The sequence below is a fragment of the Corallococcus sp. CA053C genome (assembly GCF_003611675.1).
Taxonomy (GTDB): Bacteria; Myxococcota; Myxococcia; order Myxococcales; family Myxococcaceae; genus Corallococcus.
In genome coordinates, this window is the sequence record NZ_RAWA01000006.1 from 1 (window position 1) to 57,671 (window position 57,671).

Annotated in this window: 46 protein-coding genes and 1 pseudogene (1 of these 47 running past the window's edge); 13 read left to right on the forward strand and 34 right to left on the reverse strand. The window is 70.4% G+C overall.

The window, feature by feature from the left end:
• Positions 1–363: 363 nt before the first annotated feature.
• A complete protein-coding gene (locus D7V97_RS01700) occupies positions 364–2,652 on the reverse strand; it encodes an FG-GAP-like repeat-containing protein (RefSeq protein WP_120608823.1) in 2,289 nt (762 codons plus the stop codon).
• A gap of 1,076 nt (positions 2,653–3,728) precedes the next feature.
• Between D7V97_RS01700 and D7V97_RS01705 the strand changes: the two genes are divergently transcribed.
• A complete protein-coding gene (locus tag D7V97_RS01705) occupies positions 3,729–4,244 on the forward strand; it encodes a hypothetical protein (protein WP_120608824.1) in 516 nt (171 codons plus the stop codon).
• A gap of 257 nt (positions 4,245–4,501) precedes the next feature.
• Here D7V97_RS01705 and D7V97_RS01710 read toward each other — a convergent pair whose 3' ends face one another.
• Both D7V97_RS01710 and D7V97_RS46425 read right to left on the reverse strand, forming a co-directional pair.
• Entirely contained in the window at positions 4,502–5,542 is a 1,041-nt protein-coding gene (locus D7V97_RS01710; RefSeq protein WP_199728671.1) for a hypothetical protein, read from the reverse strand.
• An 81-nt stretch (positions 5,543–5,623) separates the two neighbouring features.
• On the reverse strand, positions 5,624–5,749 hold the full coding sequence (locus tag D7V97_RS46425; protein WP_255424740.1) for a hypothetical protein: 126 nt from the start codon (positions 5,747–5,749) through the stop codon (positions 5,624–5,626).
• Between the two features lie 232 nt (positions 5,750–5,981).
• Between D7V97_RS46425 and D7V97_RS01715 the strand changes: the two genes are divergently transcribed.
• From D7V97_RS01715 to D7V97_RS01730, 4 genes are all read left to right on the forward strand, one after another.
• Positions 5,982–7,631 (forward strand): SAM-dependent methyltransferase, encoded by a 1,650-nt coding sequence (locus D7V97_RS01715; protein ID WP_120608825.1) that lies wholly within the window; start codon positions 5,982–5,984, stop codon positions 7,629–7,631.
• Positions 7,628–9,481, forward strand: a complete 1,854-nt coding sequence (locus D7V97_RS45260; RefSeq protein WP_199728672.1) for a DUF4157 domain-containing protein — start codon at positions 7,628–7,630, stop codon at positions 9,479–9,481. The genes D7V97_RS01715 and D7V97_RS45260 overlap by 4 nt, the downstream gene beginning before the upstream one ends.
• A complete protein-coding gene (gene bla, locus D7V97_RS01725; protein WP_255424741.1) occupies positions 9,468–10,262 on the forward strand; it encodes a subclass B3 metallo-beta-lactamase in 795 nt (264 codons plus the stop codon). The genes D7V97_RS45260 and bla overlap by 14 nt, the downstream gene beginning before the upstream one ends.
• Positions 10,263–10,693: 431 nt before the next feature.
• Positions 10,694–11,086, forward strand: a complete 393-nt coding sequence (locus D7V97_RS01730; protein WP_120608827.1) for a hypothetical protein — start codon at positions 10,694–10,696, stop codon at positions 11,084–11,086.
• A gap of 68 nt (positions 11,087–11,154) precedes the next feature.
• Here the strand turns inward: D7V97_RS01730 and D7V97_RS01735 are convergent, their stop codons facing one another.
• The 3 genes from D7V97_RS01735 to D7V97_RS01745 all read right to left on the reverse strand — a co-directional run bounded on the left by D7V97_RS01735 (position 11,155) and on the right by D7V97_RS01745 (position 15,013).
• Positions 11,155–11,901, reverse strand: coding sequence for a polysaccharide lyase (locus D7V97_RS01735; protein WP_233582453.1), 747 nt, complete (start codon positions 11,899–11,901; stop codon positions 11,155–11,157).
• 373 nt (positions 11,902–12,274) lie between these two features.
• Positions 12,275–13,591 (reverse strand): APC family permease, encoded by a 1,317-nt coding sequence (locus tag D7V97_RS01740; RefSeq protein ID WP_233582454.1) that lies wholly within the window; start codon positions 13,589–13,591, stop codon positions 12,275–12,277.
• A 168-nt stretch (positions 13,592–13,759) separates the two neighbouring features.
• A complete protein-coding gene (locus D7V97_RS01745; RefSeq protein ID WP_158623243.1) occupies positions 13,760–15,013 on the reverse strand; it encodes a glycosyltransferase family 4 protein in 1,254 nt (417 codons plus the stop codon).
• Between the two features lie 254 nt (positions 15,014–15,267).
• Between D7V97_RS01745 and D7V97_RS01750 the strand changes: the two genes are divergently transcribed.
• From D7V97_RS01750 to D7V97_RS01765, 4 genes are all read left to right on the forward strand, one after another.
• On the forward strand, positions 15,268–17,088 hold the full coding sequence (locus tag D7V97_RS01750; RefSeq protein ID WP_120608830.1) for an aminopeptidase P family protein: 1,821 nt from the start codon (positions 15,268–15,270) through the stop codon (positions 17,086–17,088).
• A gap of 95 nt (positions 17,089–17,183) precedes the next feature.
• Positions 17,184–17,510 (forward strand): hypothetical protein, encoded by a 327-nt coding sequence (locus D7V97_RS01755; protein ID WP_147444646.1) that lies wholly within the window; start codon positions 17,184–17,186, stop codon positions 17,508–17,510.
• A gap of 18 nt (positions 17,511–17,528) precedes the next feature.
• Entirely contained in the window at positions 17,529–18,713 is a 1,185-nt protein-coding gene (locus tag D7V97_RS01760) for a phage capsid protein (RefSeq protein ID WP_233582455.1), read from the forward strand.
• Between the two features lie 241 nt (positions 18,714–18,954).
• A complete protein-coding gene (locus D7V97_RS01765) occupies positions 18,955–22,263 on the forward strand; it encodes a Dauer Up-regulated (RefSeq protein ID WP_120608833.1) in 3,309 nt (1,102 codons plus the stop codon).
• Between the two features lie 12 nt (positions 22,264–22,275).
• Here the strand turns inward: D7V97_RS01765 and D7V97_RS01770 are convergent, their stop codons facing one another.
• The 7 genes from D7V97_RS01770 to D7V97_RS01795 form a co-directional block, all read right to left on the reverse strand.
• Complete coding sequence (locus tag D7V97_RS01770) at positions 22,276–23,838, reverse strand: DHA2 family efflux MFS transporter permease subunit (protein ID WP_120608834.1); 1,563 nt, start codon at positions 23,836–23,838, stop codon at positions 22,276–22,278.
• Complete coding sequence (locus D7V97_RS01775; RefSeq protein ID WP_120608835.1) at positions 23,835–25,055, reverse strand: HlyD family secretion protein; 1,221 nt, start codon at positions 25,053–25,055, stop codon at positions 23,835–23,837. Before D7V97_RS01775 ends, D7V97_RS01770 begins: the two co-directional genes overlap by 4 nt.
• Complete coding sequence (locus D7V97_RS01780; RefSeq protein WP_120608836.1) at positions 25,052–25,636, reverse strand: TetR/AcrR family transcriptional regulator; 585 nt, start codon at positions 25,634–25,636, stop codon at positions 25,052–25,054. The genes D7V97_RS01775 and D7V97_RS01780 overlap by 4 nt, the downstream gene beginning before the upstream one ends.
• 60 nt (positions 25,637–25,696) lie before the next feature.
• Positions 25,697–26,890, reverse strand: coding sequence for a toxin-antitoxin system YwqK family antitoxin (locus tag D7V97_RS01785; RefSeq protein WP_120608837.1), 1,194 nt, complete (start codon positions 26,888–26,890; stop codon positions 25,697–25,699).
• 136 nt (positions 26,891–27,026) lie between these two features.
• Positions 27,027–28,400 carry a hypothetical protein gene (locus D7V97_RS01790; protein ID WP_147444647.1) on the reverse strand — a complete coding sequence of 458 codons (1,374 nt, stop codon included), beginning with the start codon at positions 28,398–28,400 and terminating at the stop codon, positions 27,027–27,029.
• Positions 28,401–28,521: 121 nt separating this feature from the next.
• Positions 28,522–28,665: a hypothetical protein gene (locus D7V97_RS44465; protein WP_158623244.1), complete on the reverse strand. Its 144-nt coding sequence runs from the start codon at positions 28,663–28,665 to the stop codon at positions 28,522–28,524.
• Positions 28,666–28,680: 15 nt separating this feature from the next.
• Complete coding sequence (locus tag D7V97_RS01795) at positions 28,681–29,391, reverse strand: CapA family protein (protein WP_120608839.1); 711 nt, start codon at positions 29,389–29,391, stop codon at positions 28,681–28,683.
• Between the two features lie 66 nt (positions 29,392–29,457).
• Here D7V97_RS01795 and D7V97_RS01800 point away from each other — a divergent pair, with 66 nt between their 5' ends.
• Together D7V97_RS01800 and D7V97_RS45660 are read left to right on the forward strand one after the other, a co-directional pair.
• Positions 29,458–34,605, forward strand: a complete 5,148-nt coding sequence (locus D7V97_RS01800) for a non-ribosomal peptide synthetase (RefSeq protein WP_120608840.1) — start codon at positions 29,458–29,460, stop codon at positions 34,603–34,605.
• A 192-nt stretch (positions 34,606–34,797) separates the two neighbouring features.
• Positions 34,798–34,923 (forward strand): annotated as a pseudogene (locus tag D7V97_RS45660) (DUF5953 family protein); the annotation flags it as partial.
• Positions 34,924–34,990: 67 nt separating this feature from the next.
• Here D7V97_RS45660 and D7V97_RS01805 read toward each other — a convergent pair.
• Positions 34,991–36,202 carry a S8 family serine peptidase gene (locus tag D7V97_RS01805; protein ID WP_120608841.1) on the reverse strand — a complete coding sequence of 404 codons (1,212 nt, stop codon included), beginning with the start codon at positions 36,200–36,202 and terminating at the stop codon, positions 34,991–34,993.
• A gap of 168 nt (positions 36,203–36,370) precedes the next feature.
• On the opposite strand from D7V97_RS01805, the gene D7V97_RS01810 reads away from it, so the two are divergent.
• Both D7V97_RS01810 and D7V97_RS01815 read left to right on the forward strand, forming a co-directional pair.
• On the forward strand, positions 36,371–37,969 hold the full coding sequence (locus D7V97_RS01810) for an alkaline phosphatase family protein (protein ID WP_158623245.1): 1,599 nt from the start codon (positions 36,371–36,373) through the stop codon (positions 37,967–37,969).
• A 54-nt stretch (positions 37,970–38,023) separates the two neighbouring features.
• Positions 38,024–38,701, forward strand: coding sequence for an O-methyltransferase (locus D7V97_RS01815; protein ID WP_120608843.1), 678 nt, complete (start codon positions 38,024–38,026; stop codon positions 38,699–38,701).
• On the opposite strand, the gene D7V97_RS01820 is transcribed toward D7V97_RS01815, so the two are convergent.
• The 20 genes from D7V97_RS01820 to D7V97_RS01915 form a co-directional block, all read right to left on the reverse strand.
• Complete coding sequence (locus D7V97_RS01820) at positions 38,682–39,605, reverse strand: LysR family transcriptional regulator (protein ID WP_120608844.1); 924 nt, start codon at positions 39,603–39,605, stop codon at positions 38,682–38,684. The two genes, D7V97_RS01815 and D7V97_RS01820, sit on opposite strands and share 20 nt — an antisense overlap.
• Before the next feature lie 25 nt (positions 39,606–39,630).
• A complete protein-coding gene (locus D7V97_RS01825) occupies positions 39,631–40,302 on the reverse strand; it encodes an O-methyltransferase (protein WP_120608845.1) in 672 nt (223 codons plus the stop codon).
• Between the two features lie 80 nt (positions 40,303–40,382).
• The gene (locus D7V97_RS01830; protein ID WP_120608846.1) at positions 40,383–42,542 is read right to left on the reverse strand and encodes a M13 family metallopeptidase; all 2,160 of its coding nucleotides are present in this window, start codon (positions 42,540–42,542) and stop codon (positions 40,383–40,385) included.
• Between the two features lie 114 nt (positions 42,543–42,656).
• Positions 42,657–43,154, reverse strand: coding sequence for a DUF2243 domain-containing protein (locus D7V97_RS01835; protein ID WP_120608847.1), 498 nt, complete (start codon positions 43,152–43,154; stop codon positions 42,657–42,659).
• Positions 43,151–43,360: a hypothetical protein gene (locus D7V97_RS01840; RefSeq protein WP_120608848.1), complete on the reverse strand. Its 210-nt coding sequence runs from the start codon at positions 43,358–43,360 to the stop codon at positions 43,151–43,153. Before D7V97_RS01840 ends, D7V97_RS01835 begins: the two co-directional genes overlap by 4 nt.
• A gap of 189 nt (positions 43,361–43,549) precedes the next feature.
• Positions 43,550–43,981 carry an excinuclease ATPase subunit gene (locus D7V97_RS01845; protein ID WP_120608849.1) on the reverse strand — a complete coding sequence of 144 codons (432 nt, stop codon included), beginning with the start codon at positions 43,979–43,981 and terminating at the stop codon, positions 43,550–43,552.
• Between the two features lie 17 nt (positions 43,982–43,998).
• On the reverse strand, positions 43,999–45,237 hold the full coding sequence (locus D7V97_RS01850; RefSeq protein WP_120608850.1) for a beta-ketoacyl-ACP synthase: 1,239 nt from the start codon (positions 45,235–45,237) through the stop codon (positions 43,999–44,001).
• Positions 45,234–45,965 carry a 3-oxoacyl-ACP reductase FabG gene (gene fabG, locus D7V97_RS01855; RefSeq protein ID WP_120608851.1) on the reverse strand — a complete coding sequence of 244 codons (732 nt, stop codon included), beginning with the start codon at positions 45,963–45,965 and terminating at the stop codon, positions 45,234–45,236. The genes D7V97_RS01850 and fabG overlap by 4 nt, the downstream gene beginning before the upstream one ends.
• Positions 45,958–46,425 carry a hotdog family protein gene (locus tag D7V97_RS01860; RefSeq protein WP_233582457.1) on the reverse strand — a complete coding sequence of 156 codons (468 nt, stop codon included), beginning with the start codon at positions 46,423–46,425 and terminating at the stop codon, positions 45,958–45,960. The genes fabG and D7V97_RS01860 overlap by 8 nt, the downstream gene beginning before the upstream one ends.
• Positions 46,425–47,606 carry a beta-ketoacyl-ACP synthase gene (locus D7V97_RS01865; RefSeq protein WP_120608852.1) on the reverse strand — a complete coding sequence of 394 codons (1,182 nt, stop codon included), beginning with the start codon at positions 47,604–47,606 and terminating at the stop codon, positions 46,425–46,427. Before D7V97_RS01865 ends, D7V97_RS01860 begins: the two co-directional genes overlap by 1 nt.
• An 8-nt stretch (positions 47,607–47,614) precedes the next feature.
• Entirely contained in the window at positions 47,615–48,187 is a 573-nt protein-coding gene (locus D7V97_RS01870) for a DUF3261 domain-containing protein (RefSeq protein ID WP_120608853.1), read from the reverse strand.
• Positions 48,175–49,404, reverse strand: coding sequence for an NAD(P)/FAD-dependent oxidoreductase (locus D7V97_RS01875; RefSeq protein WP_120608854.1), 1,230 nt, complete (start codon positions 49,402–49,404; stop codon positions 48,175–48,177). Before D7V97_RS01875 ends, D7V97_RS01870 begins: the two co-directional genes overlap by 13 nt.
• Positions 49,401–51,698 (reverse strand): MMPL family transporter, encoded by a 2,298-nt coding sequence (locus D7V97_RS01880; RefSeq protein WP_120608855.1) that lies wholly within the window; start codon positions 51,696–51,698, stop codon positions 49,401–49,403. The genes D7V97_RS01875 and D7V97_RS01880 overlap by 4 nt, the downstream gene beginning before the upstream one ends.
• Positions 51,688–52,296 (reverse strand): outer membrane lipoprotein carrier protein LolA, encoded by a 609-nt coding sequence (locus D7V97_RS01885; protein WP_120608856.1) that lies wholly within the window; start codon positions 52,294–52,296, stop codon positions 51,688–51,690. Before D7V97_RS01885 ends, D7V97_RS01880 begins: the two co-directional genes overlap by 11 nt.
• Complete coding sequence (locus D7V97_RS01890; RefSeq protein ID WP_120608857.1) at positions 52,293–52,712, reverse strand: thioesterase family protein; 420 nt, start codon at positions 52,710–52,712, stop codon at positions 52,293–52,295. The genes D7V97_RS01885 and D7V97_RS01890 overlap by 4 nt, the downstream gene beginning before the upstream one ends.
• Positions 52,702–54,225: a histidine ammonia-lyase gene (hutH, locus tag D7V97_RS01895; RefSeq protein WP_233582458.1), complete on the reverse strand. Its 1,524-nt coding sequence runs from the start codon at positions 54,223–54,225 to the stop codon at positions 52,702–52,704. Before hutH ends, D7V97_RS01890 begins: the two co-directional genes overlap by 11 nt.
• A 7-nt stretch (positions 54,226–54,232) precedes the next feature.
• On the reverse strand, positions 54,233–55,180 hold the full coding sequence (locus tag D7V97_RS01900; RefSeq protein WP_120608859.1) for an acyltransferase: 948 nt from the start codon (positions 55,178–55,180) through the stop codon (positions 54,233–54,235).
• Entirely contained in the window at positions 55,177–55,914 is a 738-nt protein-coding gene (locus D7V97_RS01905; protein ID WP_120608860.1) for a glycosyltransferase family 2 protein, read from the reverse strand. The genes D7V97_RS01900 and D7V97_RS01905 overlap by 4 nt, the downstream gene beginning before the upstream one ends.
• The gene (locus tag D7V97_RS01910; protein WP_120608861.1) at positions 55,911–57,632 is read right to left on the reverse strand and encodes an AMP-binding protein; all 1,722 of its coding nucleotides are present in this window, start codon (positions 57,630–57,632) and stop codon (positions 55,911–55,913) included. The genes D7V97_RS01905 and D7V97_RS01910 overlap by 4 nt, the downstream gene beginning before the upstream one ends.
• A protein-coding gene (locus D7V97_RS01915; RefSeq protein WP_120608862.1) for a hypothetical protein crosses the window boundary here: on the reverse strand, positions 57,625–57,671 show its end. 505 nt of this gene lie beyond the right edge of the window; 47 of the gene's 552 nt are visible here — the last part of the coding sequence; the start codon falls outside the window, past its right edge; its stop codon occupies positions 57,625–57,627. The genes D7V97_RS01910 and D7V97_RS01915 overlap by 8 nt, the downstream gene beginning before the upstream one ends.

The following is a 57,671-nucleotide window of genomic DNA, read 5'->3' on the forward strand; positions in this document are numbered from 1 at the left end:
CCCTCCCCCTCAACGGGGCCCCCATCCCTCTGATGCGTTCGCAGCCTGGTCGATCGGCGGCGCGGCGCTGCTCTTCGTGGGGCTGTTCGCGGCGCTGCGCACGCGCGTGCGGCGGGCCTGAGCGAAATCGTTCGCCCCAGCGTAACGCATGGACGCATCGCAACCGGAAGGCCCCACGTTGAGCCGAGCACGCCGCGTGGTCCTGCACCCGTGTGGAATACGGCCTCTGTGGAGGTGAGGCCGGGTCAGGCGCCTGCGCGTCTCTCGGTGCGCCGCGCGCGAAGCACGCGGCGCACCGATTCTCCTACCGAGACCGCGCTGAAATCAGGGCACACCGCCCATCGCGGTATCGCGGACAGCTACTCAGAGTCCGTTGGGGACCACGGTCACGGTGCCGGAGCCCCTGTTGGTCAGGATGAGGTCGGGGTACCCGTCCGCGTCCATGTCCGCGGTGGCGATGGCGTTGAGGCCAGGCGAGGCGCCGGTCGTGACGACAGGGCCCGAGGTGAAGCCTCCGTTGCCGTTGCCGGTCATCGGGCGGACGCCGCCCGAGGCCGTTGTAACGAGGATGTAGGCGTCGAGCTTGCCATCGCCGTTGAAGTCATCGGCCACGACGCCCAGCGCCGAGTTGGTGGCCGTCGTGGCCGCGGCGGTGGACTGAACGCCGCTCGCGAAGGTGCCGTTGCCGTTCCCCTTGAAGAAGAGGAGAAACCGGCCGGCCGCGCCGTTCGAGAGGATGTCGAGCCTGCCGTCGCCGTTGGCGTCGCCGAAGGCGATGCCCGCCGTCTGGCCGCTGGGGGCGTTGCTGTAGGAGACGGGTGCGGCGAACGAGCCGTTGCCCTGGTTGATGAGGACCGACAGGCGTGCGCTGGCGGGGCTCGTCACCACGAGATCGGAGAAGCCATCGCTGTTCAGGTCACGGCAGGCGATCGTCGACTGCGCGCCGCCGGTGTTCGGGATGCCGATGAACGTGGGCGCGCCGAAGCTGCCCGCGCCGGTGCCGAAGAGCACGCTCACCTGGCTCAGGGTCACGCTTGTCGTGGCGATGTCAGCCACCCCGTCGTGATTGAAGTCCCCGGTGCAGAGGTGGACGGAGCCCGGGGTGCCGGTGGTGAAGCTCGTCGGCGCGCCGAAGGTCCCGGGCGCGCTCGGGCCCAGGTTCTTGTAGACGCTGATGTTTCCGTTGATGAGGAGCAGGTTGGTCTGGCCGTTGACGGTGACGGCGTCGAGCCACCCGTCGCCGTCCACGTCCACGGCCACGACCGCGTTGCTGGAGAGCGAGGCGCTCCCGTAGTTGACCTCCGGCTGGACGCTGGCGTCGCCGTTCCCCAGGAAAACGGAGAGCGAGCCAGAGGGGAGCAGGATCGACCCGGATTCGGCGTTGGCCACCAGGATGTCGAGCTTGCCGTCGCCATTCACATCGGCGACCGCCGGGGCCAGCGGGTTGTGGTTCGCGGGGGAGCTGATCGGCGTGCCGGGGAGCTGGCCGGTGGGGCCGGCCTTGCAGGTGCCGTCCGAGCAGATCTGGCCCGTCGAGCACACGATGCCGCAGGCGCCGCAGCTATCGGCGTCGCTCTGGAGGTTCACCTCGCAGCCGTCGGACGAGTTCCCGTTGCAGTCCCCGAGGGTGCCGGAGCAATCCTGGCAGTTGGTCCCCTCGTAGGTGGGCGCGCACTCGCAGGTGTAGCTACCCACGCCGTCGATGCAGGTGCCGCCGTTCAGGCACGGGCTTGCGGCGCACTCGTCGGTGCTGGTGCAGGTCACGCCGTCGCCCTCGTACCCCGCGTTGCAGGCACAGGTGAAGGAGCCCGCGGTGTTGGTGCAGGTGGCGTTATCGTTGCAGTTGTCGGTACCGGCGGCGCACTCGTTGACGTCGGCGCAGGTCACGCCGTCGCCCTCGTACCCCGCGTTGCAGGCGCAGGTGAAGGAGCCCGCGGTGTTGGTGCAGGTGGCGTTATCGTTGCAGTTGTCGGTACCGGCGGCGCACTCGTTGACGTCGGCGCAGGTCACGCCGTCGCCCTCGTACCCCGCGTTGCAGGCGCAGGTGAAGGAGCCCGCGGTGTTGGTGCAGGTGGCGTTATCGTTGCAGTTGTCGGTACCGGCGGCGCACTCGTTGACGTCGGCGCAGGTCACGCCGTCGCCCTCGTACCCCGCGTTGCAGGCGCAGGTGAAGGAGCCCACGGTGTTGGTGCAGGTGGCGTTATCGTTGCAGTTGTCGGTACCGGCGGCGCACTCGTTGACGTCGCCGCAGGTGCCGCTCTGGCACGTGAGGCCGTCGCAACAGGGGACCGTGGCGTCGCACGGCGCGTTCACGGACAGGCAGCCCTGGCCGCTGCACGTCGGGTCGTAGAGCGACGAGGTCGGGTCGAGGCTGGTGACGTAGTCGCCGTTGTGAGCGCTGTGCGCGTTGATACACGCCTGCTCGCTCACACGGACGATCGTGTAGGGATGACTCGTCGAGCTGGTCTTGTGGCAGAGCTGGACCTTGCCGTTGACATCGAAGTAATCGCACTGCTCGGCGGTGAGGGCGGAGTCGGCCGAACCGACGTACGCGTCATTGTCTCCGACGGAGATCGGGCTGCAACCGCCGATGAGGCCGAGCAAACCGGCCCCCGTGATCATGACGAGGAGCGAAATTGATTTGTGTTTCATTGAGTTCCCCCTGAAAGGACGCACCACGGCCTCGCGACGGCTTGCGCGGAGCTCGCGGGCACCCAAGCTGGACTGTCGTTCGGTGAACGCGGGCTGTCTTTATTCACCCGCAGTGGAAACGAATAGCGTCCCGTTGGGTGACCTGTCAATTGCCAATTCATGACCGCGGGCGGATTCCTGCCGATTCGGCACAATGCCCGTCGTTCTCGCACAGCTAAAGCCATGCATGAGTCAGCGAAAACCCATCACATTCGGCGTGGGTCGAACGCGCGCCAGCCGGACTTCCTCCTCCAGACGTGCTCGGGTGCGCTGGACCTTCTCGGTCAATTCCGCCACTTGCGGCAGGGGGGACGCACTTGAGCACCACGCAGGCTCCGAGGCCCTGCGGCATTGGACATGGACGGGAAGCTCCTGGTGCCTGTGCGAGAGGGATTCGCACAAAGGCAGACGCAAGGTACTGCCAGCCCACGCCGGGCGGAGCGACGTGACAGGTTGAAGTAGGTTTATATTTATCAACACTCTGAGTGAATGAGTGGATCCCTGAATTGCAAAGCAGCTTTACATTGTCCGAGAGCTACGGCCAGCGCTGACGGCGTAGGCCCCAATAGACCTGTTGAGCTGCGCTGCCCCCGGTGTAACGGGCCGGGGTAATGGATCGCAGTCGGGTCGGCCAAGTGGATCGCGCGCCGGAGCAATGGGCGCGGCGGTCGGAAGAAACGTGGCCAGTGGGTGGGCTGAGTGCCTGCCTGGGCGGTCATCCCATGCATCCTCGCGCACCACCGAGCACCACCGGAGCGGTGTGCGGAGGGACGCGCGCGGATGAGTTACCGGAGAGTCGACATGGGCAGGTTGAGAGAGCTGGTGCGGCTGCACCGGATGGGGACGGGTGCGCGCGAAGTGGCCCGGCTGCTGGGGATGGGCCCGAATACGGAGCGGGCGTACCGCGCGGCGCTCACGACGTCGGGGATGCTGGAGGGGCGGCCGGAGGAAGTGCCCGAACTGGAGACGCTCAAGGCGTTGGTACTGCAGCACCTGCCGCCGAGGGTGCCCGCGCAGCAGACCTCGTCGCTGGTGGCGTGGACTCACGACGTGGCGCCGAGGCCGCGGAGGCCGTGCTGCGTGCCGTCCAGGACGCCGGGGCCGACGTGGAACGCGAGGAGACCTGGCGCGATGTGCTGGCGCGGTGCGACGTGGAGCGGGTGGCCTCGGGACAGGGCGGTGAAACCACCGCCCTGGTCGCCTGTGTCACCAGGCGGCGCGTGGTGGGGGCCAGCGCGGGGGACTCGGAGCTGTGGCTGTTCCAGGGAGGCGAATCGACCGCGCTGACGGAGCATCAACACCGCAAGCCCCTGCTCGGCAGCGGGCAGGCGCGGCCCGTCACCTTCGAGCTCGCGTGGCGAGGCGGTGTCCTCCTCGGCGCGTCAGACGGATTGTTCAAGTACGTCGACCTCCGTCGCATCCAGGAGCATGTGAGCCTTGCCGACGCAAACGCCGCAGTGCTCGCGCTGGCCGCGCTGCCTCGGCTTGCGAGCGGCGCGCTCCCGGATGACGTGGGACTCGTCCTGTGCCGCCCGAGCGCTCCATGCCCCTGACTCCGTCCTGGCACTCCCGGGGTTGTTCGCCATGAGCGAGGCCCTCCAGGTGCGGCGCACAAGGCATCCTAGGGCGCCGTAGCGGCGAGCGTGGACGGGTCCCCGCCCTCGGCCGGAAGGGGCGCCGCGGGCGCGGGCATCACCTCTTCCAGCGTCGTCGCCAGCTGCGCGACGAATACGTGGAGCTCCCGCGCGCCTGGGTTGCCCCTGAGCGCCGCGACGATTGCCCCAGGCACGAACGAGCGGCGGGGAACGCCTCACGCCCTCCGGGCCTCGTGGGGATAGATGAAGTGCCGCACGACGTCGCCCCGGTGCCGGACGAACAGCGGCCCCCAGGAGGGGTTCCGGTCATGCATCTGTTTGAGCATGCGGACCATCCGGTCGAAGATCTTGCGCACGTCGGCCTGCTCGGTCAGGCCGGCGACGACGCCGGCCGCCACGACGTGCGCGGCGTAGGTCCCGGTCTCGAGTTCCTCCGTGAGGTTGCCCACGCCCGTCGCGAGCCGGCGCCTCAGTTGCTGCACCCGCTGCTCGTCCTGGTTCCGCCAGTTCTGGGTCGACGCGAGCGACTGCCCTTCGAGCGCCTTCGCGCGGTGGGTCATGATGGCGTCCGCGACCAGGTCCGCCGACATGCGTGCCTGCTCGGGCGTCACGCGCTGGGTGCCCAGCTGGAGCTCCGCGGGGTTCAGGTCCTGGTCCACCTCGTCGAAGATGACCTGGGCCCAGGCCTCCGCCTGGCTGAAGCGCAGGCGCTTCACGACACTCCCGGCGAGGTAGCCCCGGACGATTTTGGCCGGGTGTGGAGACGACGAGGCTCCCACGTTCTTCAGGCGCCCGGGCCCGCCGAACGCGGCGTCCAGCCCCCGGAAGTACCCGATGACGCCGATGCCCGCCGCGGGCCCCATGTTGAGGATGCCGAGCACGTCCGAGGCCGTCTCGTCGATGCGCCGGGCCCAGTAGTTCGCCAGGGAGGAGAGGCCCTGCTTCTGGAGGCGATCGTAGACCGCGGTGGACAGCTCCTCCGCGAGCCCGGTGTCGGCGTGGAGGATGTCGTGCCCACCGACTTCGTGTCCGAGCGTGGCCCACGAGAGCAGGCCCGCGCGGCCCTGCGAGGGCGGGAGGTTGACGATGCCGCACTCCAGTCCCAGGCCGAGGAAGGCCATGTCCACCGGCCACGTGTACGGCCCGAAGTTCGGGTTCCCCCACTTCACCCGCGGCGCGAGGGTGCCCTGGTCCGGTGGATGAACGCCCCGGCGATCCTCCGCGCTGAGGAAGCCGTCGTACAGGTCGCTGACCACCTCCTCGAACGCATCGGTGGCGCCGCGCTACTGGCCGGGACTTCGGGCCGGGACAGGTAGGCCAGGGAGCGCCCCGCGCCATCAGGGGAAGGGCGTCGGCTGATACTCCTCCACGGTGGGCGGGTATGCGGTCCAGAAGCGCAACACCCCCGCGTTGCCCATGAGCGTCTCCTGCGTTCCTGCCTCGTCCGCGTCCGACACGCTCACGGTGAAGCCCGCGTCAAGAGGCGACCCGGCTTCCTGGGGGGACGGATGCGGTCACGAAGACACGGGTGTGGGCGGCGTGACGCGGCAGTCCGGAGCGTTTGATCTGTGACGTGGCAGGTCAGCTCGCCGCGTATCGGAAGAGACCCGTGACGATGGCCGCGAGGGAACCGGGAGGACCGGCGTTACGGCCGTTCTCACTGCTCGACCCAAGGTCGACTACAGTCCGAAAGTCATGGCGCCAGAGGCTCGATCCTGGGTTCCCTACGACGAAGGCCACCAATGGCAGGCCCATGCCGCCTACTTCGAGACTCGGGGCATCCAGGCCTGGACCGAAGGAGACATCCCCCATCGCGCGACCAACAACCACGCCTTCGCCCGTCAACACTCCGTCCTGCTCCTGGAGCTCATCCAATCCCTCCAGGCAGAGGGCCGAGCCGACCCGGCCACGCGCATCCAGGTGCTCGAATTGGGCGGCGGGCTGGGAGACTTCGCCGTCGGGCTGCTGCTCGCGCTGAGGGATGAGCTGGGTGAGGCGGGGCGCGCCCTGTTCAACCGCGTGAGCTACGTCTTCACGGACGTCTCCCGCCTGTCACTCGAGCAGGCCGCCCAGCGGACCGCGCTGGCCGAGTTCATCGCCTCCGGCCACGTGCTCCCAGCCCTGATGGATGCCCGCGCCCCCACCGTGGCTCGCACGCTCGAAGGCGAGGCCGTGGCGCTGGCCCCCTGGGCGGTCGTGGCGAACTACCTGTGCTGCGTCCTACCCACCAAGGTGTTTCGCAAGCAGGCCGAGTCGTGGCTCGAGTTGCATTCGCAGCGCCGCCCTCCTCCCACCGATGCATCCCCATCCCCAGAGCCCGAAGGGAACGAGGAGGCAGCGCCGTGGCGGCGGCTCGTGGGCGAGCACGCGTGGTTGCCCGTCAACCTGCGAGAGACCTTCCGCGGCCCGCTCCACCCCTCCCTGCTCGAACAGGTGCTCGCCCACTGCGCTGAAGCGGAGTTGGCCTACCCCTACGCGTTCGTGGAGTTGCTGGACTCCCTCCTCGAGCGGATACCGTCGGGCGGCGCGTTCCTGTTCAGTGACTTCGAGGACGGCTCCTCCGAAGGGCACATCCCCCCGGGCAGCCGCATCCCCGTCCTCTACGGGGACAGCCTCAACCACCCTGTCTGCTTTCCTCTCTTCGAGCCGTTGGCCCGCATGAGGGCGGACGAACTGCTCGTGAGCCCGGGGTGGCACGGCTCGACGCGCACGGCGCTGTGGCGCCGGGGGGCTCCCCTCTCTTCTGCGCTGCGCGAGGCTTTCGCGACAGGCTTCTGCCGGCCGCAGGCAGGTCAGGACCGGCTCGACTTCGAGGTCGCGGCACAGAAGCTCTCCGAAGCGGGAGAGCACAGGCGCGCCCTGCGCTTCTACGATCGGTGCCTCGCCCTGGATCCCCATGCGCTCACGCTCTACGAACAGGCTGGAGCAACAGCGCTGGCGCTCGGAGATCTCGAGACGGCCCTCCGCTACCTGCGCGAAGGCGCTGCCCGGGATCGCTTCCGGCAGCGGGACTTCGCGCTGCGGATGAGCGAGGTGTATTGCCGCAAGGGAGAGCTCCGCCAGGCCAGCGAGCTGCTCGAACGCTCGCTCCAGGCGCATGAGGCGCCGATGACCTGCGTCGCCCTGGGACAGGTGTACCTGGAGCTGGGAGAGCATGCGCGCGCCTTCCAAAACGGCACACGCGCCCTGGAACTGGCCCCGGGCCTCCAGGAGGCCGAGCAGCTCCTCTCCGCGGTGCAGGGAGCCTGGTGCGAGGCGGAGCTGGGGCTGGGCGCCCTGGCGAATCGGTGGTGGCAGGACAAGCTGCTGGCGCTCACCCAGACAACGAGGAAGGACTCACCATGAGCAGGCACGGTGGAGGAACCCGCGACGTTCAAGTGACACCCGAGGCCGGTGCGCCACTGCCAGCGCGCCTGCGCACCCGGATGGAGGCGTTCTGGGGCCAGGACCTCTCGCAGGTGCGCATCCATGTCCACCCCGGGCTGGGCGTGGCCGCGGTGACCGTGGGCTCGGACATCTGGTTCGCGCCAGGCCAGTACGATCCCGTCAGCCGCCGAGGCCTCCAACTCCTGGCACATGAGTTGACACACGTGCTGCAACAGCGCGCTGGCCGCGTCCTGCCCCCTCCGGGCCGCCAGCGCGCCATCGTCCAGGAAGCCTCCCTGGAGGCGGAGGCGGACAGGATGGGGGCTCACGCGGCAGCCTTCGCGCTCCGTGAGCTGGATGGCCTCGCGGCACCACCCCCACCCCGTGCGCGCGCGGCGCCAGGCGGGCCGAGGGTGGGGCAGTGCATGCCCTTCGGAGTGGAGTTCGAGTGCGGGAGCATCGACATCCTGAGCCCCCGGAAGAAGTCCAAGGGCACGGTGATCTGGCGGGACGGCAGGACCTTCAAAGCCGTCTACGAGCCGACCAGCGCGAAGCTGCCGGTCGTCGAGTTCGTCAGCGACCCTCCGGCGGATTCGCTGGAGCAACTGATCGCGACCGCGAGCCGCATGGCGACGCTGGCCAGAACATGGGACGAACAGTTCATCAAGAACGCCAAAGGCGAGAAGAACTCCAGCCTTGTCTTCCAGGGCTTGAAAGAGCGGTGGGAGCTCGAGAAAAAGGGGCCCATCGATGGGGCAGTCCAGGTCACCGTCGGTGTCCCCCTGGAATGCGTGCCGCAGATCTATGGCATCCGCTGCTTCGACAACTACGGCGACGCCAAGCTTCATGACAAGATGAGCACGCACTGGAACACGCTCAGGACGAGGGTGCGTGCAGGCAACGAGCCGTTCACGGATGGCCAGCCAGTTCCCGGGCTCCCGGCTGAGACCTGGGGCTTCATCTGGATCGTGATCGACTATCTGATCCGGGCAGGCGATGACGCGAAGAAGCCCTTCATCAAGGCAAAGTTCGACACCCTGTCACGCACCGACTTCCGAACCCTCTTCAGCCTGCTCCCCCAAGCCGAGCAGGACCGGCTGAGCTGCCGGGAGGGCGGAAAGCAGGTCATGAAGAAGGAGTGGAGAGCCTGGCTCATGAAGCAGGCGCTGCTGGCGGCAACGCCAGCCGCCAGGCTGGCGCATCATGAGATCTTGATTGAGCTCAGCAAGCAGATGATCCCCTGGCACAAGGTCGCCCACGTCACTCCGACCTTCAACGACTGGCTGAAGAACATCCCCAACAAGGATCTCTTCACCGCGGAGCGGAACGACCTCTTGATCGGGCTCGGCGCGATGGGGAACAGGGTCGACCTCGTGCAGTTTCGAGGCGCCCAGGTGGCCTCGCCCATCTTCGAGGTGCGGGCCCCGCTTGGCTCCAGCATCCATTACAGCCTGTGGAAGGAGCGGATGGGCGAGCTCTGGGAGAAGTACCAGCGGGTGCTCGCGGTCCCGGCACAGCGTCCGGCGGTGCAGGCGGTGCAGGCAGCTATCCGGGCCCGTGAGGAGCGTGAGGCGCAGGAGGCCGTGAGGCAGAGGGCACGGGCGCAGGCCAAGGCCCACGAGGCGCTGCTGGCGGCGCGGAATCGTCCGGCGCCTCCCGTGCCGCCCAGGCCTCCCAGCCATGCCCGGCCTCCCGTGGCTTCCGCGGCACCGGCAGGGCACGTCGTTGCCCCCGAGCCCGCCAGGCCCCCCATCGCCGCGGCCCGGGAGCAGGCGCCCTTCAAACCCAAACGCAGCATCCACGATGCGAAGAACCGTGATTTCGATTGAGCAAGGTTTCCCATTCGCCATGCGCTCCCAGACACTCACCTGCGCCCTCGCCGCCTGCCTGCTGCACTCCACCCCCGCCGTTGCCGCGCCGCCGGCGCTGCCACAGCTGCCGCAGTTGCAGGCCTATACCGTTGAAGCGTCCTGGTTGCAGCCCATCCAGCCGCTGCGCATCGCCGACCACACCTGGCAGATTGGCACCGAGGGGCTGACCGCCCTGCTGGTGGAAACCCAGGACGGCCTCGTGCTGCTCGATGGTGGCATGCCGCAGATGGCCGACCCTCTGCTGGCCAACCTGCGGCGGCGCGGCTTCGCTCCGCATGACCTGCGCCTGATTCTGAGCAGCCACGCACACGCCGACCACGCCGGCTCCTTCGCGGCACTGAAGCGCCGCACCGGCGCGCGGATCGTGGCCAGCGCCGAGTCGGCGGTTCAACTGGCGCGCGGGGGCAGCGATGACCTGCACTTCGGCGATGACATCACCTTCCCGCCAGTCGTGGCGGATCGCGTGGTCATGGACGGTGAGGTCGTCGCTCAAGGCGGCGTCGAGTTCACCGCGCATTTCATGCCGGGGCATACCCCGGGCAGCATCGGCTGGACGTGGAACGACACCCGTGATGGCAAGCCGGTACGCCTTGCCTACGCCGACAGCCTCAGCGCCCCCGGCTATCAGCTGCTGGCCAACCCGCGTTATCCGAACATCGTCGCGGACTACCGGCGCAGCTTCGCCACCGTGCGCGCCTTCAACACGCAACTGGCCGAGGAGCGCCGCAAGGTCCGTTGAAGCACGCATGGCGTGGTGCGACATGAAGAAGCGAAGACAAAGAAAAAGCCTGGCACCCCATACCGGATTGCCAGGCTCTTCACTGTGGAGGCGGAGGGAATCGAACCCTCCACCTGGGCTCGGAGAATCGCGCACTTCCCTTCGCGTCCCCTCTGGGGGCGGCGCCAGCAGCAGCGCAAGAGCGCTGGACGATGCCAAGCAGCGTAACAACGTAACGCCCATCTCCCCTGGCGCGCCTGAGGTCGCCGCCTACCGTGGAACATAGGAAGGACAGGAGCCCTCTTGGGCGTAGCGGGCGGGAGCAGAGCGGCAGGTGAGGGACGCTGACGGGGAGCCCATGAGCCGCACGCCGAGCCGGCGCAGAAGCCTTTCATCTCCAGCAGACACACGCCAGCCTGGCCCAGCTGCTGGCGCGGTGCGACGCGGAGCGGGTGGCCTCGGGACAGGGCGGTGAAACCACCGCCCTGGTCGCCTGTGTCACCAGGCGGCGCGTGGTGGGGGCCAGCGCGGGGGACTCGGAGCTGTGGCTGTTCCAGGGAGGCGAATCGACCGCGCTGACGGAGCATCAACACCGCAAGCCCCTGCTCGGCAGCGGGCAGGCGCGGCCCGTCACCTTCGAGCTCGCGTGGCGAGGCGGTGTCCTCCTCGGCGCGTCAGACGGATTGTTCAAGTACGTCGACCTCCGTCGCATCCGGGAGCATGTGAGCCTTGCCGACGCAAACGCCGCAGTGCTCGCGCTGACCGCGCTGCCTCGGCTTGCGAGATGCGCTCTCCCGGATGACGTGGGACTGGTCCTGTGCCGCCCGAGCGCTCCAGGCCCCTGACTCCGTCCTGGCACTCCCGGGGTTGTTCGCCATGAGCGAGGCCCTCCAGGTGCAGCGCACAAGGCATCCTAGGGAGCCGTAGCGGCGAGCGTGGACGGGTCCCCGCCCGCGGGCATCACCTCTTCCAGCGTCGTCGCCATGGTGAAGCCATCATGGTAGAGCGAGGCTGTCTGCGCGATGGTCGCATCCCGGTAGTAGCCGAGCTGGATGTAGCCCGCCGTGTCCGGGTAGCGCGTGGCGATGTTGCGCTTCGGCACCACCAGATTGCCATTGTAGTACAGCTCGACGAAGCCGACATTCGGGTCGGGCGACCACTTCACGTGCATCACGAAGTCGTTCCACTGGTCCCGCTGCACCGGCGCCTGCCATAGAACCTCGCCCGAGCTTCCTCCGACGCGCATGTTCATCGTGTCGTTGATGACGAAGAACTCGAGCGGCGGGGAACCACAGCAGCCGTCATGGTGCCATTGCGTGAACACCTGCCACCGGGGTGAGCTGGGGAAGTCCTGGGGAAACAGGGTGCTCCACTTGTAGTAGTACTCGGAGTCGACCGGCTCATAGGTGCCGCGGAACAGCTCGTTGCGGTTGCCGCTGGCGTTGACGGGGTTGTCTCCCTGCTGGACGGTCACCTTCAGCGCCTTGTTCCCGTCACGGACAAGGTCGCCCACCACCTGCATGCGGTCCGGGGCAACAAACCAGGCTTCGGTGTACTGGGACAGGTCGCCGGTCTCGAAGTCTCCCTTCCAGACGACGGAGGCCTGGGCCACCCAGGGCACGAGCAGCGCCAGGGGCGCAAGTTTCAGGAGTCGAAGCATCTGGGTCCTTTTGTCCGGGGGTTGAGGAGGCCAGACACAGGAGACCCGCCCGTACTTCCCGCCGGCTTGCACGCGTGGCGGCATGAACGCACGCGCGCACACTGCCGGAGGAAGCGGGCGGGCCGTGCACCGCATGCCACGGCAAGGGGATGGCACCGTGACGTCATCCCCAGGCATGGGCCCCAGCGCTCGTGCCGCCGGCGCCCCGAGTCATGCAAGCGGGCATCGAAAAACAGGAGTCACCCACTGCGCGGTCGTGAGGCCACCGAACAGGCCGGGGGTCGTGTTCACGCTCGCCGGAGTTCCCGATGTACCGTGTGACCACTCCCGTGTCGGGGACGCAGTCTTACGCCGTCAGAGATTGCTCTCGTCGCTATCCGAGCGCCGCTTTCCCGTCCGGCTTGCGCTGGAACCGGTAGAGTACGAAGCCCACCGCGAGCGCGATGGCCCCGGCGATGAGGTTCTCTCGCTCCGCACTCAGCGCGAAGACGACGCACAGTGCGGCGGCGGCGAAGGGAATCACGGGCCCACCCGGGATGCGGAACGCGTTCGCAGGCGCCTGGAGCTTGCGGCGCAGCACGGGCACCGCCAGGGCCGTGCCGAAGTACGTGGCGAGCCGGGCCACCACGGAGAGCGTGGCGAGCACCTCGAACGAGCCGGAGAACGCCAGGGGCAGCGCGATGGCCGTCTGCGTGAGGATGGCGACCGTCGGCGTGCGGTAGCGCGGATGCAGCGTGGCGAGCGCAGCGGGGCCAAAGCCGTCCTGAGCCAGCGCGTACAGGTAGCGCGGCCCGGCGAGCACGGTGTTGCTGTTGGTCCCCAGGATGGACAGCACCCCGCCCACCGTCATGAGGAGCCCACCCCAACCCCCGAGGAACCGCGCGGCGGCGTTGGCGAGCGGCGTCTGCGCGTCCGCGACCCCGGGCAACGTGCCCAGCGCCACCCACTGCACCGCCGTGTAGATGAGCGTGACAACGCCTATCTGCACGATGAGCGCGAAGGGCACGTCACGGCGTGGGTTCTTGAACTCACCCGCCGGAGCCGCCGTGTTCTCGAAGCCGGCATAGGCGAACAGCAGCAGCAGCACCGCGGCCCCCAGGTTGCCTCCTTCCCTGGGAGCCACCGACGTCGCCAGCGGCACTGACACGGAGAAGAGGCCCACGGCGATGAACACCAGCAGTGGCACCGTCTTGGTGACGGCGAGGAACACCGCGGTGCGCGCGCCGCCCTTCACGCCCACGATGTTGATGGCCGTGAGCGCGAGCAGGGGCACGGCGATGGCCAATCCCTGGCCCAGGCCCGAGTTCGCCGCGGGCCACAGGAAGCCCAGCGCGCGGGAGAAGCCGACGGACAACGAGGCCACGGACGAGACGCGCGCCAGCCACGTCATCCAGCCGACCTGGAACCCCACCCGTTCTCCAAAGGCTTCACGCGTGTAGAGATAGGCGCTGCCGGGCTTGTCGAAGTAGCTGGCCGCCTCCGCGAAGCAGAGCACGAGCAGCAGCACCGCCAGCCCCGCGAGCACGACGGCGCCTGTGCTGGCCGAGCCCAGGTTCGCGGCGGCCGCCGCGGGCAGCAGGTAGACACCGCTGCCGATGACGTCGTTGATGGAGAACCCGACGATTTCCCAGCGCGATACCGCGCGCTGCATGCCCAGCTCAGGAGGAGGCGAATGGGTTCCGGTGGTCATGGACGCTCGGGAGGGGAACCCACTGGAGCACAGATGCGGAGAATCCGCGAATTCGGGAGAAGCCGAGCTCCTTCCCTGGACGAGCGCCGGCCTTGCTTGGAGCCCTGCGCGAGGACGACCTTCGGCTGGAGCGCCTCTCCGCTCGGGCCATCGCGGCCCGCATCGCCACTACAGCACGCTGTCCGTGCCCGAGGGCTTCTTCCCGCCCCCACCCTTCACCGACGCTCTCAGGTAGAGGTCGCCCAGGCCCGCGCCAATGCCTTCCCACGCGAAGGACTCCGCCATGCGGCGCGCGTTCTGCGCGAGCTTGCGGCACAGGTCCGGATCATTGCGCAGCCGGCGCAGCGCGTTCGCGAACTCCTGGGGGGACTCGGCGAGGAGGACGTTCTGTCCCTCCACCACGGGCAGGCCCTCCACCGCGAGGCGCGTGGCCACCACGGGCACGCCCGCCGCCGCGGCCTCCAGCACCTTGAGGCGCGTCCCGCTGCCCGCGCGCAGGGGGATGGCCGTCGCCAGCGCACGCGCCAGGTGCGGCGCCACGGACGGCACCGCGCCCGTCACCAGCAGCCGGTTGTTCTCGCTCTCCAGGGCGCGCACGGAGGCGGACGGGTTGCGGCCCACCACCATCAGCCGGCCCGGCGCCAGCTCCGACGACACCAGCGGCCACACCTCGCGCGCGAGCCGCAGCACCGCGTCCTCGTTGGGCCACCAGTCCATGGAGCCCACGAAGACCAGGTCGTTGCCCGCCTTCTCCGGCGGCACGAAGTCCGGCAGCTTCACGCCGTTGGGCACCACGTGCACCTGCTTCGCCCCCAGGGCGCGCAGCTGCTCGGCGTCCACCTCCGAGCACGCGAGCACCGAGTCCGCCTGGCTCACGCACTCGCGCTCCAGCCGCTCCACGCGGCTGAACTGCCAGCGCAGGAAGGGGCGCAGGGGCAGCGCGCTCAAGGGCGCCATGCGCGCGAGCAGCTGGCTCTCCACGTTGTGCTCGTCGATGACCAGGTGCGCGGCCGGGTTCAGCTCCCGCGCCAGGGGCAGCAGCTGCGCCATGTGCAGGTGGTCGAAGTGGATGATGTCGAAGGCGCCCCGCTCGCTCAGCACGCGGCGGAAGGCCTCCTGCAGGCGCTGGCGGGTGTAGCGGATGTAGGTGAGCGGCGTGCCCCGCAGGAGGGCCCGGGCGCTGCTGAGCGTCTCGTCGGGCGCGATGCGCGGCATGTCCACCAGGTGGAGGCGCGAGGCGGGGACGCCCAGCTCACCCAGCCAGCGCGTGAACCCCGCCGCGTCGTTGCCCGGGCGGTGCAGCGCGAGCACGTCGATGGAGAAGCGGGAGGCGAGCGCGCGCACCAACTCAAGGGTGCGCAGGGTGCCGCCCGTATCCGAGGGAAACGGAACATAGGGAAGGATGGCAAGGACGCGTCGCACGGTGGAGGTCAGGCCCGGTTCAGGAGTCAGGTGAAGGTGGCCTCGCGCTCCCCACCGAGGCCACCGGCTTGGTAAGCACCCGAACGCGGAGCGCCCAGGGGCACTTGGCGCTTTCTCTCCAGTGGCCAACACAATCCCGCCCCCCCGAGGCGACCCCACCGCGGCGCGTCGTCCGCCCGCGCTGGCGCGGGAGTCCTCGAAAAGCGCCCCTGTTTCCGGCATGACGGGTGCGAGCCGGTACGACGGAGGAAGTCATGAGCCTTCAAGAGAGCCAGGGCGCCCAGACGCGCGAGCGCATCACGCGGCTGCGGCAGGTGATGCGGGCCCACGACGTGGCGGCGGTGTGGGTGCCGTCGAACGACCCGCACCTGTCCCCGTCCCCCCCGCGCCGGTGGAAGGGGCGGGAGTGGCTGTCGGGGTTCACCGGCTCGCTGGGGACGCTGGTGGTGACCGAGGACTTCGCCGGCTTGTGGGTGGACAGTCGCTACTGGGATCAGGCGGACGCACAGCTGGCGAGCAGCGGCATCGTCACGGTGCGGATGACGAGCGCACCCGGGCAGTCGCACCTGGACTGGCTGGCCGCGAACGTACAGGCGGGGCAGACGGTGGCGGTGGACGGCGCGGTGCTGGCGTTGGGGCAGGGCAGGGCGGTGGCCTCGCTGTTCAAGGCGAAGGGCGTGAAGCTGCGCACGGACCTGGACCTGGTGGCGGAGGCCTGGACGGATAGGCCGGGGATGCCGACCGCGCCGGTGTATGCGCATGAGCTGTCGCCCGGCCCGCGCGCGGAGAAGTTCCGGACGCTGCGCGCGGAGATGGGTCGGCTGGGCGCGACGCACCACCTCATCTCCACGCTGGACGACATCGCGTGGCTGACGAACCTGCGCGGCGCCGACGTGGACTACCTCCCGGTGTTCCTCGCGCACCTGCTGATGGCGCCGGAAGGCGCCCGACTGTTCATCACCGAGGGCAAGGTGCCGGACGCACTGCGCGTGGCGCTGGAGCAGGACGGCATCACGCTGGTCCCCTATGCGCAGGCGGCCCAGGCGTTGGGCGCGTTGCCGGAAGGAACGAAGCTGCTCCTCGACCCCCGGAGCGTCTCGCACGGCCTGCGGCAGGCCGTGGCGCAGGGCGTGTCCGTGCTGGAGGCGCTCAACCCGTCGACCGTGGCCAAGTCCCGGAAGACGCCCGGGGAGCTCGCGCACATCCGCACGGCGATGGAGCAGGACGGTGCGGCGCTGTGTGACTTCTTCGCGTGGTTCGAAGCCGCGCTCGGCCGCGAGCCCATCACGGAGCTGACCATCGACGAGCGCCTGTCCGCGGCGAGGGCGCGTCGTCCGGGCTTCGTGTCGCTGAGCTTCAGCACCATCGCCGCGTTCAACGCGAACGGCGCGATGCCGCACTACCGCGCGACGAAGGACTCGCACGCGACGGTGTGTATTCCGGGCCAGCCCGCGCGGGGCCTGCTGCTCATCGACTCCGGCGGGCAGTACACGACGGGCACCACGGACATCACCCGCGTCGTCCCGGTGGGCGAACCCACGGTGGAGCAGCGGCGCGACTTCACGCTCGTGCTGCGGGGCAACATCAACCTGTCCAACGCCCGGTTCCCCCGGGGCACGCGCTCACCGGCCCTGGATGCGCTGGCGCGAGCGCCGCTGTGGGCGGAGGGGTTGGACTACGGCCACGGCACGGGCCACGGCGTGGGCTACTTCCTCAACGTCCACGAGGGCCCGCACGGCATCTCCCCGACGATGCCCAATGAACCGCACACGGCGCTGGAGCCGGGCATGGTCACCTCCAACGAGCCCGGCCTCTACCGCCCGGGCCACTGGGGCATCCGCATCGAGAACATCCTCGCCGCCGTCCCGGCGGAGACGACTGCCTTTGGCGAGTTCCTCCGCTTCGAGACGCTGAGCCTGTGCCCCATCGACACGCGGCTCGTGGACCGCAACCTGCTGTCCAGGACCGAGCTTGACTGGCTCAATGCCTATCACGCCACGGTGCGCGAGCGGCTGCTGCCCCACGTCGAAGGCGCCGCGCGTGACTGGTTGCTGCAGCGGACCGAAGCCCTCTGACGAAGCTTCAACAGGGGCGCTGGACGGCCCATGCCCGTGTGGACATGCTGGGCGCCGCGGGGGGCCGGCCCTGCATGTCCTTGACGTGGATGCACATGCGCTCGACCTGGTGGCTCCTGGCTTCCCTCGCGGTCCTCCCCCTGCTGGCCTGTGACAGCAGCGATGCCGTGGGTGACTCCTGCGGCGAAGGCACCTGCACCGACAACCTGGAGTGCCGTCAGGAGTTTCCCGGCGGCTTCTGCGCCCAGGCGTGTGAGCAGGAAGGCGTGCGGGGCGGTTGCCCCGAGGACACCGTGTGCGCGACCCAGCTCGGAACGCTGCTGTGCTCGCCTGTCTGTGATTCCCAGGACGACTGCCGCGACGGCTATGCCTGCAACGGCGTCAGCGGCACGGACATCAAGGCCTGTCGCATCAAGATATAAACAGGCAGGCTCCGGGGCATGAACCCTCCCTCCTGGTCGCTCCGCAGGTGTCTGCCCCGACGCCTGATGACGTTCGCGCTGCTCACGGCTTCCTTTGGTGCCTGTGCTCCGGAGGAGGCCCTCCCGGATGACACGCAACCCGTGGCGCAGGTGGAATCCCCGCTCCCGGCGGGAGGCTGGAGGGTGCTGATGCCGAGCGGCGGCGCTCCCATCCGGGGCATCACCCGCCGCGCGGATGGCGTGCTCATCGGCGGGTCGAGCTGGGGGCACGGCATCGACGTGTGGACGAGCACCAACGGGGGCGCGAGCTGGGCGCTGCACGGCTCCGTCGCCAACAACCCGAACGTGGAGTTCGGCGACGTGACGATGCGCGCCATCCCGGGCACGCACACCGTCTTCTGCGCCTTCCGCGAGTACGCCAACGGCCAGTTCCGCGTCACCATCACCCGCAGCGACAACGACGGCGACGGCTGGGTCTACGACAGCACCGTCGTCGGACCGACGTCGCGCTTCGTGGGCGCGCCCTTCCTCTTCCAGCGCGGCAACGGCGACCTGCAGGTCTACTACGACTCTGAATTGCTGGCCGCGCAGGGCGGCTTCCCCGGCCACCAGTGGATCGCCATGCAGGGCCGCCAGGGCACCGCCGGGGCGTGGACCGCGTACGGCACCGTCACCGTGTCGCGCGACAAGCGGGCGGGCGCGCTCAGCCGCGAGGGCATGCCCACGGTGGTGCAGCTCGCCGGGGACCGCATCATGGCCGTCGTGGAGGGCGTGGAGGCGTTCCCCACCGGCGGGGCCCGCGCCAACGTCATCAACGCCGTGCAGTCGTGGGATGGCGGACGCACGTGGGACGACTCCCTGCGCCGCACCGTATACAGCTCGCGAATCGATGCAGGCTCCGGCCGCCGCTACAACGCCTACGTCCCCTACGCCATCCGCGTGGGCAACGGCCCGGTGGGCGTCGCGTTCTGCACGGACGAGGACAAGGCCGGCCCGCCCGACCTGTCCAGCGCCCCGGTGGACCAGCGCAACTGCCACGTCGGCTTCGTCACCACCACGAGCAACTTCGAGACCTGGTCCGCCCCCAGCCCCGTGTGGACGGGGACCTCGCGCAACTACACCCCCGGCCTCTTCGAGCGCGCCCCCAATGACGTCATCGCCGTCATCGATGGCCTGGGCACCAACCGCGTCCTCCAGCGCTGACCGCAGCGCCTTGACGCACCCGGGCAGAAGCCACGGCGCTCCCCGTGGCTTCCATTGCGCCCGCAATGTCCTGCCGCGTCATCCGGAAGGTCAGCGCGGGCTGTAACCCGCAGAGGGGCCAGGGCGTAACGCATGGGTCCGGGGGGACTTGTGCGCAGGAGGTCTCCGCCAGCAACATTTGTCTCGATATGTAGAGAATCCTCGGAACCGTTCTCGGTTTCTGAAGGTAGGAGAGTTCCCCATGTCCCGCCCTGTTGATGGAGGCTCGGCCGCCGCCGCTGCCGCTGCCGCCGCCGCTCGCGCCGCCGCCGAAGCCGCTGCCCGTGCCGCCGCCGCCGCCGCGAAGGCCGCTGCTGAAGCCGCTGCCAAGGCGGCCGCCGCTGCCGCCGCCAAGGAGCAGGCGAAGCCGCAGGTGCAGCTCTTCCAGCGCGACGAGTTCACTCCTGGCAACAACTCCCGCGCCCTGAACAAGCTGACGGGCGAGTCCCCAGCGCCGTTCGCTCCGCTCGACGCGGGGAAGCCGGCCGCCGCGCCCGTGGGTGCGCAGGGCCCGCAGGGTACGAAGCCCGAACCCCACGCCGAGGCGCTGCCCGACAAGCCGGAGGACCTTCCCAAGCTCTTCCCGGAGCTGAAGGACAAGAAGAAGGAGGACCTCCAGAAGGCGTACGACTCGCTCAACAAGCTGGGCACCGGCAGCTTCTCCGAGCGGGCCACGGCCCTGGGCGAACTGGCGTCGCAGTTCCCGGAGACGGTCCCCAACGCGCTGGAGCGCCTGGGTGTCCAGGACAGCAAGCTGGCGAAGCTGGCCACCAACTCCGAGGCCCTGACGTCGCTGGGCACGCTGACCGACCCGAAGAAGAGCGTGCTGGAGAAGGCCCAGGCGAGCCTCACGCTGGCGAAGTCCGCGGGTGACATCTTCAAGCCGGAGGACCTGAAGGGCGTGCTGGACACGACGCTCAAGGGCCTGCCCTCGGCGGAGAAGCTCATCGGCGCCATTGGCAAGTGGACGGATCCCAACGCGTCCGCCGCGGACAAGGCGAAGGCCACGCTGGAGCTGGGCTCGGCGCTCAAGGGCTTTGTCGGGGACAAGTTCCCGGACCTCGCCAATGATCTGCGCAAGCTGGACGGCCCGCTGCGCGCCGCGGGCGCCGCCATCACGCTGTTGGATCCGAACGCGAAGCCGCAGGACAAGGCGCTCGCCGCCGCGCAGCTGCTCGCGGAGGTGCCCGACCTCAAGAAGAACCTCACCGGCTTCGCCGACCTGCTGAAGGGCGCGGGCGTCACGAACGCCACGGACGTCGCGCAGCAGGGCGCGCGGCTGGCGGACGTGAAGGTGAAGGGGCTGGACCCTTCGCTCGCGTCGAAGCTGACGCCCCAGCAGTTGCAGAAGCTGGACGCCGCCGCCACGAAGCTGGGCGGCCCCGAGTCCATGGAGTCCGTCCTCAAGGGCATCACCGATCCGAAGTCGCTGGACACGCTGGTGGGCCAGCTGGACACGCTGGACGCCGCCGCGGGCAAGCGGCTGGTGAGCACCCTGGGCGGCCTGGAGCACAAGGTCCTCAACGAGGCGCTCTCCGACCCCAAGACGGCCGAGCAGCTCACGAAGCTCGCGTCGAAGCTGGATGACGACGCGGGCAAGGTGCTGGCCAAGGCCGTGACGGAGATGGACTCCGGCGCGCTCAAGGCGCTGCTCAAGTTCACCGACGGCGTGGGCGCGGACGCGCTCAACACGACGGTGAAGGGCCTGGGGCCGCTGTTGGACAAGGCGGGCAGCAAGCTCGTGGGCCAGGGCCTCAAGGTGATGGAGAAGGTGCTGGGCAAGGTCGGCGTGGAGATCACCGCCGACGTGGCCGGCAAGGTCTTCAAGAACCTGGCGAAGGTCGTCCCGGTGGCGGGCGCGCTGCCCAACGCCATCGACGCGGTGAAGTACGAGAAGGAAGCCGCGGAGCTGCACGGCAAGAACAACGACCTGGGCTACTTCGCGCACACCATCGCGACCCTCAACGTCGCGGACGCGGGCCTGGGCATCGCGCTGGACCTCACGGGCGTGGGCGTGGCCGCGGACGTGGGTGCCAGCGTGCTGCTGGGCGCGGCCGAGCTCGCGCTGGACATCGGCTTCAGCCAGGAGAAGGCGAAGTTCGAGGCGGATCCGGAGGGCTACAAGGCCCCGGGCTGGATGAAGGCCGTGAACCTGGCTGGCGCCGCGGCGCAGGGCCCGGCGGGTCTGGTGCAGCTGGCCACGTACTACGGCCCGGAAGGCGCCGCGCAGCTCGCGCAGTGGGGCGTGGAGACCGCCGCCAAGGGCGCCGTGAAGCTCGCCGAGTTCGCGGGCGTGTCCCAGGCGGAGGCCGCGGGTGAGGGCCTGAAGACGACCGCGGCCTTCATCCACAAGATGGCGGACGTGGTGCGCAATCCCTCCAAGTACGGCGAGGCCATCGCGAAGCAGGCGGCGGAGACGTTCGACGCCGTCATCGCCAAGGGCGGGGAGATCGCCAAGGAGGCCAAGAAGGTCCTGGGCAACGTCGTCGACGAGGCCAAGAAGCTGGGTGAGAAGGGCCTGGACACGCTGAAGTTCATTGCCCAGAACCCGGGCGAGTCCGCGAAGCTGGCGTTCGAGGGCATCAAGAGCATCGTCAACTCCGGCGTGGACCTGGCCACCGACGCGGGCAAGGCCGTCTACAAGAAGGCCGTCGAGACGCTGAACGACCTGCAGGCCGGCTGGGACAAGCTCACGGGCGCCGCGAAGGAGAAGGCGAAGGAGCTCATCGACGGGGCGAAGAACCTCGTCTCCTCCACGGTGAACAAGGCGAAGGAGCTGGGCGAGAAGGGCCTGGACCTGCTGGCCTGGACGGCCACGCACCCGGGCGAGGCCGCCACCAAGGCGAAGGAGGCCATCACCGACGCCATGGCCAAGGGCGGAGAGCTGGCGAAGAAGGCCTGGGACTCCGTGAAGGCGCTGGGCTCGAAGGGCGCCGAGGTGGCGGAGAGCGTCGTGCGCGGGCTCGCCAACGCGGGCGAGAAGGCCGTGGAGACGCTGCGCTACGTGGCGGAGAACCCGGGCGAGGCCGCCGAGGCGGTGCGCGACTGGGCGGGCAAGACGCTGTCGGACATGGCGCGCAAGGGAGGCGCGGCGGCCAAGGCCGCGGCCACGGCCATCAAGGACTTCGTCGACAAGCGCCTGGACTGGGCCAAGGGCTTCGCCAAGGACCTGCTCAAGGACGGCGTGGACGCCTTCAAGGAGGTCGCCAAGGCCTGGAAGGACAACCTCACCGAGGGCGGCAAGGAGCTGCTCGTCGCCGTCGCGGACCTGGGCGACGCGGGCGTGGACGCGCTCAAGGACCTGGCCGGCGCGGGCGGGCAGCTCGCGGAGGCCGCGGTGGGCCACCTGGACGACCTGGCGCGCAAGGGCGTGGAGACGGCGAAGGACGCGCTCGAGGGACTCGCGAACCTCCCCGGCGAGGTGGGCAAGCTCGCGGGCGACGCGTTCGACTCGGTGACGGACTTCCTCGACGACCTCATCCCGGACGTCGACATCCCCTTCGTCGGTTAGTCGCCCCCGCCGTCAGTGGGCCGCGTCCACGGGCCCGGCCGGTGAGGGGCCGGGCTTCTTCATGAAGACGATGAGGACGGACGCGGCCAGGAAGGTGAGGGCCAGCATCAGGAAGCCGCTGTTGAAGGCCTTCACCAACGCCTGCTCGCTGATGCGGTGTTGGAGCACCGCGAGCGCGGCGGAGTCAGGCGCGAACAGCCGGCTGCCCGGGCCCGCGCGCAGCGTCGCGAGCTGCTCCTGGACCCACGGATCATAAGCGTCCACGTGCTGCGTGATGGCGGCGTAGGCGCGGTGCGACTCGCGGTCCAGGATGGTGCTCATCCACGCGGTGCCGATGGAGGCGCCCAGCTCGCGCGTGAGGCTGAAGAGCGCCGTGCCCGCCGGCCGCTGGGAGGCGGGCAGGGCGGTGACGGCGAGGAAGGTGAGTGGGACGAAGCCGAACCCTGTTCCCACCGCGCGGATGAACAGCGGCGTCACCAGCGTGGACAGGTCCGCCTGCGCCGTCAGGTGGGCGTTGAGCCACAGGCTGGTGAAGATGCCCACGTTGGCCACCACCAGCAGCAGGCGCGGATCCACCCGCGTCACCAGCCGACCGGCCAGCGGGAAGATGAGCAATTGGATCCACGTGCCGAAGAGGAACACCCGGCCGATGTCGAGCGCCCGGTAGTGCATCACCGTGCCGCAGTAGAGTGACAAGAGCAGCGACCCGGCGAAGATGGCCGTGCCGATGAGGAAGTTGAGCCCCGTCGCCGCGGAGTAGGCCCGGTTGAGGAAGATGCGCAGCTCCACCACCGGGTGGCGCGTCTCCAGCTCGTGGCTGATGAACCCCACCAGCGAGATGCCCGCCACCACCGCGAGCACCGCGATGGTGGCGCTCTCGAACCAGCCCTCGCGGTTGCCCTCCTCCAGCACGTATTGCAGGGACACCATGCCCACCGCGAGCAGCACGATGCCGAAGCGGTCCACCGGCTTGCGCTCCGCCACGAAGCCGGGCTGGGCCAGGTGCTTCCACGCCACCCACGCGGAGAAGAGGCCGAACGGGACGTTGATGAGGAAGATCCAGTGCCACGACGACAGGTCGATGAGGTAGCCGCCCAGGCTGGGGCCCAGCAGCGGCCCGGTGATGGCGCCCATGCCGAACAGCGCGCCCGCCATGCCGTGCTGCCGCTCCGGGTAGCGGGAGAACAGCACGCTCTGGGACGTGGGGATGATGGCGCCGCCGCCCAGGCCCTGGAGCACGCGGAACACCACCAGCGACAGCAGGTTCCACGACAGGCCGCACAGCACGCTCGCGGCGGTGAAGATGAGGATGGACGCGGTGTAGTAGCGCCGGAAGCCGAAGCGCTTCAGCAGCCAGCCCGACAGCGGGATGATGGTGATGTTCGCCATCGCGTAGGCGGTGGACACCCAGGCGATCTGATCCAACGGCGTGCCGAAGCTCGCGCGGATGTCATTGAGCGCCACGTTGACGATGGAGATGTCCAGGAACGCCATCAGCCCGGCGAACATCGCGCCCATCGTGATGAGCGTCTTGTTGCCCTGGAGCTGCGTGTTCTCTTCGGCGGCGGCGCTCATGGCGCGTCCGTGTAGACGGTGGCCTCGGCGCTCATGCCCGGACGCAGCTCCACGTCGGGCCGGCCGTCCAGGCGGATGAGCACCGGCACGCGCTGCACGACCTTCACGAAGTTGCCGCTCGCGTTGTCCGGCGGCAGGAGCGCGAAGCGGGAGCCGGTACCGTGCGACAGGCTCTCCACGCGCCCCTCGAACTCGCGCCGCCCGAACATATCGAAGCGCACCCGCGCGCGCTGGCCGGGCCGCACGCGCTCCAACTGGTCCTCCTTGAAGTTCGCCACCACCCAGACGTCATCGCGCGGAACGATGGCCATCAGCGACCGCTCCGGGCCCACCGTCTGCCCCTCCTCGACCGAGCGGCGTGACACCACCCCGGCCCTCGCCGCGCGCACCGTGGTGTAGGAGAGGTTCAGCTCCGCGAGCCGGACGGCCGCTTCCGCCTGCTGCACCCGGGCCTCCGCCAGCGCGAGCACCGCACGTGCCGCGGCGAGCTGCTCGGTGGTTGTCTGCGCGGCCGTCAGGCGTCCGCGCGCCAGCGTCACGCCGCCGTTGGAGCCGGCCACGGCGGCGCCCGCGGACATGCGCCGGGCCCGCGCCTGCTCCAGCTGCGCGTCCGCCGCGTCGAGCTCCGTCTGGCGCAGGTCCACGTCCGCCTGGGCGAGGGCCTTCTGCTCGAAGAGCGTCCGGGCGCGGCGCAGGTTGGTGGCCGCGAAGAGCTGGCGCGACTGCGCGGCGGTGATCTCCGCGTCCGCCTGCGCGATGGCGGCCTTCGCGGACTCCAGCGAGGAGGTCGCGGAGGTGAGCCCGCCCTCCGCCTGCGTGAGGGACGCGGGCGCGGTGCGTTCAGTGAGGGCCAGCGCCGCCTTCGCGCTGTCGGAGGCGGCGCGTGCGGCGGCGAGGTCCGCGCGCGCCGCGGCCAGCCGGGCGGCGAAGTCCTCCGGATCCAGCTCCACCAGCACCTCGCCCGCCTCCACGCGCTGGTTGTCCACCACGGGCACGCGGCGCACCTGGCCCGCCACGCGCGAGGCGACGTTCATCACCCGCCCTTCCGCCTGGGCGTCGTCCGTCGTCTGCTGGCCCAGGTGCAGCAGGGACCAGCCCCCGGCGAGCAACCCCGCGCCCACCGCCAGGGCGCCCATCAGGAGCGGGGTGCGGCGGCGCTCCTTCACGGCGGGAGTGGAGGACTCCGGCGCGGAGGGGAGGGCGGCCACGGCGCTCATGCGCCCTCCTTCGTCAGCAGCTCCGCGCCCCACTTCTTCGCCGCGTCCAGGAACTCGTCACCCAGCTTCGTGCCGCGCATGGCGCGGGCCAGGGACAGGGCGCCGTACATCATGGCGATGACCGCCACGGCCTTCTCGCGGTGGCGCGCTCCCGGGCCGATGAGCTGCGCGAACGACTGGATGAACCCCTCCAGCTCCGACTCCAGCGCGCCCCGGTAGGGCTCGCCCGTGCGCGCCAATTCGGCGGTGATGTTGGGCAGCGGGCAGGTGGGCGTGGCGGCGTCGCGGTGCTTGGGCGACAGGTAGCGCTCCAGCACGCGGCGCGCGGGGTTCCTGGGCGCCTCCTCCTTCGCCTTCTTCAGGAGCGTGTCCCAGACCGAGTGCGCGGTGCTCCGGAGGGTCTCCGTGAACAGGTGCTCCTTCGACTCGAAGTGTCCGTAGAAGCCCCCCACCGTGAGCCCGGCCCCCTTCATCACATCCATGATGGAGCTGGCCTGGATGCCCCGCTCCAAGAGCAACGCGGCGGCGGACGCGAGGATGGCGTCGTGCGACTTCTGCTTCTGCTCCGTCTTCTGGGTCATGATGGATGATAGTCGTAATATTTCGACCATCATCCGTCAAGGCGATGTGGGGAGGCGGGCTCAGGGCTTCTTCTTGCGGGAGCCGTCCTCGTAGAAGGCCTCGTCCTCCACGAGGCCTCCGTCCGGGTTCCAGCGCTTGCGCTCGGTGACGCGGCCCTGCTTCCACTGTGAGTCCTCCACGAGGACGCCGTTCTCGGCCCACACCTGGCGCTGGCCCTCGGCGTCGCCCTGGACGAAGTGCTCGCGCAACTCGGGGCCTCCGTCGGGGAGGAAGGACTCGCTCAGGCCCTCGCGCACCCATCCGCCGTAGCCTTTGCCCCGGAGCTGGTTCTGCCGCTCGCGCAGCGCGCCGGTGTCGTCGAAGATGGACTCCACCGCGCGGTCGCCCTTCACGACGAGCTCGCGCTTGCGCTCCCCGTTCTGGAAGAACTCCACGCGCTTGAGCTGTTCGCGGCCCTTCCAGGTGATGACCTGCTTCTTCGCGCCGTCGTCGAAGAACTCCGTCTCATCGCCGTCCTTCTCGCCCCGAGCGTAGGTCGTGGAGCGGCGAGGCTTCCCCGCGCGGAACTCCGTGCTGACGCCGTCGCGCAGGCCGGCGGCGAACGCGGTGGAGGCGGTGCGCTCACCCTTGGCGTCGAACGTCTCCGTCGCCCCTTCGCGCAGCCCGTTCTTCAGCGGGATGACGGCGCGCTTCTGGCCCGTGGGGTGGAAGAACACGAGCGGCGAGGGGCCCTTCCAGACGCAGTCCTTGATGCCCGCCTCGCGCGAGGACTGGAGGCCGCACCCGGCTTCGGTCAGCCGCCCGCTCTCGTCGTAGTCCGCGTAGGTGCTCTTCGCGTCCTCGGGCTGTTCATCCGTGCGCCGGGACACCTTGCCGTTGCGGTGGTAGCGCAGCGACTCGCCGCGAGGATTGTCGTCGGCGTACTGCGTGCTCTCCACCAGCTTGCCGTCCTCGAAGCGCTTGAAGCCGCCGTGCCGCTTGCCGGCGCGGTACTCCTGCTCCACGGCCCGGCCGCCGGGCCAGCGGCGGATCTCCCAGCCGTCCTGCTTGCCGTCGCGGAACGAGACGGTGTGCGTCTCCTGCTTCGTGTCCTCGTCCACGCAGCGCACGGTGCCGGTGAGCTTCGCGGTGGAGCTGCCATTGTCCAGGTTGATGGGCTGGCCCTTGAACTGGCAGTGCTCCACGGCCCAGGACGGGGCCCCGAGCAGGGACACGGACAGCACGACAAGACGCATCACGGATGGCGCGCGCATGGGCATTCCACGGGAGGGGTGCGGAGGTTCCGGGCCACCCTAGCCTTGAGGCCGGGGCCCTGGAACCGCGTGCTTCCGGGCCCACACCCGCCACGTGCGCGGCGGGGGACCCGGAAGGTGCTTCAAACGGACTGCGTCACTCGAAAGTGAAGCCGAGCCGGCCGGTGCCGGGGCCGAAGTTCGTGTTGCCAGCGGCGATGTCGCTGCCGCGCAGCCAGCTCGTGCGGCCCTGCATCGGGTCGGTGACGAGGTACTCGCGGTTGGCGCCCTGGCCGCGCACGTCGGAGAGCATCAGCGCGTGTCCGCCGCCGCCGTTCCACAGCACCGCGATGGGCACGTCGATGCCGTCGCGAAGCAGCCGGTCGGAGCGATCCAACGCGGCCTGTCGGGACTGGGGGTTGTCCGCCACCGTGTGGGTCGTGTAGCGGTGGTTGTTGGAGGGCGCCACGCCCGCGTTGAGGATGTCGCGCATGGCGGTGTCGGTGACGCCCAGGCTGGGGCCCGTGCCCCCGTTGCGAGGCCGCGCGACGCCGCCGTTGGCCTCCAGCGTGGCGCGCTGTTCGCGGCCGATGGCAGTGGACGCATTGAGGCTGTGGATGGGCTCCCCGTGGAGCTGGCGCGCGTAGATGGGGTCCGCGTCCGCGCGGGCGATCTGCTGCGCTGTGGGGACGCACGAGTCGTCGAAGCGCTGCTGGAGCGCACCGGCGCCGCCGTTGGGGGCGATGACGGTGGACGTGCGGGCCAGCTCCGCGCGCGGCGTGCCGGCGATCTGCCCGGCGAAGCGGGCCACGTCGTCTATCTCCCGCGTCGTGTCGCCGAAGGTGTTGCGGATCCGGTCGAAGAGGCCGGGCGACTCCAGCTCCCCGCGCCGTGCGCCCACGGCCTTGAGGGTGAGCGCCCGCTCCATCTGCGGATCCGCGCCGGGGACGGCCTGGCCATTGCGCGTGCCCGCGTTCTGGAGGGCGCCCTGCAGGGTGTTGAAGTCCCGGCCCGTCATGCCGATGACGGCGCGAGCGGCATCGCGGGCCTGGGACGGGCCCATGACGCCTTCCTGGCCGGCGGCACCGGTGCCGCGAGGCTCCGCGACGGCGCGCGTCAGGGTCTCCACGGTGTCGCGGCTGAGCCGGTCCGGCCGCGTGGCCTGCATCGCGGTGAGGTCCAGATAGGTGCGCGTGGCGCGGTCCGCGTTGGGCGTGTTGAGCACGTTCTGGCGCAGGAACTCCGTCGCGTGGGTGCGGTCGGCCGGGGACATCGTGGCCAGCCGGCCCTGGAGGGCGGTGTTCGTCTCCAGCGTCAGCGGTTCGGCGCGAGAACCGGCGGCGGGCGCCGCGGGCCGGGCGGCCTGGGTGGCCTGCGTGGGACGAGCCCGGCGGCCGATCTCGGTGCTGTCGGCCTGGAAGGTGTCCTGGGTGTTGAAGCCCCGGGTGACAGGCGCGCGCGGTGCGACGGGCGGCTGCGATTCCGGCAGGCGCGTCTGGGTGACACCGGTGGATTGGATGCGGACGGACACGGACTTCCCCCTCTGCATGAGGCAGCAGCCCTGGGATTGTCTCCCAGGAGAGGGGGAAGTTGCGTCCTAACCGGAAAAAACCTCTTTCCCTGTGTGGTGAGGTCCTACCCGGCGGACGGGCCTACGGCTTCGCGACCCCGCTGCCCACCGTGGTTGCCTTATTCCGCAGGGCCTCCCACAGCCCCGCGTGGTTGAGCAGGATGTCCTTGATGCCGCTCCGGACGGTTTCGGAGTTCAACGCCTGCTTGCTCATCTCGAGCTGCATGGACGCCCTGCAGGCTCAGTCGGTTGAGGTCGAGACGAACTCGATGCACGAGGTGGGCAGTCCGGAGTCGGGCCGAGGGGCGATCAGCCTTGTAGGAAGCTGTTCGGTCGTGCAGCAGCGTTCGAGATAGGCGACCACCCGCCTGCCTTCGTCGCTGTCCGCGGACACGTGTATCGGCTCGTTGGCCGGATTGATGATCGCGGGCAGGAAGCCGGCGGAGATGCGCCCGGACGGCGCGATGTGGATCACCGCCGCGCCGGTCAGCCTGGAATCCTGGTGAAACGGCAGCAGTGGGTAGCCCTGCCGCGGGCGAATCATGAACTCGCCGAACTTGCGGGCCCATGCCGCCATCTCTTCCGGCCGTCCCACGCCCAGGTAACCGTCTCTCGCAAGGCGCTCAGCAAGGTTCGGCAGGTCGAACACATAGTGTCCCAGACCGTAGAAGATGGGTTTTCCGGAATGGAACTCGACACCGCGGAGCATGTGATGATGGTGGCCCACGACGATGTCGGCCCCGTTGTCGATGGCGAGCCTGGCCGTCCGTCGTTCGTGGTCGGTCAGCGAGAACGGCACGGTGGAGTCACCCCAGTGGAAGCTGACGACGACGATGTCTGCCTTCGCGCGTGCTTCGGTGATGCTGTTGTCGTCGCGGTCCACGAAGACATCGCCCACAGCGAGGATTGACAACCCGGGTCCATCGGGATGAGCGATGTTGTTTGAGGCCACGGCTCACTCCTACATCCTGCTCGGATGCGTTCCTCGTGCCTTCTACCATTGCTTCCAGGAGCTCCCTTGCCCCCCACGCCCCCGTCCGCCCTGGTGACAGGAACCGAGTACGAACGCCTGCTCTCCAGCCTCCGTCTGAAGAGTCCCTGGGCGCTCGAGGGTCACACCCCGGAGGAGGTGCGCAGGGTGCTGGATGGCGGAGCGCAGGCTGCCCGCGTGCAGGGCGGAAGGGTCGACCATGGACCGTGGCGTTCGGTGGTGGACGTCATCGCCGCGCAGTGCAGGCGGCATGCCGACCGCGTCGCGCTCTCGGAGGGTGCCTCTGAAACCACCTATGCGCGGCTGGAGGAGCGGACCTGTGCCCTGGCCGCCAGCCTGCGGGCCCGGGGCATCGGGCGCGGAGACGTGGTCGCGGTGGTGCTGGAGCGGGGCCCTGCCTTCGTCGAACTCGCCATCGCCGTCTGGCGCGTGGGTGCGGCCTATCTGCCCCTGGCGCCGTCACATCCCCAGGCGTGGCGCGAGGACATCCTTCGCAGGGTCGGCGCGGCGCTCGTGGTGGGCTCGCCAGCCAGCGAGGTGCCGGGGGTGCCCTTCCTGGAGTCGGGTGCCGACGTGGGCTCCGGCGTGGCGGCCGTGGAGGACACGGCGCTTGTCCCGGAGGATCTCGCATACATCATCTGCACGTCGGGTTCGACGGGCGAGCCCAAGCTGGTGATGACCGAGCATCGCGGCGTCGCCAACCTCCTCCATGCGCAGCGGGACTTCCTGGGGGCGTTGGGGCCGGACACACGGGTGCTGCAGTTCTTCCACCCGTCGTTCGATGCCTCCCTGTTCGATCTGCTGATGGCGCTGCCCAACGGAGGCCGGCTGGAGACACTGGATGCGTCGCCGCTCTCCGGAGCGCCGCTGGCCCACGTGCTGGTAGACCGGCGCATCACCCACGCGGTGCTGCCCGCGACGGTCCTGCGCACGCTGCAACCGGGCGGCTTCCCCGACCTCCAGGTGGTGATGAGCACCGGGGACGTGTGCCTTCCGGAGACGGCCCGGCAGTGGGGCGCGCACCACCGCTTCGTCAACGGCTATGGCCCGACGGAGGTGACGGTGGCCAGCACGCTCCATGCGGTGCACGCCGTGGAGGGGGAGCGCGTGCCCATTGGCCGCCCCCTCTCCAACGACCACGTGGTCATCCTCGATGAGCACCTCCGCCTCGTCCCCGACGGGGTGCCGGGCGAGCTGTGCATTGGCGGGGAAGGTGTCGGGCGCGGGTATCTGGGGCGGCCCGCCCTTACCGCCGAGCGGTTCATTCCGGATGCGTTCGGTCCGGTGCCGGGAGGGCGGCTGTACCGCAGCGGCGACCTGGGCCGGTGGTTGCCGGACGGCACGCTGGAGTTCCTGGGCCGGCGCGACGACCAGGTGAAGATTCGCGGCGCGCGCATCGAGCTGGGCCAGGTGGAAGCGGCCCTGGCCGCGCTACCGGACGTGCGGGACGCGGTCGCCCTCATCGACGACACGCGGGAGCGCCTGCTGGGCTACGTGATGCCCGTCACCGGAGCGGCGCTGTCCGGCGACGCGGTGCGCGCGGAGCTTCGACGCAGTCTGCCCGGCTACCTGGTGCCGGATGTCGTGGTCGTGGTGGAGCTCTGGCCCCTGAACACCAGCGGCAAGGTGGACCGGGCGCGGCTGCCCCGCCCCCCACGCGCGGAGCGGACGGACTACCAGCCGCCGGAGTCGCCCGGCGAAGTGGCGCTGGCGGCAATCGCCGCGGCGCTGCTCGGGATGGAGCGGGTGGGGCGCGATGACAACCTGTTCGAGCTGGGAGGGCACTCGCTGTTCGCCACCCAGCTCGTGGCCCGGGTGCGACGTGTGCTGGGCGCGCAGTTGGAATTGAGCGCGGTGCTCCAGACCCCCACGGTGGCCCGGCTCGCGGCGCGCTTGAAGGAGGCGCAGGGTGGGGTGGACCTGGGCCCTCGGGGCGGCGCCGCGGGAATGGCGCTCACGCCTTCGTTTGGCCAGGAGCGGGTGTGGCTGATGCACAAGCTCAACCCGGACGCGCGGGCCTACCACACGCAGGCGGTGTTCCGTCTCGCGGGCGCGCTGGACCTCGCCGCGCTGCACGCGAGCCTCACCGACATCGTGCGTCGCCACGACGTGATGCGCTCCCGCTTCCCCGAAGTGGATGGAGAGCTGCGGTGTGAGCTGGAAGCCCCGTGGGAGGTGGAGCTCCCCCTCCAGGACTTCAGCGGCGTGGACGAAGCGCTGCTGGCCACCCGGGTGGCGGAGGCTGTCCGGGACGCGGTGCAGGCCCCGTTCGCGCTCGCCGAAGGCCGGCCCTTCCGCTGGCGGCTGCTGCGACTGGGCGCGCAGGAGCACCTCTTCGTGCACGTCGAACACCACATCGTGCACGACGGCTGGTCCTTCAACGTCTTCGTGCGCGAGCTGCTCAACGGCTACGCCGAACATGTTCGCCACGGCCAGGTGCGACGCCCCGCGCTGGCGGTGCAGTACTCTGATTATGCGCGCTGGCAGCGGGAGTGGGTGGGGACCGAGGCCGCAGCGGCGCAGCGCCGCTTCTGGCGTCAGGAATTGGAGGGCGCGGAGACCCGGCTCCAGCTCCCCCGCCGCGCGGCTCCCGGCGGAAGACGGTTTCGTGGGGTGGCGCCCCGGGTGGAGCTGGACGGCGACCTCGCGCGCCGCCTCCAGGCCCTGGCGGACCGCAACCACGCGTCCCTCTTCACCACGCTCCTCTCCGCGTTCTTCGTCCTCCTGCACCGGTACACCGGCTCCCAGGATCTGCTCGTCGGCTCCTCGGTCGCCAACCGGCGCTGGCAGGACACCGAGGGCATGCTGGGCATGTTCATCAACACGGTCGTACTGCGGGGCCGGCTGGACGGGGACCCTTCGTTCGAGGAGTTCCTGGCGCGGATGCGGCGCACCACGCTGGAGGTCTATGACCACCAGGAGCTGCCCTATGAGCAGATCTTCGCGCAGTCGCCCGCGCGGCATCAGGGTGGCTTCAATCCGTTGATCCAGACGATGTTCAACTTCCACGACTCGTCGGTGGGCACGCTCGACGCGTCACCCCTCGACGTCTCCTTCGTGGAGGGACTGGGCAACGGCTCGGCCAAGTTCGAGCTGTCCGTCGTCGCGGTGCCGCTCTACGCCGAACCGGGGCACATCCAACGGCTGGCCGGGGACGTGGTGAGCATTCCCCGTTCGGAGGCCCCCGTGCGCTCCAGTCCCCGCTCTTCCCTGAGCGGCATCCTGCTCTCGTGGGAGTTCGACTCCGACCTCTTCGAGGACTTCTTCATCACCGGCATGCTGTCCGCGTATCAGCAGCTGTTGCGCTCCATCACCGACGCGCCGGACACCCGCGTGTCCAGGCTGTCGCTGCTGAACGACGCGGACCGGCGCGCACTCGTCAGCGTGGGCCCACGCCAGGAGGCCCCCTCGTACCGGGTGCCCGACCTGTTCGCCCGCTGGACCCGCCGCGCGCCCGACGCCCCCGCGGTGAGGTCCGGCGACCGCGTGCTGACCTATGCCGAGCTGACGCGTCGGGCGGAGCACCTGGCGCACCACCTGCGCGGCCTGGGCGTCGGCCGTGAGGCGCTCGTGGCGGTGTGCATCCCCCGCTCGGCGGAGCTGGTCGTGGCCCAACTGGGAATCCTCATGGCGGGGGCGGCCTTCTTGTCGCTGGATCCAGGCGCTCCTGCCGCCTGGCTGGAGCCGCTCATGCAGGAGGCCGGGGCCCGCGCCCTGGTCACGACGGCGGTGCTGGCGGGCCGGCTCACCGGCCTGCCCACCGTCGTGCTGGATGCGCTGCCCCCGGCGTCGTCCGGGCCGCCGCTGCCGGAGGGGAGTCCGTCGGACCTCGCCTACGTCCTCTACACGTCCGGGTCGACGGGCAGACCCAAGGGCGTTCAAATCGAGCATCACTCGGTCGTGTCCTTGCTGTACCGGACGGCCCTGGCCGAGGACCTGGGACCTGGCAAGACGATGCTGGCGATGGCGTCGGTGTCCTTCGATATCTCGGTGCTGGAGGTCTGGGGCGCGCTGCTCAACGGCGCCGCGGTCCACTTCCTGCCGCCGGGCTGGGACGTGCCGGGGCTGGCCCGCTGTCTCATCGACCAGCGCATCACGCATGCGGTGATCCCCCCCGTGGTGCTGCCCCGGTTGGCGGCCGACGCTCCGGAGGCCTTCGCCGCCCTGGACCGCGTGGTGGTGGGCGGGGATGTCTTCCCCGTGGAGGCGTTCCGCACGCTCCAGCGCGGAGGCTTCACGAAGGTGACGAACGGCTACGGCCCCACGGAGATCACCGTCATGGCCAGCGGACACCGGCTCGACGACGGGCTCGACCCCGAAGCCACCCACGTGCCCATCGGGCGACCGCTGTTCAATGCCCACCTCGTGGTGCTCGACGCGCACGGGCAGGTGGCTCCGCCGGGCGCCGTGGGGGAGCTCTGCATCGGTGGGGCCGGTGTCGCGAGGGGCTACCGCGACCTGCCGGACCTCACCGCCGAGCGGTTCGTGCCGGATCCCTTCGGGTCACATCCGGGTGCGCGGCTCTATCGCAGTGGGGACCTGGCCCGGTGGTTGCCCGGAGGCGTCATCGAGTTCCTGGGCCGCCGTGATGAACAGGTGAAGGTCCGTGGCGTCCGGGTGGAGCTGGCCGAGGTGCGTGCCGCCCTGGCCGCGCATCCCGGCGTGGTGGATGCCCTCGCGCGCGTCGACTCGCGCGGGGAGGAGCCTTGCCTCGTGGGCTATGTCGTGGCCGGGTCGGCAACCCCGGTGTCGGCGCAGGCCGTGCGCGAGGACCTGGCGCGCAGGGTGCCGGCGCATCTGGTGCCTTCGGAGGTCGTCGTCCTGGAGTCCTGGCCGCTGACTCCGAACGGGAAGGTGGACCGCTCGCGGCTGCCCGCGACCGACCGGCGCCCGGACGCGCCCTACACGGCGCCGGGGACCGAGGCCGAGGTCCGCGTCGCGGCGGTGGTCTCCGAACTCCTGGGCGTGAGCCGGGTGGATGTCCATGAGAGTCTGCTCGCGCTCGGCATGCATTCGTTGCAGGCGATGCGGCTGGCCTCTCGGCTGAGCCGGATGGTGGGACGGGAGGTCGGGCTCGCCACGATCCTCACCGGGCCGACCATCGCGCAGCTGGCCCACGCGCTCGCCGAGGCCCCGGTCGCCAAGCCACTCATCAAGAGGCTGCCACGCGGATGACGACCGCGTTCCCGATGTCGTTCGCCCAGCAGCGACTGTGCTTCCTGCACCGGATGGACCCCACCATTCCACACTGCCAGGGTTCCCGCACCTGTCGCCCGCGGCGGCGGCACGGCAGGGGAGGCCGCTGGCCTTCTTCCTTCGCCCTGATGCGGAGTACCGGGTGCAGCGGGCCATGGGGCGAGCCGTACTGCGATGGATGGGTGGGTGGTCCGGCTCACGGATGCGCCGCTCGACCTGGACAACCCAGCCCACCTGGACGCGCTCATGCGAGCCTACGAGCGCTTCTTGGAGATTGGCGGACGCTCAGCGCCATGAACTCGCAGGTCACGAGCCCCACCTGGTACCAGGGGACCCGATCCTCCTGCGAGGCTTCAATCAGGGCTCAGCGCGTGGCGACGGTCGTCTCCGGCTTCGGCTCCACGGTGGCCTTCGCGGCGGCGATGGCGGCGTTGATGTCCAGCTTGCCGCCGGTGATGACCTTGCCCTTCAGGTCCGTGTCCAGCTCCACGGTCTTGAGGAGGAGGTCGCGCACCTGCACGGCCGTGAGGTCCGGGTTCTCCGCGAACATGCGCGCGGCGGTGGCGGCCACCGTGGGCGTCGCCATGGAGGTGCCGCTCATCTCCTCCCACTGGTTGCCCGGCACGGTGCTGAGCACGTCCTCGCCCACCGCGGCCAGGTCCACCACCTTGTCGCCGTGCGACGAGTAGCTGGCCAGCTTGTCGTTCTTCTTGTCCATCGACGCCACGGTGATGACGTTGGGCAGGTCGATGTTCGCCGGCATGTCCGGCACGTTGTTCATGTTGCTGCCATTGCCGTTGGCCGTGGCCGCGACGAGCAGGATGTCCGCGTCCGCCAGCTTCTGCACCGCCGCCGTCCAGCGCTTCTGCGACGCGGCGTCGCGGTACGAATCGCCGAAGCTCGCGTTGGCGGCGCGGATGTTCACGCCGTGCTCGGTCTTCATCTTCACCAGGTAGTCCACCGAGCGCTCGAAGTTGGTGAGCAGGTCGGCGCCGTCGTACAGGCCGCCCACGCTCAGCACCTTGGCCTTGCCCGCGGCGATGCCGGTGTTGCCCTGGCCGTTGTCCTCGGCGGCGATGATGCCCGCCACGTGCGTGCCGTGGTCCGTGCCCTCGCCCTTGAACGGGTCGCCGCCGCCGTCGCCCACGTTGAAGCCGTGCACGTCGTCCTTCACGCCGTTGCCGTCGTTGTCGAGCCCGTCGCCCGCGACTTCACCCGGGTTCGTCCACATCGCGTCGTCCAGGTCGGTGTGCTTGAAGTCCACGCCGCCGTCGATGACCGCGATGACAGGCTCGCCCGTGAGCTTGGGCTTCTCCTTCGACGGATCGACCTTGTTCGCGCCCGGCTTCACCGGGACGTTGGAGGATCCGTAGGTGAAGGCCGACGCCGGCACGCTGGCGCCCGGAGGCGTGGGGCGGCCCTTCGGGCGGTCCACGAAGTTGCTGGGGCGCGCACCCCGGGTGTCGAAGCCGTCACGCACCGTCAGGGCCTTGGCCTTCGGCGCCTGCGCGGAGGAGGACTCGCTGGTACGGGCGGTGGGGCCAACGGACGCGGGGGGCTTGCGGTGGATTTCCATGATGAACCTCCGTGGGGGGCGGAGCGACCTTCGACTCCCACATTGTCGCAGCGCGCCATCCAAAGTTTCCTCGCCCCGGAAGACATCGAACGGTTCGATGGCTCGCCTCGAACCTATCGATTGGACCTGGGGGGCCCGGCGCGGCCAGTCTCCGCTCCCATGACGCCCATGATTCGACGCTGCGTGCGGTGGGGGACCCTGGCGGTCCTGGGGTTGGGCCTGGCCTGCACCCGGGCCGCAAGCGTGCCCGCGAGCCCTCCGGCGCGACCGTCGCTCGTCGTGCTCGTGGTGGTGGACGGGCTGCGCTACGCGGACGTGGAGCGCTGGCGCGAGCGCTTCGGGCCGGGCGGCTTCCGGCGCCTCCTGGAAGGCGGCGTGGTGTTCGACGCCGCCCGCTACCCGTACGCGACGACACAGACGTGCGTGGGGCATGCGACCGTGGCGACGGGCACGCTGCCGGAGCGCCACGGCATCGTCGCCAACACCTGGTACGACCGGGAGGCGGGCGCGAAGGTGAGCTGCGTGCTCGACGCGGAGAGCCCGTCGCTGGACGGCTCGGGCGGCGCCGGTGTGTCCCCGAAGCGGCTGGGCATGCCGACGTTGGGGGATGCGCTGCTCGGCGCGCGTCCGTCATCGCGGGTGCTGGCGGTGGCGCTCAAGGACCGCGCGGCCGTGATGATGGCGGGCCACCGGGGGACCGCGTTCTGGTGGGGCAAGGAGGGCTTCACGACGAGCCGTCACTACGCCCAGGCCCTGCCGGAGTTCGTGGCCACCTGGAACGCGGGGCGGCCCCAGGTCGCGGGCACGTCCTGGGAGCGGAGCGCGGCTCCGGCGCTGTACGCGCAGCTCGGGCCGGACGACGACGTGCACGAGCTTCCGCCGCAGGGCTTCGGGCGCGTCTTCCCGCACCTCATTCCTCCGGGCGATGGCTTCCTCTACACGCCGTCCGGCGCGGATCAGCTCCTGGACTTCGGCCTCGCCGCCGTGCGCGCGGAGCACCTGGGGACGCGGCCCGGCGCGGTGGACCTGCTCGCGGTGGGCCTCTCCACGGTGGACATGGTGAACCACGCCTATGGGCCCGACAGCCACGAGGCGCTGGACACGTTGCTGCGCGTGGACCGCGCGCTCACGGGCTTCCTGTCCGCGCTGGACCAGGAGGTCGGCGCGGAGCGCGTGCTCGTGGCGCTCACCGCCGACCATGGGATGGGCAGCGCACCGCAGCCGGGTGGGCGACTGGACGGCGCGCGGGTGACGCAGGCGTTGGAGGCGGCGCTCGATGCCGCGTACGGAGAAGAGACGTGGGTGCAGGCCTTCACCACGCCCTACGTCTACCTGCGCCCGGAGGCCCTGGCGGCGCGAGGCGTGCGGCGGGAGGACGCGCTCGCGGTGGGGGCGAGGGCCATTGGCGCGCTGCCGGGAGTCGCGCAGGTGCTCACCGACACGCAGGCCCAATCCCATGACAGTCGAGGCCTGACGCCCGCCGTGCGCGCCTCGTACTTCGCTCCCCGGGCCGGCGACCTCACCGTCCTGCCCGTGTCCGGCGTGCTCCTCGCGCCCGACGCGGACTGCGCCGGCTGGCATGGCGCGCCCTATGAATATGATCAACACGTGCCATTGATGCTGGCCGGCCCGGGCCTCAAGCCCGCGCGCCATGCCCGACCCGTGTCGCCCGCGGACGTCGCGCCCACCCTGGCAGCCTGGCTCCAGGTGCCCCTGCCCGAGGCCACCGGAACGCCGCTCCCCGAGGCAACACCTCCCGCACGCTGAGGTCGCGCGGGCAGGGTGGGGGCGTTAGAGACGGTCCATTTCAAGGGAGGACCCATGAGCCAGGAACAATGGAACGCGGTTGACCGCTACATCACCGACCACCTGGTGGCGCCGGACGCCGTGCTGGACGCGGCACTGGAGGCGAGCGCGAAGGCAGGGCTGCCCGCCATCAACGTGGCGCCGAACCAGGGCAAGCTGTTGATGCTCCTCGCCCAGCTCCACGGCGCCCGCCGCATCCTCGAGGTGGGCACGCTGGGCGGCTACAGCACCCTGTGGCTCGCGCGGGCGCTGCCTCCTGGTGGCCGCGTCATCACGCTGGAGGCGGTGCCGAAGCACGCGGAGGTCGCCCGGGAGAACATCGCCCGCGCGGGCCTGTCCGACGTGGTGGAGGTCCGGGTGGGCAGCGCCATCGACACGCTGCCCCAGCTGGAGAAGGAAGGGCAGGCGCCGTTCGACCTGACGTTCATCGACGCGGACAAGGCACGCACGGCGGACTACTTCGCGTGGGCGCTCAAGCTGTCGCGCAAGGGCAGCCTGATCATCACCGACAACGTCGTGCGCAAGGGCGCCGTCATCGACGCGGCGAACACCGACGCGAACATCCAGGGCATGCGCCGCTTCTACGAGGCCGTGGCCGCGGAGCCCCGCGTGAGCGCCACCGCCGTGCAGACGGTGGGCAGCAAGGGCTACGACGGGTTCGCGCTCGCGCTCGTCACCGGCGACCCGAAGTAGCGCCGCCCGCCACGTCCTCCCAGAGCGCCTTCACACCGCGCCGCAACCAGACGTGCGCGGGATCGTGGTCGAACCGGGGATGCCACGCCTGGGCGACGACGAGCCCGCCCAGCTCCAGCGGCACGGGGCGCTCACGCACGGGCATCAGCGCCGCCGCGGTCCGCGCGAACACGGAGGGCACCACGGTGATGGCGTGGGTCCGCGCGACGAGCGCCGCCGCCGCGAGCAGGTTGGGCACCACGCTCGTCACCCGGCGGACGTGGCCGTGCTGCTCCAGCACCGCATCCAACGGCGTGCGCAGCTTCCCGCGTCGGGACACGACGACGTGCTCGGCGCGGGCGAAGCGCTCCAGCGTCAGCCGGCCCCGGGCGAGCGGGGACGCGCGCCCCACGAGCCCCACGAAGGTGGCCTCGCCCAAGCGCTGCACACGGATCTCCGGGCCCAGCGCGCCCTGGACGCCGATGTCCAGGTCCACGTCCCCGTCGCGCAGCGCCTCCACGTCCTCCGTGCCTTCGGACACGAAGCGCAGCGTCAGCCCGGGCGCCTCCTCGCGCGCCCGTTGGTAGAGCGCGGCACCCAGCGACGGGATGATGCCGTCGTTCACCCGCAGCGACAGCGTGCGCGTCAGCTCGGCCGGCGCGGTGGGCGTCCCGGGGCCCAGCAGGGTGCTGGCCTGTTGGACGACGGCGCGCACCTGCTCCTGGAGCGCCAGGGCACGGGGCGTGGGGACGAGGCCCCGCCCCGCGCGTACGAACACGGGGTCGCCCAGCGCGTCGCGGATGCGGGTGAGGGTGCGGCTCATGGCCGGCGCGCTCAGGTGGAGCCGGTCGGCGGCGCGCGCCACGCTGCCCTCGCGCAGGAGGGCGTCGAGCGCCACGAGCAGGTTGAGGTCCAGGTCCGCCATCCGCGCGATACTAGCCGCGAGCCCTTCAGGCGGTGCGTACGGCGAGGAGGCAGTCGTCGTCGTCCCAGGGCAGCGACACCGTGACGTAGCCGTGCTCCGGCCGCGCGAGGTGCGCCGCGAACTCCGGGCTCATCTTCACGTTGTCAGCAACGAGGATGGCCCCGGGCCCAAGCCTCGGCTCCAACAGCCGCAGCAGCGGGAGGTAGAGCGGCTTGGCGCCATCGAACAGCACCAGGTCGATGCCGTCCGGCACGTCGCTCCGCAGCGTGTCCAACGCGTCGCCCTCGCGGAACTCCACCAGGTCCACGAGGCCCGCGGTGGTGAGGTGCTCCTTCGCACGCCGCACCTTCGCGGGCTCGAACTCCGTGGTGATGAGCCGGCCGCCTCCGCCGTCGCGCAGCGCCGCCGCGAGGTGGAGCGTGGAGATGCCGAACGACGTGCCGAACTCCACCACCGTCTTCGCCCGCCTCGCGCGCGTCAGGGCATAGAGCAGCCGGCCCAGCTCCTGGGATACGGGCAGGTAGGCGTCCGCGACGTTCGCGTAGAACGCCCGGTAGTCCTGGTGCAGCGCCTTCGACATCGCCTCCGGCGACAGCGACCGGAAGGGCGCGAGCACCGCGGCGTCGGTCTTCCGGGCGTCCGCGAAGAGGTGGGAGAGCAGGGTGGAGACAGGGGGCGAATGCAGGGTGTTGGTCATGTCCCCACAGTGCGTCCCCCCAGCCCTTCGCTACCAGTGCACCGGACGCACGGTGTCCGTGCCTCCGGTGCACGCGGGCACTACCAGATCTTCACGTGCTTCTCGGGCGGCAGGTAGAGGCCCTGCCCGGGCTTCACGTCGAAGGCCTGGTACCACGCGTCCACGTTGCGCACGGTGGCGGTGCGGAACGGGCCCGGTGAGTGGCCATCCGTCACCAGCAGCCGGCGCAGGAGCGCTTCGCGGTACTTGTTGCGCCACACCTGGGCGAAGCCCATGAACAGGCGCTGCTCGCCGGTGAAGCCCTCCAGCGTGGGCGAGGGCTTGCCGCCCAGCGACATCACGTACGCGTCAAGCGCGATGGAGATGCCGCCCACGTCGGCGATGTTCTCGCCCAGGGTCAGCTCGCCGTTCACCGCCACGTCGGGCAGCGGGTGGTAGGTGCTGAACTGCGCCGCGAGCGCCTTGCCGGCGGCCTTGAACTGCTCCAGGTCCTTGGGCGTCCACCAGTTGGCCAGCTTGCCCTGCGCGTCGAACTGCGCGCCCACGTCGTCGAAGCTGTGGATGATCTCGTGGCCGATGACGGAGCCGATGCCGCCGTAGTTCACCGCCGGATCCGCGTTGGGGTCGAAGAAGGGCGGCTGGAGGATGGCGGCCGGGAAGATGATGGAGTTCTGCTGCGGCGAGTTGAGCGCGTTGACCTCCTGCGGCGTCATGAACCACTCCATCCGGTCCACGGGCTTGCCCAGCTTCGCGACGTTGCGGTGGTACTCGAAGAGGTTCGCGCGCTCGGCGTTGCCGAAGGCATCCCCCTTCACGATCTCCAGCGCGGAGTAGTCGCGCCAGGTGTCCGGGTGCCCGATGCCCACCTGCACCGTGCCCAGCTTCTCCTTGGCGCGGGCCTTGGTCTCCGGCGACATCCACTCCAGCGCGTCGATGTGGCGGCCCAGCGCGGCCAGGATGTTGCGCACCATCACGTCCGCCTCGGCCTTGGCCTGGGGCGGGAAGTGCTTCGCCACGTAGCGCTTGCCCACGGCCTCACCCAGCGCGTTGTTGGTGAAGTCCACGCCGCGCTTCCATCGCTCGCGCAGCTTCTGCGTGCCGGAGAGCGTCTTGCCGCTGAACTCGAAGGCCTCGTCCACGAACGCCTTGGGCAGGTTCTGGGTGCCCTGCACGATGGCGTGGAACGCCAGGTAGTCCTTCCACGTCTGGAGCGGCTCGCTGCCCACGAGCTTCGAGATGCCGATGAGCGCGCTCGGCTGCCAGACGATGAAGTCCGCCTGCTGGGAGAGCCCCGCGCCCGCGAACCACGCCGTCCAGTCCAGGCCGGGCGCCTTCTTCGCGAAGTCCGTCTGCTTCCAGGGGTTGTTCGTCTTGGCCACGTCCTGCGTGTCCTGGGCGGCCCAGTGCGCCTGGGCGATCTTCTTCTCCAGGCCGTAGATGGCGCGGGCCTTCGCCTCGGCGTCGGGGATGCCCGCGTTCTTCAGCTGCGCGGCGATGTGCTTCTGGTACTTCTCCCGCACCTCTTTGAAGCGCGGCGTGTCCTTCAGGTAGAAGTCGCGGTCCGGCAGCAGCAGGCCGCCCTGGAGGAGGTACGCGGCATAGCGGCGGGGGTCGTTCAGGTCCTCCGCCACCCACAGGCCGAAGAGGCGTGGGGTGCTGGTCTGCCCGGTGTTGAGCGCGTCCACGTCCGCGCGCAGCGTGGTGCCCAGCAACTGGGACAGGTCCTTGCGGTTGGCGACCGCCGTGATGCGCTCCAACTCCGGCTTGAGCGGAGTGATGCCCTTGGACTCGATGGCGGCCTCGTCCATGTAGCTGGCGTAGAAGTCGCCCAGCTTGCGCTCCTCGCTGCCCGGCGCGGCGTCCGACTTCGCGGCGGCCTCCAGCAGGTCGCGCGTCTGCTTCGAGGCCTCTTCCGCCAGCTTCGTGAACATGCCCATGGACGAGCGTTCGGCGGGGATCTCCGTCGTGTCCAGCCACTTGCCGTTGACGTAGCGGTAGAAGTCGTCGCCCGGCTTCACGGACGGATCCATCCCGGGCGTGTCGATTCCGAAGCTTCCGTAGACGGGCTTGGGCGGGGCAGGGGCCGCGGGCGGCGGCGTGGGCGCGGCGGCCGGCGTGGAGGTCGGCGGAGCGGCCTTCTCGGCGGGCGCCGAGGACGCACAGGCGGTGATGAGCGCGGACGCATAGACGCCGAGCGTCATGCGCGCGACGCCAAACGGCGGTCTGGAACGGGACGTCATGGAAGCTCCTGGATGGACCCCAACGGGGTGGCGCACTCTGGCGCACGGGGCGGCGCCGCCAACAGCCCAAACGGCGCTTTCATCCCAGGAAGCCCGTGAAAGGGACGGCCCCGCTCACCGCCCCGGGACGGCGGCCCCCCGGGGCGTGGCGTCCTCGCTGCCGGCCCGCACCAGCCCGCCGCCCACGAGCAGCAATCCCAGACCGAAGGCGAGGAACCCCAGGTCCCACGCCAGCTCACCCGTGCCGGGGTGCACGTGGTGCACGCCGAGGAGCTGGTGATCGATGATGCCTTCCACGACGTTGAACAGGCCCCAGCCTCCCAGCAGGCACCCGGCGAAGGTGGCCGTGGACCAGGGCACGTCCGTGCGCTGCCCCGCGCGCCACAGGAGCACCAGCCCCCCGAAGGTCATCAGCCAGGTGAAGGCGTGGAAGAGCCCGTCCCAGAACATATTCACCTTGGCGTTCACCAGGGTGTCCGGGGGCAGGTGGCTGGAGAGCATGTTGTGCCATTGCAGGATTTGATGGAGCACGATGCCGTCGACGAAGCCTCCCAGCCCCACGCCCAGCAGCAGCCCCGCGGACAGCAGCGGCCCCCGTTGCATGCGGTTCATCGGCGCGCCCCCCCGGGCCGCATGACGTGCACCCGGGCCGCGACGAAGAGGATGACGCCGAAGGGCAGCAGCGTGATGGCCAGCCGGCCCCAGAAGTGCTCGTTGAAGATGCCGGCCTGCACCAGCGGGCGGCACGTCTCGCACGCGAGCACCGTGCCGCTCGCGAGCAGCGCGCCGAGGAACGTGAGGGGGTCTGTCCTGCTCATGCGAGGCACCTCCGCGAAGCGTCGTGGAAGCGCACACGCTAGCCGTGGCGCGAAGCGGGTCCGCGCCACGTTCCGGACGGCGTCCGCTATCCGCCAACACCCCTGTCCTTGAAGCCGGGGAGGGGCGGGGCGCCGGGGCCGCATGTGTCTGGCAACGAGCGTTCGAGGAGGCTTGCCGGCGCGGCGGGACTACTTCCCGACGGTGGCGTAGTCGCCCTTGAGCGCGACGCCCGCGACCATGGTGCCCGCGTGGCACTCGATCTCGGTGGCGCTCTTGGACTCCACCTTCTTGTAGTAGCTCACGAGGTTGACCACCGCGTTGGCGCCGTTCTTCTTCGCGCCCTCCTGCAGGGTGATGAGCGCGGAGAGCGCGGCCCACTTGCAGGCGAACTCGTCCGACTTGCCCACGGCGTTGGTCTTCTTGTTCGTCACTTCATTGCCCAGCGTCTTCTTCACCGCGGGCGTCTTCTGGCCATCCAGGTAGAACTTCACCGTGCCGTCCAGCTTCTCCTTCGCCTCGGGCAGCGCCAGGACATCCGCCAGCTTGACCTTCACGACGGTGTCACGCGCCAGCGCGGGGCTCGCGGCCGTCAGCGCCAGCAACAGGAGGGCATTCTTCATCGCGGGTTCTCCAGGCATCAGGGCCAGCGGCGGAAGATCAACGACGTGTTGATGCCACCGAAGGCGAAGTTGTTGGTCATCACCAGGTCCGTCTTCAAGGGACGGCCCTCGCCCATGACATAGTCCAGGGGCGCGCACTTCGGATCCACGGAGTCCGCGTCCAGGTGCAGCGTGGGCGCGAACCAGTCCGAGCGCATCATCTGGAGGCTCATCCACGCCTCAAGGGCGCCGCAGGCCCCCAGCGTGTGGCCCATGTAGCTCTTGAGCGAGGAGATGGCGACCTTCTCCCCGAAGACCGCGAGCGTGGCCGCGCTCTCCGCGACGTCGCCCGTGTCCGTGGCCGTGCCGTGCGCGTTGACGTACGGGATGGCGGAGGCCGGGACGCCCGCGTCCTCCAGGGCCAGCCGCATCGCCTGCGCCATGGTGTCCGCGTTGGGCTGGGTGACGTGGCGGCCGTCGCTGTTGGTGCCGTAGCCCAGCAGCTCCGCGTGGATGGTCGCGCCGCGCGCCCGGGCGTGCTCCAGCTCCTCCAGCACCAGCGTGCACGCGCCTTCGCCCAGCACCAGCCCGTCGCGCTGGGCATGGAAGGGCCGGGGCGATTCGTGCGGCGCCTCGTTGTGCTTCGTGCTGGTGGCGAAGAGGGTGTCGAAGACGGCGGCGCCGGTGGCGTCCAGCTCCTCCGCGCCGCCCGCGAGCATCGCCACCTGCCGGCCCAGCTTGATGGCCTCGTACGCGTAGCCGATGCCCTGGCTGCCGGAGGTGCACGCGCTGGAGGTGGTGATGATGCGCCCGGTGATGCCGAAGAAGACGCCGATGTTCACCGCCGCCGTATGGGACATCATCCGCAGGTACGTCGTCGCGGTGATGCCCTCGGTGGTCTTCTCGGTGATCATCTTCCCGAAGTCGCCCATGTTCTCCGGCGTCCCCGCGGACGAGCCGTAGGCGATGCCCAGCTTCCCGCTCTTCACCAGCGGGTCGCCCAGCAGGCCCGCGTCCTGGAGCGCCAGCTCGCTGGCCCGCGTGGCCATCAGCGCCACGCGGCCCATGGTGCGCGTCGTCTTGCGCGAGTACGTGGACGACGGCAGTTCGAACGGCGCGGCGGGCGCGCCCAGCCGCGTGTGCAGGCCCTGGTACTGCTTCCAGCCCTCCATCACCCGGACGGCGTTCTGGCGCCCGCGCAGCCGCGCCTCCACCGTCCGCCAGTCGTGGCCCAGGGGGCTCAGGGCCCCCACTCCGGTGACGACCACGCGCCTCATCCGACCATTCCCCCGTTCACGGAGATCACCTGACGCGTGATGTAGCCGGCGTCCTCGGCCATGAGGAAGCTCACCGCGGCGGCGACCTCCTCGGGCTTCCCCACCCGGCGGGCGGGGATGAGCTTCAGCGCCTCCTCCACGACCTCCGGCGGCAGCATCTCCGTGTCGATGAGGCCCGGGGCCACGCAGTTGACGGTGATGTCGCGCTTGGCCAGCTCCACCGCGAGCGCCTTCGTCGCGCCGATGATGCCCGCCTTCGCGGCGCTGTAGTTCACCTGGCCCCGGTTGCCCATCAGGCCGGACACCGACGCCAGCGTGACGATGCGGCCCGGCTTCTTGCGGCGCACGAGCGGCATCGTGAGCGGGTTGAGCACGTTGTAGAACGCGTCCAGGTTGGTGTGGATGACGCTGTCCCATTCGTCGGGCGTCATCGCCGGGAAGGCGTTGTCGCGCGCGATGCCCGCGTTGCACACCACGCCGTAGTAGCAGCCGTGGGCCTCCACGTCGGCCAGCAGCGCGGCTTGCGTCCCCGCGCGGTCCGACACGTCGAACTGGAGCACGCGCGCCTCCCGCCCCGCGTCGCGCACGAGCGCCGCCACGGCGTCCGCTTCCTCGCGCCGGCTGCGGCAGTGCACCACGACGTCGAAGCCGTCCCGCGCCAGGCGCAGCGCGATGGCGCGGCCGATGCCCCGGCTGGAGCCCGTCACCAGCACCGTCTTGTCACCCATCTGTGTTGCCCCTCCTCACGACGTCCTGCCCGGCGGGCGGCTCGAACACCGTCAGCGCCGCCGTGGCCACCGTCTCCGTCCCGATGGTGATGGTGCAGTCGAACTGGCCCAGCCCGTTGTCCGCGAAGAACTGGCGGTGCACTTCGATGCGCAGGCACTCCCCGGGCTGGAAGGCGGGGCGGCTGCACTCGTAGCGGCGCGTGCCCAGCAGGAAGCCCACCTTGGGCGTCTCCCCGCGAAGCCGCGCATGCCAGCCGGCCCACGCGGCCACGGCCTGCGCCATGTACTCGATGCCCACCCAGCCGCCCACGGCGCCGTCGACGAAGAACAGGCTGTCCTCGCGCACCGTCACTTCCGCGAGCAGCGTCTCCGCGTCGCCTTCCAGCGCGCGGTCGAGCAGCCGCATGCGTCCGCCATGGGGCACGAGGTCCGCGATGGGCAGGTCGATGGGGGTGCGCATCAGGCGTTCTCCAGCACGAGGGCCGCGTTGCTGCCCCCGAAGGCGAACGAGTTGCTCAGCACCGAGCGCACCGGCCGCCCCAGCGCCTCGCCCGGCTTCACCAACGCCAGCGCCGGCAGGGTGGGGTCCGCGTCGCCGTCCCAGAAGTGCGGGGGCAGCTTGCCTTGAGGGTTGTCCACCAGCGTGAGCCACCCGAAGGCGGCCTCCAGCGCACCCGAGGCCCCCAGCGTGTGGCCGGTGAGCGGCTTGGTGGAGCTGGCCTTCACGCCCGGGCCCAGCAGCGTGTGCACCGCGCGGCTCTCCATGGCGTCGTTCTGCACCGTCGCGGTGCCATGCAGGTTCACGTAGTCCACGTGCTCAGGGGACAGCCCCGAGCGCGTGAGCGCCTCGCGGATGGCGGCGATGGCGCCCCGGCCCGCGGGCTCCGGCGCGGAGATGTGGTGCGCGTCGGAGGACTCGCCCCAGCCGGAGAGGCGCACCGGCCCCGGCTCGCGCGTCATCAGGAACAGCGCCGCGGCCTCGCCGATGTTGATGCCGTGGCGGTGGACACTCATCGGGTTGCAGCGCTCCTCGCTCACCGAGTCCAACGAGCGGAAGCCCGCGACGGTGAAGCGGCACAGCGAATCCACGCCGCCCGTCAGCACCGCGTCCACCGTGCCCGCGCGCAGCAGCCGCGCCGCACTGGCGAGGGCCTTGGCGCTGGAGGAGCACGCGGTGGAGATGACGTAGGACGGCCCGGCGAGCCCCAACAGGTGCGTGAGCGCGAGCGCCGGCGCGCCCAATTCCTGCTGGCACAGGTGGAAGGACGCGGACAGCTGGCCCGTGGCGAGGTGGTCCGCGATGGCGCCTTCACCCTCGCCGATGCCGGAGGTGCTCGTGCCCAGCACCACCGCCACGCGCTCTGGACCGAACCGGGCGATGGCGGCGTCCACGCCAGCGCGCACCTGGGCGAGCGCGGTGAGCAGCAGCGCGTTGTTGCGGCTGTGCTGGGCTCGGGGCAGCGCGTCCTGGGCCGTGAGCGGAGCGGTGACGACGCCCAGGTGGAGCGGCCGGTCCGCGAACCCGGCGTGGGAGGCCACGCCGGAGGGGGTGGTCGCGAAGAGGGCTCGCGCCACCTCATGCTTCCCGGAACCCAGGGCGCAGACGAGGCCGAGCTCGTTGAGGAAGACGGGAGGCATCATGGAGACAGTCACTCGTCCGCGGGGCGCGAGTCGATGGTGAGCTGGTAGTGCTCGGAGAGGTTGGTGAGCTGGGTGCGCCCTTCCCAGCGCGGGGTCCCATCGTAGCGCACCGTCACCCATTCCCTGCCGTCCTTCGACAGGGTGCGTTGCCCCGGCCCGTCCTCCAGCGTCCAGCCAGCGGGCAGGGCGGCGCGCACGGCGTCGGCCGGCCAGTAGACGAGCTGCACGTCCCGGAGCACCGGCCCCGACTGGAACTGGGCGGGCAGGCGGGGGTCGCGCTCCTCCTCCAGGGCGGCGCCGTTCCACCGCAGGGTGAGGATGCGCTGACCCATGGCGAAGCCCGCCAGCTGCATCAGCGCAGGGTCCACCTCCAGCAACGCCTCCAGGGAGCGGGGGCCGCCCGGGTCCGCCTCGTGGGCGAACACCAGGCGCTGGGTGAGGCTCACCGTGGCGCCCAGGGCCTCCGGCTTGAGCCGCAGCTCCGGCAGCGGTTCACCGGGCTTCGACTCGGGAGGCCTGGGACGCGCGGTGGTGCAGGCGACGAGGCCCGTGAGCGCGAGGAGGAGGCTCAGACGGCGCACAGTTCCTCGAGCACGCGCAGCCGCCGCTTGCTGTCGGCGACGTAGGGGTTGTTCTTGTCCCACGCGTAGCCCGCGAGGATGGCGGAGATCATCTTCCGCACGTCCGGGGACGGGTTCGGGTGGAAGATGATGTTCTGGAAGCCGCCCTCGTACCAGGACTCCACGAAGGTGCGGAAGGTGTCCACGCCCGCCTTGAGCGGCTTCGCGTAGTCGGCCTCCCAGTCCACCTTCTCCCCGGCGAACTCCCGGGCGATACAGGCCGCCGCGAGGCTCGCGGACTTCACGGCGATGGTGACGCCCGAGGAGAACACCGGATCCAGGAACTCGCCCGCGTTGCCCAGCAGCGCGAAGCCCGGGCCCCACAGTGACTTCACGTTGGCCGCGTAACCGGTGAGCTTGCGCGTGGGCGTATCCCAGACGGCGTCCTTCAGGAGCTCCCGCAGGGACGGCGTCTCGTTGACGATGGCCTGGAGCCGCTCCGTGTCCGTGCCGGTGTACTGCTCCAGGTACTCCTTCTTCGCGACCACGCCGAGCGAGCAGCGACCGCCGGAGAAGGGGATGGTCCAGTACCAGACGTGCACGTGCTCCGGGTGCGTGGTGACGCGGATCTTGTTCCGGTCGAAGGTGCCCACGGGGATGCGGTCCTCCACGTGGGTGAAGATGGCGCCGCGCACGGGGAAGTTGGACGGCGTCTCAAGGTTCAGCAGGCGGGGCAGCACGCGGCCGAAGCCGCTCGCGTCCAGGATGAAGCGCGCCTGCACGCGGTACGTCTCGCCTTCGGGAGGCCGCACCGTCACCTCCGGCTTCTCGCCGGAGAAGTCCACGGTCAGCACCTCGTGGCGGAAGCGCAAGGTGGCGCCCTTGCGCTCCGCGGCCTGGGCCAGCACGTGGTCGAAGCGGCCACGCTCCACCTGGTAGGTGGTGCCCCAGCCGGGGCTGAACTTGTCGCGGAAGTCGAAGTCCGTGTACCGCCCGGAGCGCTCGAAGGCGGCGCCGTTCTTGAACTGGAACCCCGCCTCCACCACGTCCTGGAGGAAGCCGGCCTCCTCGATGTACTGCATGCTCTGCGGCAGCAGGCTCTCGCCAATGGAGAAGCGCGGGAACTGCTCGCGCTCCAGGATGAGAACGTCACGTCCCTGCTTGCGAAGCAGGCCCGCCGCGACGGAGCCCGAGGGGCCCGCGCCAATGATGAGGATGTCCGTCGATTCAGTTTTCAATGTGAGGCTTTCCCGGGTGGAAGTCGGAAACAGGGGGTGAGGATCCAGATGGTGACCTCGCCCAGCAGCATGGCGAGACCGAACGAACGAAGGGCCGGCGTGGCCGACAGGCCCAGCAGCCCGAAGGACAGCAGCGTGCTCACGCCGGCCAGCGCCACCGCGAGCCACGCGGAGCCGTCACCGGGGTGCTCCAGGAGGAAGATGCCGTAGTCCACGCCCATGCCCAGCAGCAGCACCAGCCCCAGCACGGTGAAGAGCTGCAAGGGGGCGCCCACCCAACCGAAGAGGGCGAGCGTGAGGAGCGTGCCCAGCACGGAAGGAACCCACGCGCGCCACGCCTGACGCCCGAAGCGTGCCATCAGCGTGAGCAGCACCGCGACGTAGCCCGCGACGATGAGCCCGCCCATGATGCGCCGGTAGCGCCCGAGCAGCCCGGAGATCTCCGCCGTCTTGTCCACCCAGCGGATGCCCTCCAGCCCGTGCGCGACGGCCTCCAGCCGGGGCAGCACCTTCGGATCATGGAGGCCGCGCAGCATGAGCACGCTGTACTGCCGGGCGCCCAGCGTCCCCAGCCACTGCTGCCGGATGGCGGCGGCGGCGGGCCCGGAGAGGAAGCGCGCGGGGGTGAGCGGCCCTTGCGCGAACGCGGCGCGCGTGGGGGCCTCACCCGTGGAGGTGGCGACCGCGGCCACGGCCTGCGCTTCCGCGCGAGCGCTGAGGGCCGCGTCCTCGCGCTGCTGGGCCTCGGAGGGAAGCCAGTCGGACACGGCGCGGTAGCCCGCGAACACCTTCTCCGAGACGAGCGGATCCAACCGCTGCTTCAGCACCGCCTCGCGCGCCAGCACCTGTTCGTCGCTGTCGCCCTCCACGAGGAAGAACTGCGCGGGGCTGGGCAGTCCCAAGAGGCGCCCCAGCTCGCGCTGGTCGGCGATGAGGTTGGGAGGCGCGCCCTGCAACTGGCGCAGGTCGTCCTGGGGCTTCAGCCGGAAGATGCCCACGGCCACCAGCACCGCGAGCACCGCGCCCGTCAGCCACCAGCCCCGGGTGGACGCGACGCGCGGCCAGCGGGTGATGGACGCGGAGAAGCGCTCGGAGAAGGCCGTGACGGGCAGCGCGCCCCGGTCCAGCGATGGGAACCAGCACACCACGGTGAGGAACGCGGCGGTGAGGCCGGCGGCGGAGAACACCGCCATCTGCCGGAGGCCGGGGAAGGGCGCGACGCCCAGCGCCAGGTACGCCACCACGCTGGTGACGAGCGCCAGCGCCATGCCGGGCAGGAGCGAGCGCATCACCGGGCCGCGCTCGGAAGGGGCCTTGCCCTGGCGCGCGGCGAAGTAGTGGAAGCCGTAGTCCTCCGCCACGCCCACGAGGCTGGAGCCGAACACCAGCGTGAGCAGGTGCACGCGGTCGAAGACGAGCGCGGTGACCGTCAGCGCCACGGCGCAGCCCAGGAGCAGCGACACGCCCACCAGCAGGATGGGGCGCAGCGAGCGGAACGTCAGCCACACCAGCAGCAGCACCGCCGCCAGCGAGCCGAAGCCGATGGTGGACATCTCCCAGCTCGCCTGCGCGGCGGCGGCCTCCGCGTACAGCGGCACGCCCGCGGCCACCAGGCGTCCACCGGGCACCGCCGCCTCCACGCGAGCCCGCGCCCGCGCCACCGCGGTGGTGACACGCGCGCCGTCTCCCAGCGCGAAGGCGGACACCTTGCTCTTCCAGGTGAGCAGCACCCACTCGCGCCCTTCACCTGACAGCCACAGGCGCCCGTCGCGCGGCCGTGCGGACGTCTCCGCCGCACGGGCCTGCCACCAGTCCGGCCACAGCCCCAGCGGATCCACGTTCCAGTCCGTCAGCTGCGCGCCCGCGGGCTGGTACAGCTTCATCAGCGCGGTGCCGCCCAGCTCCTCCGGCGTCGCCCGTGTGAGCCATTGCCGCTGTGCAGGCGTGAGCAGCCGGTCCCGGTAAGGCCGGTAGAAGTCCACCGCCTGGTCGAGCGCGGAGGTGTCCACCACCGCGGGCTCCAGCACGTCCCGGGACTCCTCCATCGCGCGCGTGGCCTCGTCCGCGACCTTCTGCGCGGAGGCCCAGTCCTTCGCGCCCACCAGCAGCACCACCTGCCGGCCGGCCTCGTCCGCGAGCTTGCGCGTGGCGGCGTCCACCTGCGGCGCCTGCTCGTCCTCCGGCAGGAGCGCGAGCACGTCGGTGTCCAGGTGGGCCGCACGCCAGAAGGACACCTGGTGCACGCCCACGGCGAGCACCACCAGGGCCCAGAGGATGGCCAGCTTATTTGCCAAGGCGTTCGGCTTCCGTGGCATCCGGCGGCGGCGTCTGCGCCAGCGCGTCGAAGAGGATGACGCTGGTGTCCCCGCGCGTCTCCTCCAGTTGCACCTGGCGCACGTATCCGTCGCCCTCCATGCGGATGTGCTTGAAGACGCGCGCGAGCCCCGCGTCCGTGGGCGTCAGCTCCAGCTTCCAGCCGGTGGGGCCGACGAGCGCGCCCTCCACCTTGAAGCGCTGCTGGAGCGTGGCCACGTCGCCCGCGAGGAGCGCGAAGAGCAATTCATTCACGGCCGCCAGCGCCGGCTCCTTCGTGGAGTCCAGGTGGTAGGCCGCGCCGCCCGCGCCCTGCTCGGCGCTCAGTGACTTGCGCGTGAGCGTCAGCGTGGAGGCGAACGGCGTGCGCGTGTTCCAGAGCACGCCCTGGTCGCGGGCGAGGAGGAAGTCCCCCTTCGACACCAGCGGCTTCTTGAAGCCCGCCACGGTCTTCTTCTGTTCGAACTTCCCGCGCACGAGCGGCGCATCCACCAGTCGCGCGCGCACGTCCTTCACCAGGTCCGCGGCGTGGGCGCTCAGGCCCACGAGCACGCAGGTCAACAGGACGAGGGGCTTCATTCGGGCCACACTCCCAGCTTCTTCCAGAGCACTTCCGGGCAGACGAACTGCATCTCCCCCGTCGCCAGGGACACCGCCACCTGGATGGTGTGGGCCTGGTTCACCTTGCGCCCGGTGGCCGCGTCGCGCAGCACGTAGTCGAAGCGCAGCCGGTTCTCCCACTCGGTGATCTCAACGCGCACGATGATCTTCTGCTTGTAGGAGATGGGCGACACGTACTTCAGCCGCATGTCCACGACGGGCCAGCCGTACCCGGACTCGCGCATCTGCGGGTAGTCGTAGTCGTACCGGCGCATCAGCGCGCAGCGCGCCAGCTCCAGGTACTTCACGTAGTGCCCGTGCCAGACGATCTCCATCATGTCGAGGTCGTGGAACGGCGGATCAATTTCGATTTCGCAGCTCAGGTCAGGCTTCATGCAGCCTCCACTCGCGGCGGCGGATGGCGACGAGCAGCGCCTGCAACTCCCCATCCAACGCGCGATCCTCCACCAGCAGGGGGATGCGCTCTTCCAGGTCCGCCTGCATCTGGGCCAGCGCCGGGCCGGGCTTCGCCTCCGGGTCCAACCGCTGGCGCAGGGTGACGCCCTGCCGGGCCGCGATGAGCATCGCGGCCACCACCTGTTCGGTCAGCTCCAGCACGCGCAGGCAGTCGCGCGCGGCGATGGTGCCCATGCTGACCTTGTCCTGGTTGTGGCACTCGGTGGAGCGGGAGAAGACGGACGCGGGCATCGTCTGCTTGAGCGCCTCCGCCGTCCACGCGGAGACGCTGATCTGCGCCGCCTTGAGGCCGTGGTTGATGGCCGCCCTCGCGCCCGTGGACGCGGAGAGGTTGGCGGGCAGCCCGTGGTTGAAGCGCGGGTCCACGAGGAGCGCGAGCTGGCGATCCAACAGGTCCGCCACGTTGGCCACCGCCGTCTTCAGCCCGTCCATGGCGAAGGCGATGTGCCCGCCGTAGAAGTGGCCGCCGTGCAGCACGCGCTCGCCGTCGGGGTCGATGAGCGGGTTGTCGTTGGCGCTGTTCAGCTCGTTTTCAATCTGCGTGCGGAAGAAGGGCAGCGCGTCCTCCAGCACGCCGATGACGTGCGGCGCACACCGTAGCGAGTACCGGTCCTGGAGCCGCTGCTCGTTGCGCGGCGGCCGGTCCGTGACGAGGTCCGCGCGCAGCCGCGCCGCCACGCGCTGCTGGCCCGCGTGGGGCTTGGCCGCGAAGAGCGTCTCGTCGAAGTGGTGCGCGTTGCCGGCGCTCGCCAGCACGTTGAACGCCGTCAGCCGCGTGGCCAGTCGGGACACGTACTCCGCCCGCTCCCACGCCAGGCACGCCAGGGCCGTCATCACGGCGGTGCCGTTCATGATGGCCAGCCCCTCCTTCGGCCTCAGCTTGAGGGGCGCGATGCCCAGCGAGGACAGCACCTGCGCCGCGGGGCGCCGCTCGCCCCGGTGCCACACGTCGCGCTCGCCGCAGAGCACGGCCGCCACGTAGGACAGGGGCGTGAGGTCGCCGCTCGCGCCCACCGAACCCTCGGCGGGAATCATGGGCAGCACGTCGTGCTGGAGCAGCAGCTCCAGTTGGCTGAGCAGCGCCACGCCCACGCCGGAGAAGCCCTGGCACAGCGACGCGAGCCGCGTGGCCAGCACCGCGCGCGTCTCCTCGGGCGTGAGGAACCGGCCCGCGCCGATGCCGTGGTACGTGTAGAGGTGGTGCGGCAACTCCGCGACGAGCGCGGGCGGGATGGACACCGTCACGGAGTCGCCGTAGCCGGTGGTGACGCCGTAGATGACGCCGTCCTCCGCCAGCAGCCGGTCCAGGAACGCGGCGCCCTTCGCGATGCGCTGACGGAAGGCGGGGGCGGTGCCCAGCTCGGCGGGGCGCTCGCGCCGTGCCAGCGCGCCCACGTCCTCGAGGGTCAGCCGTCCGCCGTCGAACCGCACGGGAAGGTCAGAGAGTGGGGGGCTTCGCGGAGACATTCACCTGATCCCAGAAGGGAAAGAAGTTGAACCAGTCGTAGGGCGCGCGCTTCAAGAGCGCCGTCACCTGGCCGGCATAGTGGCGCGCGCAGTCGGTGAGCGCGGCCTCGCGCTTGCCCCGGGGCAGGACGACGCGCTCGAAGAGGCGCTCGAAGTGGATGGTGTAGCCGTCCCCCTCGTGGATGCACCCGAGCAGGTACAGCGGGCACTTGAGCAGCGACGCCAACACGTAGGGCCCCACGGGGAAGGGCGCGGAGTGGCCCAGGAAGTCGACGCGCACGGTCTGGCTGGCATTCACCGGGATGCGGTCGCCCGCGATGACCACGAACTCGCCAGCCTCCACGCGCTCGTTGAGGGCGACGGCGGTGGCCGGGCCCATGTCGGTGACTTCCATCAGCCGGAAGTCGTTCTCCGGGTTGAGGCGCTTGAGCAGGCGGTTGAACTGCTCCGCGTGCAGCGTGTGCACCAGGATGTTGAGCTTCACCTCGCCGTGTCGCTCCGCCATGGTGCGGCACAGCTCCAGGCAGCCCATGTGCGCGGTGACGATGACGCCGCCCCGGCCCGTCTTCGCCGCCTGGTAGAGCTCCTCGCGGCCTTCGGTGCGCACGCGCTCGAAGCGGTAGCGCCCGCTGACGGCGAGCAGCTTGTCCAGCATCGTCTCCGCGAAGGACACCACGTGGCGCACGCTGTCGCGCCAGTGCGGCTTGCGGCCCAGGGCCCCCGTCGCGACCTCCAGCCGGTCCAGGTACTGGAGCGACGCGTCGCGCAGCAGGGGCCGGCTCAGCCAGTGCACCAGCACCACCGGGTAGAGGCAGAGGCGGAAGGGCCAGCGGCCCAGCAGCCGGTGGATCCAATACAGGACCCAGATGCCGGCGACGAAGGTCGTCTCCCCCATCTCCGCCCAGTGGCGGGACTTCATCTCGCCACCTTCCGCCACAGGAGCAGGGGCAGCCGCACCAGCATCCCGAAGAAGAGCCGGGCGTGCATGCCGGAGATGCGCACGTTGTCCCAGAGCACGTCGAAGTGGGAGATGCCGTCGGTGGGGTAGCGCACCTTGGTGGGCTGGTTGAGGATGCGCATGCCGCGCCAGAACAGGCGCACCAGCACCTCCACGTCGAAGTCCATCCGCTTGCCGATGCGCACCGAGTCGATGAGCGCCACGGTGGGCGCCAGCGGATAGACGCGGAAGCCGCACATCGAATCGCGGATGGCGAACGACAGCGTGTTGATCCACACCCAGATGTGCGTGGCATAGCGGCCGTACAGCCGGCCCTTGGGCACCGACGCGTCGTAGACGGGCGTGCCGCACACGAGCATGTCGGGGCTCGCCTTCGCCAGCTCGATGAAGCGGGGGATGTCGCTGGCGTCGTGCTGGCCGTCCGCGTCGATTTGCAGCGCGTGGCTGTAGCCGCGCTCCTTCGCCGCGCGCAGGCCCGCCATCATCGCGCCGCCCTTGCCCTCGTTCTGCGGCAGGCGGACCACCTCCACGCCGGTGCTGTCCTCGCGCGCGAGCCCGTCCAGCACCGCCGCGCAGCCGGGCTCGCTGCCGTCGTCCACCAGCACGCACGGCAGCCCATGGCCGCGCACCGCCTGCACCACCGCGCCCACGGCCTCGCCGTGGTTGTAGACCGGAATGACCGCGCAGACCTTCATCCCACCCCTCCACCCAGCACGATGCGGCCGCTGGCGTGGGAGCCCGCGTCCGACGTCAACTTGAACCCCAGCCGTCCGGACTCCGCCGCCCAGGTGAGCTCCAGCGTCAGGCGCGTGTCGGGCGGGATGACCTGCTGGAACTTCAGCGTCTCCAGCCGCAGGAAGTCCTTGGGCAGCGCGAAGTGCTCACGCCCCAGCAGCAGCGCCCACTCCAGCTGGACGACGCCGGGCAGGATGGGCGTGCCGGGGAAGTGCCCGTCGAAGTACGGCGAGCCCGCCTGCGCCTCCACGGACAGGAGCACGCGTTCGGCCGTGCGCTCCAGCACCTGGAACGGAGGACGTCGGGGGTCGAAGAGGGCGGCCAGCGCCGCTTCGGTGGATTTGCCCTGCGGGTTGACCGGCATGGCCTCCAGATATCGGAACCGGCGCGGCAAGGCACTGGACTCGAAATGCGGGGCCAGCTTCTCGCGCAGCGCCTGGTTCAGGGAGCGCCTGCCCCCCGTCTCCTGGAGCCGCCAGCCCGCCGCGTCCGGCACCGCCACCACCGCCAGCGTCACCCGGTGGCCGTCCGACAGGGGCAGCACCCGCGCCTCGCGCACCAGTCCGCTGTCCACCAGCGTCCGCTCCATGGCGCTCAGCGACACGCGCTTCTCCTCCAGCTTGAGCAGCCGGTCGCGGCGCCCCAGCAGGTCGAAGCCGCCGGGCACGGCCCGGGCCCGGTCCTCCGTCGTGAACCACGCGCCTTCGGGCAGGTCCAGGTGGGGCGAGCGGACGGCCAGCACCTCATCATCGTCAGCTGCGCCCGTCCCGGTGCGCACCTCCACGCCCGGCATCACCCGCCACGACGCGGCGTCGTCGGTGTCCCGCCTGCGCCACGCGACGCCTCCGGTCTCGGAGCTGCCGTAGACCTCCACCGGCGCCCGGCCCAGCAGGTCGCGGCAGGCCTGGAGCGCTTCGGGGCTGAGCGGACCGCCCGAGGAGAACAGGCCGCGCAGGTTCCCGCGCACCGCGGGCCAGTCCAGCGATGCCGGCAGCCGCTTCAGGTGCGCGGGGCTCGCCACCAGGAGCGCGGGCCCCGCCTTGAGCGCGGCCACGATGTCCTCCGGGTACGGCAGCCCGTGCGCGTCGAAGGGCCGGCCCGACGCCAGCGGCCACAGCACCCGGAACAGCAGCCCGTAGATGTGCTGGTGCGACACGGTGGCCACGACGGGCACGTCCCCCGCTTCCGCGTCGAACAGCGCTCCCAGCGTCGCCACCTCGCGGGACAGCTGCGACAGGCGCTTGGGGATGGCGGTGGGCTCACCGCTGGAGCCCGACGTGTAGACGACCAGCGCGGCCAGGTCCGGTGACAGGGGGCGGAAATCCGCGGCGGCGGCGTCCGGGAGGGGCGTCACGGCGGTCAGGTCGGCGGGGGCCCTGCCCGCGAAGCCGTGCACGTGAGCCCGCAGCGCTTCCAGCGTCGCGGGGCGCGCGTCGGCGGGAAGGTAGACGCACACGCCCGCGTGCCAGGCGCCCAGGAGCGCGGCGGCGAAGTCGAAGGCGTCCTCCAGGAAGAGGGCGTGCCGGAGGCCACCGTGCGCGTGGAACGCGGCGCACCAGCCCGCGGCCCGGGCCCGGAGCGCGGCGAAGTCCAGCAGCCGCTCGTCGCGGCGGGCCACGGGGTGACCCGGGGGACGGCCGTGCACGAGGAGGTGTTCGAGCGCGAGCGGCTCAGCCATGGGCGTGCCGTGCGCGCACCCGCTGCCGCACCACCCACT

What these genes read in the sequence shown, in the direction of transcription:
- D7V97_RS01700 (WP_120608823.1), bottom strand. Translation starts at nt 2,652, where the DNA reads ATGAAACACAAATCAATTTCGCTCCTCGTCATGATCACGGGGGCCGGT.
- D7V97_RS01715 (WP_120608825.1), top strand. Translation starts at nt 5,982, where the DNA reads ATGGCGCCAGAGGCTCGATCCTGGGTTCCCTACGACGAAGGCCACCAA.
- D7V97_RS45260 (WP_199728672.1), top strand. Translation starts at nt 7,628, where the DNA reads ATGAGCAGGCACGGTGGAGGAACCCGCGACGTTCAAGTGACACCCGAG.
- D7V97_RS01735 (WP_233582453.1), bottom strand. Translation starts at nt 11,901, where the DNA reads ATGCTTCGACTCCTGAAACTTGCGCCCCTGGCGCTGCTCGTGCCCTGG.
- D7V97_RS01740 (WP_233582454.1), bottom strand. Translation starts at nt 13,591, where the DNA reads ATGACCACCGGAACCCATTCGCCTCCTCCTGAGCTGGGCATGCAGCGC.
- D7V97_RS01750 (WP_120608830.1), top strand. Translation starts at nt 15,268, where the DNA reads ATGAGCCTTCAAGAGAGCCAGGGCGCCCAGACGCGCGAGCGCATCACG.
- D7V97_RS01755 (WP_147444646.1), top strand. Translation starts at nt 17,184, where the DNA reads ATGCGCTCGACCTGGTGGCTCCTGGCTTCCCTCGCGGTCCTCCCCCTG.
- D7V97_RS01760 (WP_233582455.1), top strand. Translation starts at nt 17,529, where the DNA reads ATGAACCCTCCCTCCTGGTCGCTCCGCAGGTGTCTGCCCCGACGCCTG.
- D7V97_RS01765 (WP_120608833.1), top strand. Translation starts at nt 18,955, where the DNA reads ATGTCCCGCCCTGTTGATGGAGGCTCGGCCGCCGCCGCTGCCGCTGCC.
- D7V97_RS01770 (WP_120608834.1), bottom strand. Translation starts at nt 23,838, where the DNA reads ATGAGCGCCGCCGCCGAAGAGAACACGCAGCTCCAGGGCAACAAGACG.
- D7V97_RS01775 (WP_120608835.1), bottom strand. Translation starts at nt 25,055, where the DNA reads ATGAGCGCCGTGGCCGCCCTCCCCTCCGCGCCGGAGTCCTCCACTCCC.
- D7V97_RS01780 (WP_120608836.1), bottom strand. Translation starts at nt 25,636, where the DNA reads ATGACCCAGAAGACGGAGCAGAAGCAGAAGTCGCACGACGCCATCCTC.
- D7V97_RS01785 (WP_120608837.1), bottom strand. Translation starts at nt 26,890, where the DNA reads ATGCGCGCGCCATCCGTGATGCGTCTTGTCGTGCTGTCCGTGTCCCTG.
- D7V97_RS44465 (WP_158623244.1), bottom strand. Translation starts at nt 28,665, where the DNA reads ATGCAGCTCGAGATGAGCAAGCAGGCGTTGAACTCCGAAACCGTCCGG.
- D7V97_RS01805 (WP_120608841.1), bottom strand. Translation starts at nt 36,202, where the DNA reads ATGGAAATCCACCGCAAGCCCCCCGCGTCCGTTGGCCCCACCGCCCGT.
- D7V97_RS01810 (WP_158623245.1), top strand. Translation starts at nt 36,371, where the DNA reads ATGATTCGACGCTGCGTGCGGTGGGGGACCCTGGCGGTCCTGGGGTTG.
- D7V97_RS01815 (WP_120608843.1), top strand. Translation starts at nt 38,024, where the DNA reads ATGAGCCAGGAACAATGGAACGCGGTTGACCGCTACATCACCGACCAC.
- D7V97_RS01820 (WP_120608844.1), bottom strand. Translation starts at nt 39,605, where the DNA reads ATGGCGGACCTGGACCTCAACCTGCTCGTGGCGCTCGACGCCCTCCTG.
- D7V97_RS01825 (WP_120608845.1), bottom strand. Translation starts at nt 40,302, where the DNA reads ATGACCAACACCCTGCATTCGCCCCCTGTCTCCACCCTGCTCTCCCAC.
- D7V97_RS01830 (WP_120608846.1), bottom strand. Translation starts at nt 42,542, where the DNA reads ATGACGTCCCGTTCCAGACCGCCGTTTGGCGTCGCGCGCATGACGCTC.
- D7V97_RS01835 (WP_120608847.1), bottom strand. Translation starts at nt 43,154, where the DNA reads ATGAACCGCATGCAACGGGGGCCGCTGCTGTCCGCGGGGCTGCTGCTG.
- D7V97_RS01840 (WP_120608848.1), bottom strand. Translation starts at nt 43,360, where the DNA reads ATGAGCAGGACAGACCCCCTCACGTTCCTCGGCGCGCTGCTCGCGAGC.
- D7V97_RS01845 (WP_120608849.1), bottom strand. Translation starts at nt 43,981, where the DNA reads ATGAAGAATGCCCTCCTGTTGCTGGCGCTGACGGCCGCGAGCCCCGCG.
- D7V97_RS01850 (WP_120608850.1), bottom strand. Translation starts at nt 45,237, where the DNA reads ATGAGGCGCGTGGTCGTCACCGGAGTGGGGGCCCTGAGCCCCCTGGGC.
- fabG (WP_120608851.1), bottom strand. Translation starts at nt 45,965, where the DNA reads ATGGGTGACAAGACGGTGCTGGTGACGGGCTCCAGCCGGGGCATCGGC.
- D7V97_RS01860 (WP_233582457.1), bottom strand. Translation starts at nt 46,425, where the DNA reads ATGCGCACCCCCATCGACCTGCCCATCGCGGACCTCGTGCCCCATGGC.
- D7V97_RS01865 (WP_120608852.1), bottom strand. Translation starts at nt 47,606, where the DNA reads ATGATGCCTCCCGTCTTCCTCAACGAGCTCGGCCTCGTCTGCGCCCTG.
- D7V97_RS01885 (WP_120608856.1), bottom strand. Translation starts at nt 52,296, where the DNA reads ATGAAGCCCCTCGTCCTGTTGACCTGCGTGCTCGTGGGCCTGAGCGCC.
- D7V97_RS01890 (WP_120608857.1), bottom strand. Translation starts at nt 52,712, where the DNA reads ATGAAGCCTGACCTGAGCTGCGAAATCGAAATTGATCCGCCGTTCCAC.
- D7V97_RS01900 (WP_120608859.1), bottom strand. Translation starts at nt 55,180, where the DNA reads ATGAAGTCCCGCCACTGGGCGGAGATGGGGGAGACGACCTTCGTCGCC.
- D7V97_RS01905 (WP_120608860.1), bottom strand. Translation starts at nt 55,914, where the DNA reads ATGAAGGTCTGCGCGGTCATTCCGGTCTACAACCACGGCGAGGCCGTG.
- D7V97_RS01910 (WP_120608861.1), bottom strand. Translation starts at nt 57,632, where the DNA reads ATGGCTGAGCCGCTCGCGCTCGAACACCTCCTCGTGCACGGCCGTCCC.